The sequence below is a fragment of the Tepidiforma sp. genome (assembly GCF_034432735.1).
In the GTDB taxonomy this organism is placed as follows: Bacteria; Chloroflexota; Dehalococcoidia; order Tepidiformales; family Tepidiformaceae; genus Tepidiforma.
On the sequence record NZ_DAOUBJ010000108.1, the window covers coordinates 1 to 51,746 of the forward strand.

Annotated in this window: 51 protein-coding genes and 2 tRNA genes; 29 read left to right on the forward strand and 24 right to left on the reverse strand. The window is 64.6% G+C overall.

Translation table 11 applies throughout. The features are described from left to right. From VAE53_RS10085 to VAE53_RS10095, 3 genes are all read right to left on the reverse strand, one after another. On the reverse strand, nt 1-2,874 hold a 2,874-nt coding region (locus VAE53_RS10085), incomplete at its 3' end, for an FtsX-like permease family protein (protein WP_322819249.1). Nucleotides 2,875-2,880: 6 nt separating this feature from the next. After that, nucleotides 2,881-3,621 (reverse strand): ABC transporter ATP-binding protein, encoded by a 741-nt coding sequence (locus VAE53_RS10090; protein ID WP_322819250.1) that lies wholly within the window; start codon nt 3,619-3,621, stop codon nt 2,881-2,883. Between the two features lie 114 nt (nt 3,622-3,735). Beyond that, nucleotides 3,736-4,230: a DUF309 domain-containing protein gene (locus VAE53_RS10095; RefSeq protein WP_322819251.1), complete on the reverse strand. Its 495-nt coding sequence runs from the start codon at nt 4,228-4,230 to the stop codon at nt 3,736-3,738. A gap of 345 nt (nt 4,231-4,575) precedes the next feature. Between VAE53_RS10095 and VAE53_RS10100 the strand changes: the two genes are divergently transcribed. Both VAE53_RS10100 and argS read left to right on the forward strand, forming a co-directional pair. Then, nucleotides 4,576-5,118: a DUF402 domain-containing protein gene (locus VAE53_RS10100; protein WP_322819252.1), complete on the forward strand. Its 543-nt coding sequence runs from the start codon at nt 4,576-4,578 to the stop codon at nt 5,116-5,118. After that, nucleotides 5,070-6,824, forward strand: coding sequence for an arginine--tRNA ligase (argS, locus tag VAE53_RS10105; RefSeq protein ID WP_322819253.1), 1,755 nt, complete (start codon nt 5,070-5,072; stop codon nt 6,822-6,824). The genes VAE53_RS10100 and argS overlap by 49 nt, the downstream gene beginning before the upstream one ends. Here argS and VAE53_RS10110 read toward each other — a convergent pair. Beyond that, entirely contained in the window at nt 6,793-7,563 is a 771-nt protein-coding gene (locus tag VAE53_RS10110) for a DUF429 domain-containing protein (protein ID WP_322819254.1), read from the reverse strand. The two genes, argS and VAE53_RS10110, sit on opposite strands and share 32 nt — an antisense overlap. A gap of 29 nt (nt 7,564-7,592) precedes the next feature. Between VAE53_RS10110 and VAE53_RS10115 the strand changes: the two genes are divergently transcribed. The 3 genes from VAE53_RS10115 to VAE53_RS10125 are packed head-to-tail and all read left to right on the forward strand — an operon-like array spanning nt 7,593 to nt 11,419. Further along, entirely contained in the window at nt 7,593-8,417 is an 825-nt protein-coding gene (locus tag VAE53_RS10115; protein ID WP_322819255.1) for an inositol monophosphatase family protein, read from the forward strand. A gap of 41 nt (nt 8,418-8,458) precedes the next feature. Next, complete coding sequence (locus VAE53_RS10120; protein ID WP_322819256.1) at nt 8,459-10,147, forward strand: DUF885 domain-containing protein; 1,689 nt, start codon at nt 8,459-8,461, stop codon at nt 10,145-10,147. Nucleotides 10,148-10,168: 21 nt separating this feature from the next. Beyond that, nucleotides 10,169-11,419 carry a competence/damage-inducible protein A gene (locus VAE53_RS10125; RefSeq protein ID WP_322819257.1) on the forward strand — a complete coding sequence of 417 codons (1,251 nt, stop codon included), beginning with the start codon at nt 10,169-10,171 and terminating at the stop codon, nt 11,417-11,419. Here VAE53_RS10125 and VAE53_RS10130 read toward each other — a convergent pair. Continuing rightward, nucleotides 11,395-11,940 (reverse strand): hypothetical protein, encoded by a 546-nt coding sequence (locus tag VAE53_RS10130; RefSeq protein WP_322819258.1) that lies wholly within the window; start codon nt 11,938-11,940, stop codon nt 11,395-11,397. The genes VAE53_RS10125 and VAE53_RS10130 overlap by 25 nt on opposite strands. A gap of 58 nt (nt 11,941-11,998) precedes the next feature. Here VAE53_RS10130 and VAE53_RS10135 point away from each other — a divergent pair, with 58 nt between their 5' ends. From VAE53_RS10135 to VAE53_RS10160, 6 genes are all read left to right on the forward strand, one after another. Then, entirely contained in the window at nt 11,999-12,760 is a 762-nt protein-coding gene (locus VAE53_RS10135; protein WP_322819259.1) for a sulfite exporter TauE/SafE family protein, read from the forward strand. A gap of 68 nt (nt 12,761-12,828) precedes the next feature. Beyond that, a complete protein-coding gene (locus VAE53_RS10140; RefSeq protein WP_322819260.1) occupies nt 12,829-13,113 on the forward strand; it encodes a muconolactone Delta-isomerase family protein in 285 nt (94 codons plus the stop codon). A gap of 4 nt (nt 13,114-13,117) precedes the next feature. Then, a complete protein-coding gene (locus tag VAE53_RS10145; protein ID WP_322819261.1) occupies nt 13,118-13,618 on the forward strand; it encodes a flavin reductase family protein in 501 nt (166 codons plus the stop codon). Nucleotides 13,619-13,621: 3 nt separating this feature from the next. After that, complete coding sequence (locus VAE53_RS10150) at nt 13,622-13,933, forward strand: antibiotic biosynthesis monooxygenase family protein (RefSeq protein ID WP_322819262.1); 312 nt, start codon at nt 13,622-13,624, stop codon at nt 13,931-13,933. A gap of 74 nt (nt 13,934-14,007) precedes the next feature. Next, a complete protein-coding gene (locus tag VAE53_RS10155) occupies nt 14,008-14,736 on the forward strand; it encodes a Rieske 2Fe-2S domain-containing protein (protein WP_322819263.1) in 729 nt (242 codons plus the stop codon). Between the two features lie 42 nt (nt 14,737-14,778). Next, complete coding sequence (locus VAE53_RS10160) at nt 14,779-15,933, forward strand: aminotransferase class V-fold PLP-dependent enzyme (protein WP_322819264.1); 1,155 nt, start codon at nt 14,779-14,781, stop codon at nt 15,931-15,933. Here VAE53_RS10160 and VAE53_RS10165 read toward each other — a convergent pair. Then, the gene (locus VAE53_RS10165) at nt 15,924-16,784 is read right to left on the reverse strand and encodes a 3-hydroxyacyl-CoA dehydrogenase NAD-binding domain-containing protein (RefSeq protein ID WP_322819265.1); all 861 of its coding nucleotides are present in this window, start codon (nt 16,782-16,784) and stop codon (nt 15,924-15,926) included. The two genes, VAE53_RS10160 and VAE53_RS10165, sit on opposite strands and share 10 nt — an antisense overlap. Nucleotides 16,785-16,937: 153 nt before the next feature. Here VAE53_RS10165 and VAE53_RS10170 point away from each other — a divergent pair, with 153 nt between their 5' ends. From VAE53_RS10170 to VAE53_RS10190, 5 genes are all read left to right on the forward strand, one after another. Next, nucleotides 16,938-18,689 carry a PEP-utilizing enzyme gene (locus tag VAE53_RS10170; RefSeq protein ID WP_322819266.1) on the forward strand — a complete coding sequence of 584 codons (1,752 nt, stop codon included), beginning with the start codon at nt 16,938-16,940 and terminating at the stop codon, nt 18,687-18,689. 110 nt (nt 18,690-18,799) lie between these two features. Continuing rightward, a complete protein-coding gene (locus VAE53_RS10175; protein ID WP_322819267.1) occupies nt 18,800-19,261 on the forward strand; it encodes a MaoC family dehydratase N-terminal domain-containing protein in 462 nt (153 codons plus the stop codon). Further along, on the forward strand, nt 19,258-19,683 hold the full coding sequence (locus VAE53_RS10180; protein WP_322819268.1) for a hypothetical protein: 426 nt from the start codon (nt 19,258-19,260) through the stop codon (nt 19,681-19,683). The genes VAE53_RS10175 and VAE53_RS10180 overlap by 4 nt, the downstream gene beginning before the upstream one ends. Nucleotides 19,684-19,745: 62 nt before the next feature. After that, nucleotides 19,746-20,759 (forward strand): pirin family protein, encoded by a 1,014-nt coding sequence (locus VAE53_RS10185; RefSeq protein ID WP_322819269.1) that lies wholly within the window; start codon nt 19,746-19,748, stop codon nt 20,757-20,759. A gap of 59 nt (nt 20,760-20,818) precedes the next feature. Continuing rightward, the gene (locus tag VAE53_RS10190; protein ID WP_322819270.1) at nt 20,819-21,232 is read left to right on the forward strand and encodes a hypothetical protein; all 414 of its coding nucleotides are present in this window, start codon (nt 20,819-20,821) and stop codon (nt 21,230-21,232) included. Between the two features lie 161 nt (nt 21,233-21,393). Here VAE53_RS10190 and VAE53_RS10195 read toward each other — a convergent pair whose 3' ends face one another. From VAE53_RS10195 to VAE53_RS10215, 5 genes are read right to left on the reverse strand one after another with little or no spacing between them, the layout of a single operon-like run. Then, nucleotides 21,394-22,536 (reverse strand): hypothetical protein, encoded by a 1,143-nt coding sequence (locus VAE53_RS10195; protein WP_322819271.1) that lies wholly within the window; start codon nt 22,534-22,536, stop codon nt 21,394-21,396. Beyond that, entirely contained in the window at nt 22,533-23,810 is a 1,278-nt protein-coding gene (locus VAE53_RS10200) for a GTP-binding protein (protein WP_322819272.1), read from the reverse strand. Before VAE53_RS10200 ends, VAE53_RS10195 begins: the two co-directional genes overlap by 4 nt. Beyond that, the gene (cysD, locus tag VAE53_RS10205; protein WP_322819273.1) at nt 23,810-24,736 is read right to left on the reverse strand and encodes a sulfate adenylyltransferase subunit CysD; all 927 of its coding nucleotides are present in this window, start codon (nt 24,734-24,736) and stop codon (nt 23,810-23,812) included. Before cysD ends, VAE53_RS10200 begins: the two co-directional genes overlap by 1 nt. After that, entirely contained in the window at nt 24,733-25,299 is a 567-nt protein-coding gene (gene cysC, locus VAE53_RS10210; protein ID WP_322819274.1) for an adenylyl-sulfate kinase, read from the reverse strand. Before cysC ends, cysD begins: the two co-directional genes overlap by 4 nt. Nucleotides 25,300-25,357: 58 nt before the next feature. Further along, nucleotides 25,358-26,056, reverse strand: coding sequence for a phosphoadenylyl-sulfate reductase (locus VAE53_RS10215; protein WP_322819275.1), 699 nt, complete (start codon nt 26,054-26,056; stop codon nt 25,358-25,360). A gap of 133 nt (nt 26,057-26,189) precedes the next feature. On the opposite strand from VAE53_RS10215, the gene VAE53_RS10220 reads away from it, so the two are divergent. Beyond that, nucleotides 26,190-27,965, forward strand: coding sequence for a nitrite/sulfite reductase (locus tag VAE53_RS10220; RefSeq protein WP_322819276.1), 1,776 nt, complete (start codon nt 26,190-26,192; stop codon nt 27,963-27,965). 14 nt (nt 27,966-27,979) lie between these two features. On the opposite strand, the gene VAE53_RS10225 is transcribed toward VAE53_RS10220, so the two are convergent. Then, nucleotides 27,980-28,666: a hypothetical protein gene (locus VAE53_RS10225; protein ID WP_322819277.1), complete on the reverse strand. Its 687-nt coding sequence runs from the start codon at nt 28,664-28,666 to the stop codon at nt 27,980-27,982. Between the two features lie 72 nt (nt 28,667-28,738). Here VAE53_RS10225 and hemB point away from each other — a divergent pair, with 72 nt between their 5' ends. Continuing rightward, a complete protein-coding gene (hemB, locus tag VAE53_RS10230; protein ID WP_322819278.1) occupies nt 28,739-29,713 on the forward strand; it encodes a porphobilinogen synthase in 975 nt (324 codons plus the stop codon). On the opposite strand, the gene fdhF is transcribed toward hemB, so the two are convergent. From fdhF to VAE53_RS10260, 6 genes are all read right to left on the reverse strand, one after another. Further along, nucleotides 29,676-31,805: a formate dehydrogenase subunit alpha gene (fdhF, locus tag VAE53_RS10235; RefSeq protein WP_322819279.1), complete on the reverse strand. Its 2,130-nt coding sequence runs from the start codon at nt 31,803-31,805 to the stop codon at nt 29,676-29,678. The genes hemB and fdhF overlap by 38 nt on opposite strands. Next, nucleotides 31,795-32,439, reverse strand: a complete 645-nt coding sequence (locus VAE53_RS13210; RefSeq protein ID WP_369294048.1) for a 2Fe-2S iron-sulfur cluster-binding protein — start codon at nt 32,437-32,439, stop codon at nt 31,795-31,797. Before VAE53_RS13210 ends, fdhF begins: the two co-directional genes overlap by 11 nt. Beyond that, nucleotides 32,436-33,557: an NADH-ubiquinone oxidoreductase-F iron-sulfur binding region domain-containing protein gene (locus VAE53_RS10245; RefSeq protein ID WP_322819281.1), complete on the reverse strand. Its 1,122-nt coding sequence runs from the start codon at nt 33,555-33,557 to the stop codon at nt 32,436-32,438. The genes VAE53_RS13210 and VAE53_RS10245 overlap by 4 nt, the downstream gene beginning before the upstream one ends. A gap of 360 nt (nt 33,558-33,917) precedes the next feature. Continuing rightward, nucleotides 33,918-34,337 (reverse strand): hypothetical protein, encoded by a 420-nt coding sequence (locus VAE53_RS10250; protein WP_322819282.1) that lies wholly within the window; start codon nt 34,335-34,337, stop codon nt 33,918-33,920. A gap of 116 nt (nt 34,338-34,453) precedes the next feature. After that, complete coding sequence (locus VAE53_RS10255; protein ID WP_322819283.1) at nt 34,454-35,359, reverse strand: complex I NDUFA9 subunit family protein; 906 nt, start codon at nt 35,357-35,359, stop codon at nt 34,454-34,456. Further along, nucleotides 35,356-36,264: a MerR family transcriptional regulator gene (locus VAE53_RS10260; RefSeq protein WP_322819284.1), complete on the reverse strand. Its 909-nt coding sequence runs from the start codon at nt 36,262-36,264 to the stop codon at nt 35,356-35,358. Before VAE53_RS10260 ends, VAE53_RS10255 begins: the two co-directional genes overlap by 4 nt. A gap of 67 nt (nt 36,265-36,331) precedes the next feature. On the opposite strand from VAE53_RS10260, the gene VAE53_RS10265 reads away from it, so the two are divergent. Together VAE53_RS10265 and VAE53_RS10270 are read left to right on the forward strand one after the other, a co-directional pair. Next, nucleotides 36,332-37,807 (forward strand): NAD(P)/FAD-dependent oxidoreductase, encoded by a 1,476-nt coding sequence (locus VAE53_RS10265; RefSeq protein ID WP_322819285.1) that lies wholly within the window; start codon nt 36,332-36,334, stop codon nt 37,805-37,807. Continuing rightward, on the forward strand, nt 37,804-38,262 hold the full coding sequence (locus VAE53_RS10270; protein ID WP_322819286.1) for an SRPBCC family protein: 459 nt from the start codon (nt 37,804-37,806) through the stop codon (nt 38,260-38,262). The genes VAE53_RS10265 and VAE53_RS10270 overlap by 4 nt, the downstream gene beginning before the upstream one ends. A gap of 313 nt (nt 38,263-38,575) precedes the next feature. On the opposite strand, the gene VAE53_RS10275 is transcribed toward VAE53_RS10270, so the two are convergent. Then, nucleotides 38,576-39,469: a formyltetrahydrofolate deformylase gene (locus VAE53_RS10275; protein ID WP_322819287.1), complete on the reverse strand. Its 894-nt coding sequence runs from the start codon at nt 39,467-39,469 to the stop codon at nt 38,576-38,578. Nucleotides 39,470-39,734: 265 nt separating this feature from the next. On the opposite strand from VAE53_RS10275, the gene VAE53_RS10280 reads away from it, so the two are divergent. From VAE53_RS10280 to VAE53_RS10295, 4 genes are all read left to right on the forward strand, one after another. After that, nucleotides 39,735-41,435: a peptide ABC transporter substrate-binding protein gene (locus VAE53_RS10280; RefSeq protein WP_322819288.1), complete on the forward strand. Its 1,701-nt coding sequence runs from the start codon at nt 39,735-39,737 to the stop codon at nt 41,433-41,435. Between the two features lie 83 nt (nt 41,436-41,518). Next, nucleotides 41,519-42,466: an ABC transporter permease gene (locus tag VAE53_RS10285; protein WP_322819289.1), complete on the forward strand. Its 948-nt coding sequence runs from the start codon at nt 41,519-41,521 to the stop codon at nt 42,464-42,466. A gap of 27 nt (nt 42,467-42,493) precedes the next feature. After that, nucleotides 42,494-43,465: an ABC transporter permease gene (locus VAE53_RS10290; protein WP_322819290.1), complete on the forward strand. Its 972-nt coding sequence runs from the start codon at nt 42,494-42,496 to the stop codon at nt 43,463-43,465. A gap of 88 nt (nt 43,466-43,553) precedes the next feature. Further along, nucleotides 43,554-43,629, forward strand: a tRNA-Ala gene (locus VAE53_RS10295). Between the two features lie 136 nt (nt 43,630-43,765). Here the strand turns inward: VAE53_RS10295 and miaB are convergent. Together miaB and VAE53_RS10305 are read right to left on the reverse strand one after the other, a co-directional pair. Further along, complete coding sequence (miaB, locus tag VAE53_RS10300; RefSeq protein ID WP_322819291.1) at nt 43,766-45,058, reverse strand: tRNA (N6-isopentenyl adenosine(37)-C2)-methylthiotransferase MiaB; 1,293 nt, start codon at nt 45,056-45,058, stop codon at nt 43,766-43,768. Nucleotides 45,059-45,078: 20 nt separating this feature from the next. Next, nucleotides 45,079-45,168: transfer RNA gene (locus VAE53_RS10305), tRNA-Ser, on the reverse strand. Between the two features lie 99 nt (nt 45,169-45,267). Here VAE53_RS10305 and VAE53_RS10310 point away from each other — a divergent pair. The 5 genes from VAE53_RS10310 to VAE53_RS10330 are packed head-to-tail and all read left to right on the forward strand — an operon-like array spanning nt 45,268 to nt 49,078. After that, nucleotides 45,268-45,894, forward strand: coding sequence for an NUDIX domain-containing protein (locus tag VAE53_RS10310; RefSeq protein ID WP_322819292.1), 627 nt, complete (start codon nt 45,268-45,270; stop codon nt 45,892-45,894). Nucleotides 45,895-45,925: 31 nt separating this feature from the next. Next, complete coding sequence (locus VAE53_RS10315; protein ID WP_322819293.1) at nt 45,926-46,471, forward strand: PadR family transcriptional regulator; 546 nt, start codon at nt 45,926-45,928, stop codon at nt 46,469-46,471. Between the two features lie 35 nt (nt 46,472-46,506). Further along, complete coding sequence (modA, locus tag VAE53_RS10320) at nt 46,507-47,301, forward strand: molybdate ABC transporter substrate-binding protein (protein WP_322819294.1); 795 nt, start codon at nt 46,507-46,509, stop codon at nt 47,299-47,301. Beyond that, nucleotides 47,298-47,972, forward strand: coding sequence for a molybdate ABC transporter permease subunit (gene modB, locus VAE53_RS10325; RefSeq protein WP_322819295.1), 675 nt, complete (start codon nt 47,298-47,300; stop codon nt 47,970-47,972). The genes modA and modB overlap by 4 nt, the downstream gene beginning before the upstream one ends. 5 nt (nt 47,973-47,977) lie before the next feature. Further along, nucleotides 47,978-49,078 carry an ABC transporter ATP-binding protein gene (locus tag VAE53_RS10330; protein ID WP_322819299.1) on the forward strand — a complete coding sequence of 367 codons (1,101 nt, stop codon included), beginning with the start codon at nt 47,978-47,980 and terminating at the stop codon, nt 49,076-49,078. Here VAE53_RS10330 and VAE53_RS10335 read toward each other — a convergent pair. The 3 genes from VAE53_RS10335 to VAE53_RS10345 all read right to left on the reverse strand — a co-directional run bounded on the left by VAE53_RS10335 (nt 49,033) and on the right by VAE53_RS10345 (nt 51,505). Then, nucleotides 49,033-49,692, reverse strand: a complete 660-nt coding sequence (locus VAE53_RS10335) for a methyltransferase domain-containing protein (RefSeq protein ID WP_322819296.1) — start codon at nt 49,690-49,692, stop codon at nt 49,033-49,035. The two genes, VAE53_RS10330 and VAE53_RS10335, sit on opposite strands and share 46 nt — an antisense overlap. Further along, nucleotides 49,685-50,008: an antibiotic biosynthesis monooxygenase gene (locus tag VAE53_RS10340; RefSeq protein ID WP_322819297.1), complete on the reverse strand. Its 324-nt coding sequence runs from the start codon at nt 50,006-50,008 to the stop codon at nt 49,685-49,687. The genes VAE53_RS10335 and VAE53_RS10340 overlap by 8 nt, the downstream gene beginning before the upstream one ends. 570 nt (nt 50,009-50,578) lie before the next feature. Further along, the gene (locus VAE53_RS10345) at nt 50,579-51,505 is read right to left on the reverse strand and encodes a serine hydrolase (protein ID WP_322819298.1); all 927 of its coding nucleotides are present in this window, start codon (nt 51,503-51,505) and stop codon (nt 50,579-50,581) included. Nucleotides 51,506-51,746: the final 241 nt, after the last annotated feature.

Here is a 51,746-nt window from a genome sequence, read left to right on the forward strand (position 1 = left end):
CTGGAGGGTGTCCTCGCGCACGATGAGGCCGGTGCCGAAGTCGGGGCTGCCCAGCGCAAAGAAGGTGTCGGCGGACTCCTTGAGTTGGCCGATCACCGTGACCTCCGTGATCTTGCCAGTCCCGGGATCGCGAAGCTTCAGCCTAAAGGGTTCGAAGCCATCGGTCAGTGGCTTCAAACGAAGTCGCTGGTTGCCGGCACCGAAGAAGCCCTGCTGGGCGGCGGTGATGTCCGCAGGCAGTAGCGCCAAGTTCGGCTGTTCCGCGAGCGCGCGCCAGACGGCAGCATCGTCAGCGTAGCCAGCAGCACGGAACTTCAGCTTCAGCGATTGCGCGGCGATGAAGCCTTCGTCCACACCGAAAATCTTGATTCGGCTGAATGGGGCAACGTCCCCGTTCTCGGTATTGACGAACCCGTCCCGGTTCTCTACTTCGACCTCATCCTGACTCGCGATGCGGGCTCGACCGATGGCTTCGATGGGCGCTGTGTCGACCCCTGCGGCGGTCAAGGTGGCGTCCAAGTTGTCCACCGGGTTGTTCTCGTTCACCACGCCGACAACGTCGAAACCTCCTTTTGCCTCGTCGTTCAGGAACAACGCGGCAAAATTCGTGTTGATGGTCGACATCATGACGAGGGAAAACATGATGAGCCCGATCATCGCCATGGTCATCCCGGTACGGAACCGAGATGTGAGCGGATAGGCGACCGCAGTCTTGATGGCGGGAACGATGCGGCCGAACCGGCTCCCGAGGCTGGCGAGTGCGGGCAGGATAATGTCGGCGTTGTAGACGACGATGAACACGCCACAGGTAACCATCACGACGCCGCTGAGGAAGAACATCTCGATGTCACCTTCGAGCGGGCCGGTCACTGCCTCCAGCCATTGGCTCGGCGTGTACCAAAGCATGAGCAGCAAGGCGCTCGTCACCGTGAACGCTGCGCGCTCGGAAATGCCGAAATAGCGCAGGGTAACGGCGGCCCAGAGGAAGAGCGTCGAGACGCCGAGCAGGAAAAAGAACGAGCTGTCACGGTCGAGACCACCGTACGTAAGGGCGACCCCCGCAATCCCGAATGCGATCGCAGTCGCTGCCGTCCACGGTACCCGGACGCGCCAGGTTTGGAGCATGGCGACGAGGAAGGCGAGGGGCCAGACGACGAGCGCGGCGGCGGCGAGCCAGAGCGGGAGTTTATCCGGCTTGCGGTCTCGCGTGATTCGTACGAGGAGCAGGGCAATCGCATACCAAGGGAGTACCAGCACCCATCCGAGCACGGGCACGAACACACCGACGAGCCACGGCCAGCGTGGCGCCGGCTCGCCGGTGCGGCGGCTTCTCGGCCCGGCGACGTCGCTGTTGCGCAGGACGTAGAACCACGGGCTGACCAGCCCGATGACGACCAACGGGAGACCGAGAACGAGCCCCGGCACTCCAAAGAGGAGGAAGGCGACACCAATCGGTAGGCTGTAGGCGGCAATTCCGTTGACTGCCGCACGGTAATAGCCCCGCCACGTGGAAGCTTCCGGGTCGATCGGGCTCGTCTCGGGCAAGTCGCGGATGGCCGCCGTGATGTTGATTCGGCTCGCGCGCCAGGATGCCATCAGGATCACGAGGAAGGTCGCGATGATGCCGAGGCTGAAGGCAGTCACCATACTGCGGAGCGTGAAGCTGACGGTCAGGTCGAGCCCGAGGCTCTCGCCACCGAAGTACTCGATGATGCGCACCATGGCGACCGTGACGGCCATGCCGGCGAAGAGGCCGACGACAGCCGAACCGAGGTCATAGCCCATGCCTTCCGCGAGGAACGACTCGACGATCTGTCGCCGCTTCGCTCCAACAGCCCGTGCCATGCCTATCTCCGGCTTCCGCTCGGCGGCGAGCATCACGAAGATCAAAAAGATGAGCAGGATGCCCGCTGCGATCGAGAAGAGACCGAACACGACAAAAACGGCGGTGAATGCGGAGCCAACGAGCTCGGCGGTGTCGACGAGCTGCTTCTTGAGGGGGATGACCTGGTAGGGCGTTCCCTCGAGCAGTCGCTCCAGGCGGTCGGTGGCGGCATCGGAGCGAGCCAGCCCCGCGTGCGGCCCCCCAACGTTCGAGACCAGGACGCCATCGGCGACATCGCCACGGCCGGTGAGTTCGGTGAAGGTGGCGAAGTCGACCGCTCCCCCTCGCATCGCGAACGGGTCGGCCGCGCCGGAAAGGACGTTCGACGGCGTGATGGCAGCGACCGTGAATTCCACCGGGGTACCTTGGTAGAACAAGACGACGACGTCTCCCACGCGGGCGTCGATCTGTTCGGCAAGATCCCTGTTCACGGCGATGGCGTTCCCAGATAGCTCGACTGGGGCGCCCGCGAGATCGCGAAGACCTCCGAGCGCAGCCGCGTCTTCCTTCCGGAAGGCGACGATCCTGGCCGATGGTTCGTTCAGACGGGTCCTGGTGTTGACGATCGGAAGGGTTTCGCGCTGAAACGGAACGACCGCCTCGATGTTGGGGTCGCCAGCGAGCTGCTCCTTCCAGGCATCGACGGTCGCGAGTGGGATAACCTGCGCCTCGCGCGGCGCCGGATTCTTCTCCACGTCCCAGTTGATGTATTCGTCGGTCTCGCCCAGGATTCCGTAGACCTGGGAGCTTACCGAGGAGGTAAGGGTATCCCCGGTGCCGAACGCCGCGCTCATGATGAGGGTCGAGAGCATCAGCCCGATGATGATGAGGGCCGTCTGTGCCCGGCGCCGGGGGATGTTTCGCAGGCCAAGTTTGAACATCACCGGGTTTCGCCAGGCGATGTAGCCGATCGCGACGAGTATCAGCGCGGTCAGAGCCACGCACACCGAGGCGATGAGCGTCATCGAAACGCCGAAAAGTTCGTTCATCGTCGTTTACTCCGCGCCGCCAGCTGCGACGAAGGCCTCCATCGCTTCACGGCTGTCTTCTCGGACAATTTGTCCATCAGCCATGTGAATGGTGCGGTGGCAGCGCGCAGCGACCTTCGGGTCGTGCGTCACGATGACGCAGGTCTGATGCTCCGCTGCGTTGAGCTCGACGATCAGGTCCATGATGTCGTTGGCTGTCTTCGAATCGAGCGCGCCGGTCGGTTCGTCCGCCCAGACGATGGACGGGTGATTGACGAGTGCGCGGGCGATGGTGACACGCTGGCGCTGGCCGCCCGAAAGCTGCGCTGGCCGCTGGTTGGCCCACGCGCGCAGTCCGACCCGGTCGAGAGCCTCGAGCGCCTTTTCTCGTGCGACCTTCGGCTTCGTGCCCGAAACGATGAGCGGAAGCTCGACGTTTTCTACGGCGCTGAGAACGGGCAGGAGGTTGTAGGTCTGAAAGACGAACCCCATGTCCCGCGCCCGAAATTCGGTTCTCCGGTCGTCGGGCATGTGGGCGATGTCGTGTCCAGCGATGAACACCTCTCCGGAGTCGAACTCGTCGAGCCCCGAAAAACAGTTCAACAACGTGGTTTTCCCGCAGCCTGACGGCCCCATGATCGCGACCATTTCGCCGCGCCGGACTTGGAGACTCACCCCTCGCAGCGCCTGGACCTGCACGGTGCCGGTGTCGTAGGTCTTTACCACGTCCCGGGCATCGATGACGATGTCGCTCCCAAAGTCAGTCATCAGATTCAGCCTCCAGATTGGTCGTTACGTAAGACGCCTGCCACGAATCGTGATTTCGAGCGCCAGCGTCGCGCCTGTGCTTCGCGGTGCCCCCCGGGCAGGCCCTGGACGTCGTCAAGCCGCCAGTGTGACCTCCATGGCGAGAGCCCGGCCGTCTTCATCGAACCCCCACGCCTTCCATCGTCGGGCTTCGCGGGCGAGAAGGTTCCGGTCATAGGTCATCCTGGGGCGGAGCCCGAGTGGAAACTGGGATACGTTCGCAGGTCCGAGTCGCAAGAGCTGGGTACGAGCGGCGTCGAGCTCTCGGGCGATGGCGTCGACATCGAATCCCATCGCGCCTTTCGGCTCGCGGTACGGCCCGAGGTAAGCCAGGGCGGTTGTGAGGAGTCGCACCGCGCCGGGATACCGACGCCGTTCGAGGTGAACGTAGGCGGCCGCCGCTTGGATCAGCCCCTTGTACAGGTCGCGGATGGTGCCCCGCTCGAACTGCCAGACTTCCTCGAGGTGCTCGTGCGACTCGTAGAACCGACCATCGTTGAAGTCCTCGCAGAACCGGTCGAGTGCCTCTGGTACGACCAAGACCCGGGTAACGAATTGCTTCTTCCCCATCTCTAAACCCCTACCTTACAGGTTGAATGTTGCTGACCCAAAGCCCGGAACCCCTCAGAATGGCGCCTGCTGACTATTTTTGACAGGAGTACGGCCGTGGCCGACGCCCACCATACGCCGAATAACCCCGACGCTGCCCCGATGCACACCGATGTGCGCGAGAGTTTCGACCCTGGGGCGGTCGCGTTTTGCTATGTCCTCACGTTCCTCGCGCTCGCCGCGGGGATCGTCTCGGGGCTCGTCTTGATCAACGAATAGGCATTCGCTGGCTTACCAGCCAGTATTTTCTCGCGGACTTCACGTAAGTTCCGGTTCTTGTCGCTCGTCGCTGTGTATCATCCGCCAATGGACGCCTCCTCCGCGCGCGCCCATCCTGGGGATAGAGTCCTGCTGCGGGCCACGAAGTTCGATGGTGCGGCCCACTGGATTCAGCCGTTCCGCGTTCTCTCCGACGATGGGAATCTGCTAGTCACCTCCTACCGCGCGCGCACCCCGATTTACACGTCCCGGGGGGAGTTTCGTTCCCCTTACGATTCCGTGGTCTACTTTTGGCGAGACCGCTGGTACAACGTCTTTCGGCTCGCGCGCCCGGGCTGCTCGACGGCCCTGTGGTACTGCAACGTCACCACGCCGCCCACGTTCGACGGCTGCCAGATTGGATATGTAGACCTGGATCTCGACGTGAAAGTCTATCCGGGCGGGTGCATCGAGCTGCTGGACGAAGATGAGTTCGAGCAGCATCGCCGGGAGTACGGGTACCCGGCGGATATCGTCGACCGAGCCTGTGCGGCAGCTGCCGAGCTGATGGAGCTGGCGCGCGCCGGCCGCTTTCCCTTCACGTGGGGCTACCAACCGATGCGCGAACGCACCGGTCCCCGTACGCTTTAGTCCGGATGACCGATACACGCACCATCAGGTCTTACCTCGAATCGCTGGTCGAGGAAGCGACCCGCGCTGCCGTGGCGGCAGGCGACCTGCCCGATATCGCCCTGCCCGGGCCAGCTCTGGAACGCCCCAAAGACCCAGCCAACGGCGATTTCGCCTCGACCCTTCCCTTGCGGCTCGCACGAGCCGCGATGCGTCCACCGATCGAGATTGCGAACGCCATCGCGAAGCACGTTCCGGCTGACCCCGTCATCGAGCGGCCTCACGTCGCGGCCCCTGGCTTCATCAATTTCACCCTCTCGGCCGGCTTCCTCCAGCAGCAGGTCGAGCACATCATCGCGGCTGGCCCGGAATACGCGGATCCAGACATCGGTCAGGGCCGGAGCGCCCAGGTCGAGTTCGTCTCAGCCAATCCGACGGGGCCGCTCCATGTTGGCAATGGGCGCGGAGCGGCGATCGGTGATGCGCTCGCGAACGCGCTGGAAGCAGCCGGCTACCGTGTCGAGCGGGAGTATTACATCAACGACGCCGGGACTCAGACGGACTACTTCGCGGAAACGCTGTATGCGCGCTATCAGCAGGCCTTCGGCCGGGATGTAGCGCTCCCGCCGGATGGCTACCCGGGCACGTACATGGTCGAGCTTGCCGAAGAGGTGAAGGCTCGCCACGGCGACGGCTTCCTGCGGCCGCCCGGCGAGCCCGTTCCCCCCGAGCTCGCCGAGCTCGGGATCGAACTGATGGTCGACCGCATTCGACGTACCCTCGAAAACTTCGGTGTCCGCTACGACCGCTGGTACTCCGAGAAGTCGCTCTACGAGCCGGGCGGTGCCTACGAACGAGCGATGGCCATCCTGCGCGAGAACGGCATGCTCGTCGAGCGCGATGGAGCGCTCTGGTTCGCCTCGAGCGAACTGGGCGAAGACAAGGACAACGTGGTCGTGCGTTCCGATGGGCGCCCTACCTACTATGCCTCGGACATTGCGTACCACTGGGACAAGTTCGTCCGCCGCGGCTTCCACCTGGTCATCGACGTCTGGGGAGCGGACCACCACGGCCACGTTTCGCGCCTGAAGACCGCCACCAAGGCTGTCGGCGCCGATCCCGACGCCCTGCACATCCTGCTCTACCAGCTGGTTACCTTGAAACGCGGCGGCGAGGTTGTCCGGTTGTCGAAGCGCAGTGGCGAAATCATCACGCTCGATGAGCTTATCGACGAAGTTGGAAGCGATGCCGCGCGTTTCTTCTTTCTCCTTCGCTCACCGGGTGCCCAGATGGACTTCGACCTGGACCTCGCCGTTCGCCAGTCGTCGGAGAATCCCGTCTTCTACGTGCAGTACGCGCATGCTCGCCTTTGCTCGATCCTCGAGCGGGCCCGGGAGCAGGGCCTCGGCCCAGAAGGGGGGGACGTCTCGCTGCTCACGGCCCCTCATGAACTGGCCCTCGTCCGCGAGATGATGCGTCTCACGGACGTGATCGAGCTCGTCGCAACGCGTTTCGAACCCCAACACCTCCCACATTACGCTCAGGAACTCGCCACGGCCTTCCACGCGTTCAATGACGCGTTCAAACAGCAAAACGACCCCTCATTGAAGGTCATCACCGAAGACCAACGTCTTAGCCGGGCCCGGTTGCGGCTCGTGCTCGCTGCCCGTATCGCTCTCGCGCGCGTCCTTGCGCTCATGGGCATGTCGGCTCCGGAGCGGATGTGAGGGCCCGCGCTCGCGGCACGATGATTTCCCCCGCTTCTGGCGTGCCGAATCGGTCGCTCGGTTGCGTGCCGTGCTGCGCGACCGCCCAAGCCGCTAACGCGCAGAGGGCGGCGTCGAGCCGGTCTTCCAAGGCCTTGGCGGCTCGCCCTTCGAGGCAAGCGGTTTCCCGGCGGGCCAGCGTCGAAACGTCGAGCTCGAATCCGAGTTGGCCAGCTGCGCGCTCGAGGAGGGCGTGGTAAGCGGCCAGGCCCTCCCGACGACCCGCGAGCGTTCCGCGCTTGTAGACCGGCGGGCGGTCGGCCCCGAGTAGTGTCACGGTGAGTGCTCGGGGAAAGGTCTCGAACGCGAAGCGCCCCTCGGCTAGCGGCCTGCTCGGCGGGGCGAGTGCCCAGCCCGCCCTGCGGAGCTCGCGTCCGAGCTTGGGGCCGGCGGTGAGTCCTTTGCGCTCGAGAAAGTCACCGCCGACGTGGTAGGCCAGAATGCCGTGATGGCCAAGTGCTGCTCGCAATTGGTTCTCGGCGCGGCGGCTTGGGCCCACAATCAACGGTGCGTCGATCGCCGCGACAACGCCTCCCGGCAGCGCTTGGAGCCACGCGGCGATCTCGTCCGGCGTCAGCGTCGCGGTCCATGTCCGAATCGTCGCCGAGGACTGGGCGTCGATAAGGGCGAACCCGGACGGTCTCCTACCGGTCCACGAGAGGTCGATGCCGACGCACCGCATATCGCCACGGTAGCCCACCGCCACTTCCCTATGCCACCATGGTGGCGATGGGACAACACGCCGGCGCTGGTGACCTCCCCGTCTCGGTCAGCGGACGTCCGGCGATCGACGTGGCCCGCGAATGCGCTCGCACGGCACGCGACATCATCCGAGCCCGGGTCGCCAATACGACGATCACTGGGGTGAAGGGTCGCGGGAACGTCGTTACCGCGACAGACTTCGAGGTCGAGCACACCATTCTCGGTCTGCTCCAGCGGGAGTATCCGGGGCACGCGGTCCTGAGCGAAGAGACAGCATCGGCAACGGTGTCGGATGGCTGGATGTGGGTGGTGGATCCGGTCGATGGAACGAAGAACTTCTCGCGTGGCCTCCCGATGTTCGCATTCACGATCGCGCTTTGCTGCAAGGGCCGTGCGGTCCTCGGCCTCACGACACACGCCTTGACCGGTACCGAAGTCGTCGCTTTGGAGGGAGCTGGCTGCCGAGTCGACGGCGTCACTGCTCGACTGAGCGGTTGCTCCCGAGTGGCGGATGCCGTGGTTGCCATCGACCTCGGGTACGATGCTGGTCGCGCCCGAGACCAACTCGACCTCGCCCGGCGCCTCTGGCCGGGCATGCAGTCGCTTCGTATCCCGGGCTCGGCAGCGCTCGGCTTCGCGGGGCTCGCAGCCGGGTGGTGGGACCTTTACATCCACGGCGACCTGCAACCATGGGATCTCGCCGCCGGCCTCGTCATCGTCCGAGAAGCCGGCGGTACGGTCGTCGAGTGGGATGGGCGTCCCGCCAGCCTCCGATCACCTGCCGTCCTCGCGGGGGCCGAACTGGTCGTGGAGGATCTGCTCCGGTTGGCCGTGTCCAGCGATGCGGAGTAAAACTTCCGAACACCAGAAAACTCCGAGCCGGGGCTCCTGACGTGACCGCTATCTCCGAGATCGCCCACCAGTTCATCGATGACCTCGCCGATGCCGACCCGGTTGGGGCGACCCTGATGGGCGTCCCCGGCCGCGACCATTTGCTCACTGACTATGACCCGGAGGGATTCGAACGCCTCGCCGACCTACGGAGGAGGTACCGGCACCTTCTCACCTCAGTGCAAACGGAGCACGACCGTGACCGAATCGCGCGGGACGGGATGCTCGAGTACCTCGAGCTTCGGGATGCGCTCCACGATGCGCAGGAGCACTACTACCTCAGCGGATTCCGCAATCCGGCGACCACGATGCGGATGGTTTTCGACCTGATGCCTCGGGAGTCCATGGACGACTGGGCGACCGTCAAACAGCGAATGGCGGCCTACCCGAGCGCCATCGGGAAGTACCGGGTGTTACTCGAGCACGCATTGGAGCGGGGCATCCGAAGCCCGCGCCGTCAAGTCTCGGAAGCCATTCGTCAGCTGCGCGCTTATGGCGGCGCCACCGGGACGGCCTATTTCCTCACCCTCGCTTCAGCGGCTCCCGAAACGCTCCCCGTGAGCTTGAGAGACGAACTGGCACGCGCTGCGGAGGGTGCCTCGCAGGCCATGCTGGACCTGGCAGATTACCTTGCCGGTTCCGCGATGGAAGCGGCGACCGAGCGCGATGGCGTCGGCGAAGACCGCTACCAGCTCTCGTCGCAGGCTTTCAACGGCATCGAACTGGACCTCAGGGAGACCTACGAGTGGGGTTGGGAAGAGCTCGACCGCATCGAGCGGGAGACGATCCGTACCTGCGACCGGATTCTCCCAGGTGCGTCCATCGCGGAGATGCGCGAGTTCCTCGAGTCCGACCCGGCGCGGGCCATCGAGGGAGTGGACAACTTCCGCCGATGGATGCAAGAACTCCAAGACCGAACGATCGCCGAACTCGACGGCCGGCATTTCGACATTCCCGCTCCCGTTCGCCGCATCGAAGCCATGATCGCACCGCCGGGCGGTGCCCTGGCCATGTACTACACGAGCCCCTCGGAGGACTTTACTCGCCCAGGGCGAACCTGGTACCCGACTGGGGGAAAGACAAGGTTCCCGCTTTGGGGAGAGGTCTCCATCGCTTACCACGAAGGCGTACCCGGGCACCATCTCGAGCGGGCCAACGCCAAATACCTTTCTGGGACGCTCAGCCGGTTTCAGCGCCTGCTGGGGGGAACTTCAGGCTACATCGAAGGCTGGGCGCTTTATGCCGAACGCCTCATGGCCGAACTCGGCTATCTCGAAGTCCCCGAGTATTACTTTGGAATGCTCCGCGCTCAGGCCCTCCGAGCGGTCCGAGTGATCGTCGACATCGGTATGCACCTGGAACTGGAAATTCCGGCAGGGCAGCCGTTTCATCCCGGCGAGCGCTGGACGGCCGAACTCGGCCAGGAGTTCTGCAACGAACGCTCGCAGTTCCCGGTTGAGTTCATGGAGAGCGAAGTTGTCCGCTACCTCGGAATGCCGGGGCAGGCAATCAGCTACAAAGTCGGCGAGCGCTGCTGGCTCTCGGCCCGCGAGCACGCGCAGCGTCGCCTCGGCCCCGCGTTCGACCTCAAGGCCTGGCACAAGGCGGCTCTCGACCTCGGACCAATGGGGCTTGCCCAAATGCTGCGCGAGCTCGCTCGGTTGACGGGCGGACCTTCCCCGGCCGCCTGAGCCGCCGTAGACTTCCGGCCCGTGAAATCGGAAATCGTCGCCATTGGCACCGAGATCTTGCTCGGCGAGATCGTGGATACCAACAGCGCCTGGATCGCCCAGCGCCTGCCCGAACTCGGCATCGATCTCCTCTACACCTCGGTAGTCGGGGACAACCTCGGGCGCATCGTCGAGACGCTCGACCGGGCGTGGCATCGCTCCGACCTCGTCATTACCACGGGCGGTCTCGGACCGACGGACGACGACCTGACGCGGGAGGCAATCGCGCGTGTGCTCGGAGAGGATGTCTATGTCGATCCCGGGCTCGAGCGGCGAGTCCGCGCGTGGTTCGAGGGGCGCGGTTATCCCATGCCCGAGTCGAATATCAAGCAAGCATGGCTTATCCCTAGCGCGCGCCCCATCGAGAATCCCCGCGGCACCGCTCCCGGCTGGTGGGTCGAACGCGATGGACGCATCATCGTGTCCATGCCGGGCGTTCCCGCCGAGATGGAGCGGATGTGGCTTCGAGAAGTACAGCCCCAGCTCGAGCAGCGTTTTGCCGGCGAGGTTCTGGTGACTCGTACCCTCAAGACGGTCGGCCTCGGTGAGGGCACGGTCGACGAGATGGCGCGGCCGCTCTATGCCACCCCAGGCATCGGAATCGGCACCTACGCCCGCGCGGATGGCGTCCACCTTCGAATCGGGGCCAAGGCCCCAACGCGCGAAGAGGCCTGGGCGCGGATCCGTCCGGTCGAGGAAGCGCTCGAACGCATTTTCGGTAACGCGATTTGGGGCAAGGACGACGACACCTTCGAAGGTCACATCGCAGACTTGATGCACGAGCGGCGAGCGACGCTCGCTGTCATGGAGTCGTGTACCGGCGGCCTGCTCTCGAGCACACTGACCGACGTTCCGGGTGCGAGTGGCTACTTCGTCGCCGGGCTTGTCACGTACCAGACCGAGCAGAAGGTCGCGTTCGGTGTCCCTGCCGAAGTCATCGCCGAGTACGGAGTCGTATCGCCGGAGACTGCCCGAGCGATGGCGTCGGCGGTGCGCGAGCGCATCGGGACGGACTACGGCGTCGGTGTGACTGGCGTCGCCGGACCGGACCCACAGGATGGCATCGCGCCTGGGACGGTGCACGTCGCCGTGGCGACGCCTGACGGGGAAACCTACGTGATTTCGACCGCAATGAACCAGGGCCGCCAGGCGGTCAAGCGGCGCGCAGTGACGACGGCGATGCTCCTGCTTCGGCGTGCGCTCCTTGGTCAACTTGCGGGGCGGCCAGCCTGACGTTCGAGTAGTTCGGGTAGCGCGTCCGCGATGGAGGCCACGCGCCGGATGTTCGATCCGGTGAGCCAGCGGTTCCTTCGCCAGTCGACGAGGAAAATGGTCGGCACGAGCTCCGCGAGCCAAGCCGCGGTGAATGGGTCGTCTTCGAAATGGGCCACCGGAGCGAGTTCGCCGACGACGCGCACTTTGAACTGGGCCGACGTTTCAGCCGGGGACGGACGCATGTGGAGTTCCGGCACGTGCCCGAGATGCGTCCGGAACCACCGTTCCGTGAAGCGGCGTGCCTGCTCGCCGCGGGCTGTGACGACCACGCAGCGATACACGGCCTCGAGTCTCGCGAACGCCTCGAGCGCGCGAGGCATCGGCTTCCGCCCAATGTAGCGCCATCGCTCCGTGAGCCAGAGCAGGCCCGCCTTCCCTTGGGCATCGCGCCGTTTGCGCCGACCCGAACCCGGGTTGATGCCCAAAGGAGGTCGGCAAAGCACACCGTCGAGGTCGAACGTCAGCAGGCGCTCGGACACGCCGAAGAGCGTACCCGGTCTGGCGCGTAGGGACCTGCTTTGGCAGCGTGGTCGCCGGATGGACGTATTGACTGGCCTCGGGCTGGCCTCTGCTGCATTCGCCGCGGGCGCCATCAATGCCGTCGCAGGCGGAGGCTCGTTGGTCAGCTTCCCGGCACTGCTGGCCGCCGGCTATCCATCGAAGGCGGCAAACGTCACCAACACCGTCGCGCTTTGGCCGGGATACGTCGGCGGGAGTATCGGGTACCGGGGCGAGCTCAGACGACAGCGCGGGCGGATCGTGGCTCTGGCTGTTCCGAGCGTCCTCGGGGCACTCGCAGGGTCGACGATCCTGCTCGTCACGCCGGATTCCGCCTTCGACGCCATCGTTCCGTTTCTCATCCTTTTCGCCTGCGGCGTGATGGCCTTTCAGGGTCCACTCGCCCGCCTTGCGCGGACGCCGCGTTCGCGGACCGAGAAGGAAGCGCCCGTGACCCCGGCGGTCTACCTGACGGTGTTCGTGCTGGCCATCTACGGTGCCTACTTTGGGGGAGGGCTCGGCATCATCATGCTGGCTGCGTTAGCGATTCTCCTCCCCGACGATCTTCAGCGCTCGAATGCCCTCAAGGGGCTTCTCTCGGCCGTGATCAACTTCGCTGCGGTCGCGTACTTCGCGGCCTTCGGGCCCGTCGCGTGGCGGGCAGTGGTGGTAATGGCAGCCGGCGCGCTGGCCGGCGGCTATCTCGGTGCAGGGCTCGCTCGGCGACTTGGGCCGAACCGATTGCGACTGGCCGTGATCGCCTACGGGGTGGTCGCCGCGCTCGTCCTCCTCTGGCGATAGCCTCGCTTTCGCCCGGGGAATCGGCCGCAGCTATACTTGCATCCACGTCAAACCCCCAGGAGCTCGCCATGCTGTTTTCCGTTCGGCTGGTTTCCCGGCAGCCGCACGATATGCCCTCCGACCAGTGGCAGGCGCTCGTTTCCGAGCAGCTCCGCGCCGTGCGTGCCCAGTACGACCAGGGCAAGATTCGTGCCATTTACCGTGAGGCCGGCGTTGGCGTCCTCGCCATTTACGACGCTACAGACGCCAGGGAGATGGACACGCTGATCGCTTCGCTGCCACTGGCACGGTATTTCGTCGAAACGACGGTCCACGCGCTCTGGGATATGGTCCCTTCACTCCCGCCGGCGTAGCAATATGTCAAGCAATACGCTTTCCATCGAAGACTTCAAGGGAGCGCTCGGATCGTGGGCATCTGGTGTTACGGTGGTAACGACCGAACTCGATGGCCTGGTGTACGGCATTACGGTGTCGAGCTTCTCGTCGCTATCGGTCGACCCGGTGCTGGTGCTGGTGAGCCTGGCCGATTCGAATCAGCTTCCTGGCATGATCCGGCGCTCGGAGCGGTTCGCGGTAAGCATTCTTGCTGCGGGCCAGGAGCCTGTGTCGAAATATTTTGCGACGTCGGGTCGAGAACCAGCGCCCGCGTTTGCCCCGGAAATCTCGACCGAAAGATGGCTAACCGGCTGTCCCCTCATCCCGGGTGCTATCGCACAGCTCGACTGCGAACTCCACGAGGCGCTTCCGGGCGGTGACCACACGATCGTTATCGGAAGGGTCGTCGGTGCACGATACGACCCGGAACGGGCGCCGCTCGTGTACTTTCGCCGCGCCTATCGCTCACTCGCGGGGGTTTAAGCTATGGCCGTCAAAGTCCTCATCGAGCGTCGCGTGCTGCCTGGCCATGAGCGCATCATCCTCGATCTGCTCCGCCAGCTACGCATCCGCTGCCTCGATGAGCCGGGGTACATCTCGGGCGAGACTCTTCGCGATAGCGACGACCCGCACAACATCATCGTTATCAGCACCTGGTTCGGTCTCGGCGATTGGAAGCGCTGGTCCCAATCTCCCGACCGACGAGACTTCGAGGCGCGGATTCGCCAGCACCTCGCCGCGCCGGAGCGGGTGCGGGTACTGCTCGAAGGTCTTTCCGAACAACTCTCGGGAGCCTGAACTGTTCACTCGGTCAGCGGAAACTTTGCGCAATTCTGCACAAGCGGGGTAGTATCCCGTCCGGAGGTTTCGCCGTGTCACCTGCCCTGGCTTTCCTTGGAGTTTCCATTCTCGGCACGTGGGGGATTGCGAGTATTGGCCTCATTGCCGGGGGGATCATTCTGTTGTTCTTCCCTGGCGACCCGGTCACTGCGTCGGACAACACGCTGGGTGGCATCGTCCTGCTGGTCGCTGGGCTGGTCTCCGGTGGGCTGATGCAAGTTGTCGTCGCGCCACTGCTCGGGCTCGACGCGCCGGTCCCTATCCGAGCTCGCGAGATTCGTCCGCATACCGAAATGACCCGCTGGGCCCGTGTGGGCCTGTTGCGCGAGCTGCCCGATGGGATGCCCAAGGAAGTTCGGGCTCGTGCTCAACGGGTCGTGCTCGTCCGCACCGGCGATAACGTCCACGCACTGAACGCGCTGTGCTCCCACGCTCGGCTGCCGCTGGCGGGCTTTCCGGGTTCTCCCATTCGCCCGGAGCCAGTGCGCGACAACTGCGTGATGTGCCCGTTCCATGGTGCACGGTTCGATATCTCGACAGGCAAGGTTGTACGCCAGCCGTTCTCGTCGCAGTTCAACAACGAGCATCCCTTCCTGGGTGGTATCCAGTCGAAGATTTTCAAGCTCCTGCGCTTCATCCCTATGCCGTACCAGGCGTTCCCTGTTCCTCGGTTCGCTCGGCCGACGCTCACCGCTGAGGACCTTCAGACGTACCCCGTGAAGGTGGAGAACGGCGAAGTCTACGTCGGTCTGCCGCGATAAGTACCCCTTCCGCCGATGAGTGGCGTCAGGCATGCTCGGTGCATGCCTGACGTTCTTTCCTGGCGGAAACGCTTCCCGATCCTCGCCAACAAGACGTACTTGATCAATAACTCGCTCGGGGCCATGCCGGACTCGGTACCGGCGGCTCTTGCCGAGTACACGAACCTTTGGGCGACCGAGGGCGTCGTGGCGTGGGACACGTGGCTCCCCGAGGTCGCGCGCGTGGCGTCAATCTTGGAAGACATTGCGCACGCTCCGCGCGGTTCCATGACGATGTGCCAGAACGTGACGAACGCGGTTGCGGAGCTCCTTTCGTGCCTCGAATACGAGCCGCCGCAGAACCGCATCGTCCTCTGTGCCGGCGAATTCCCCACCATCGAGTATCTTGTCCACGGGCAGCGCGCGCTCGGAGCCGAGGTCGTCCGCGTCGGAGGGGACCCGCTCACCTTTCCAGCTGAGGAGCTCGTCGAAGCCATCGACCAGCGAACGCTTCTGGTCGTCGTTTCGCACGTCCTGTTCCGGACGGCTGAGCTCGTCGATGTCCGCCCGATCATCGAGCGAGCCCACGCCTTCGGAGCACTCGTGTTGCTCGATGTGTATCAATCGATGGGTGCCGTTCCATTCGATGTCACCGAACTCGGGGTAGATTTCATGGTGGGCGGGTCCGTGAAATGGCTGTGTGGCGGTCCCGGAGCTGGCTACGTCTACGTTCGACCCGACCTCGTCGACCGGCTCGAGCCTCGGATGGTTGGCTGGTTCTCGCATGCCCGGCCCTTCGGATTCGAACCGCCGCCCGTCGATTTGGCCCCCGGCATCGCCCGGTTCACTGGCGGGACGCCCAACATTCCCGCCTACTATCAGGCGCGGGAGGGGTATCGCATCATCCGGGAAGTTGGCGTGGATGCCATCCGCGCGAAATCGCTGCACCAGACGACGCTCCTGATCGAAGGTGCCCTCGAGCGCGGCTTTATGGTTCGCACTCCGCTGGATCCTGCCCGGCGCGGAAATCACGTGACGGTGGACCTCCCCGCCGCCGACCGCGTGAAGGACGAATTGATTCGGCGCGGCTTCGTCGTCGACCACCGTCCTGGAGCGGGTATTCGTATCGCTCCGCATTTTTTCAACACCGATGACGAGTGCGTTGCAGTGCTCGAGGAGATGCGTGCGATCGTGCAGGGTGGGTTGCCTCAGGAGTAGCGGAAAAACCCGCGCCCGGTCTTTCTGCCGAGGTGGCCGAGGCTTACCAGACGACGCAGCAGGGTGGGCGCCTTGAACCGTGGCTCGCCGTACTCCTCGAACATGCTTTCGGCAATCGCTTTGAGCGTATCGAGGCCGATCAGGTCGGCTGTCGCGAGGGGACCCATCGCGTGGTTCAGCCCGACGCGGCAGGCGAGGTCGATGTCCTCAGCGGAGGCGACGCCCGTCTGGAGGAGCTCGATGGCGTCGAAGATGAACGGAACGAGGAGCCGGTTGGCGATGAACCCGGGGGTGTCCTTTACCTGAACGGTTACCCTATCGAGCTGCTGGCATAGCTGGAGTGCGTCCTGAAGCGTCTCTTCCGTGGTGGACGCCGTGGAGACGATCTCGACCAACTTCAGCGCCCATGGTGGGTTGAAGAAATGGAGGCCGATGACCCGCTCGGGGCGGCCGGATGCTGCGGCGAGGTCGCTCAGCGGTAGTGAACTCGTGTTGCTGGCCAGGAGCGCATCCGGGCGACAGACTTCACCGAGCCGGCGGAAGATGCGCGACTTTACGTCGAGGTCTTCGACCACTGCCTCGATTACCGCTTCAGCGCGGGCCACCGACGTCAGCGAATCGATATCGGCGGCGCCGTGGAGACGCTCGCTCGCCGCTTCGGCCGATGCCTGGGTGATTCGGCCCCGTTCCGCTTCGCGGGAGAGCCTGGAGCGAACCCCCGCGATGGCGCGGGCAACGCGCTCTTCATCGACGTCGACCAAGGTGACTTCGCACCCGTGATAGGCCGCGACCTGCGCGATTCCGCTCCCCATGAGTCCAGCCCCGATCACCCCGAGCTTCTCCACCCGCATGTTGTCCTCCGTGGACTATGGATAGATACATGCGATGTATCGCAGGGTATGCGGTTGCGGTCAAACTCGCCCGCCATCCAGGAAACCCCTTCGCACCGGCCGAACGAGTTGCTACGATGCGCCCCGCTCAATCGCACAGGCGAGGAACGGAGCATGGAGAAGGTACGCTGGATCGAAGACGCCCCCTACAACCCGAAGGCGTCGTTTTGGACACGCGCGAATGTCGGCGAAGTGCTCCCCGAACCTCCGAGCCCAGCTGGCTGGGATCTCGTCTTCGCGAATGGGGGCACGATTCGCGGCTGGCGGGACTGTGCCGTCAACCGCCTGGGCGTCGGCGATGACGAACTCGACCCCGACCCGAATCGGTGCGATTTCATCGGGCTCATCGGCGGTTATGGGTACCTCAATGCGACCTGGATCCGGGTTTGGGGCGAACGAACGCCTGGCATGTCTGCCGCCGCTATCGATGCTGCCTATTTCGGCGACCACCCGGACGTCCCACCTTATGTGAAAGAACCATGGCACGAAAACCCGCGAACCACAGCGACCATGGAGCGATGGCTGGCCTGGGTGTTGGGCGACATGGATCAGTCGGAGCTCGAGGCAGACCGCCTGCTCGCCCGACAAGTGCGGGCGGAACGACCGGACCTCACTGCGCTCTCCGATGCCGAGCTCCTCGACCGCGCGGTTTCCATGCGGCCCCTCTGCCGCCGCATGTTCGACCAGCACATCAACCAGAGTGGTGCGGCATCGATCGGGCCGGGCGCCATCGCGGCTATCTGCGCGGGTATCGGGCGGCCGATGGATGCCATGAAGCTCATCGCGGGCCTCGGCGGCGTGGATTCGGCGGCGCCGTCGTACGCGATGTGGGAGCTGAGTCGCCAGGTGCGCGCCTCCGCAGAGTTGAACCGTCAATTCGAAAACGGCCCGAACGGTCTCTACGAGCGCCTCCGTGCTTCGAACCATCCCGATGTGCAGCGGTTCCTCTCAGCATTCGCGGAGTTCCTCGCCGAGTATGGTTCGCGCGGTCCGAACGAGTGGGACATCATGGCGGACACGTGGGAGACGAATCCCGACCTCGCGTTAGCCGCCATCGACCGGATGCGCTTGAGCGGTGACGATGGCTCGCCGGCAGCGAGAAACGCTGAAAGGGTCAGAGAGAGGGAACGCGTCCGAAGCGAGGTTCGCGAAGCGCTCGCCAACGACCCTGCGACGCTGGCTCAATTCGACGCTGCCATGAAGAGCGCCCTGACGTTCGTTCCGGGACGGGAACGTTCGAAGACCAACATCATCCGCGTGATCGAGGAGTCGCGCGTCGCCATGCGCGAACTCGGGAGGCGGGCCGTGGAGCGGGGCCAGCTCGACCGATCGCAGGACATTTGCTTCCTCTTCGAAGACGAATTGCGCGCCTACGTCGAAGGACGCCTCCCCGAGCTTCGGAGCCTTGTCGAGCCGCGCAAGCGCTACTACGACTGGCTGCTCTCGTTGGAGCCACCCTTCATCATCAACGGGACGCCGCCGGAGAACACCACCTGGAAACGCCGAACCGACCATACCGCGACGGTGGCGAAACCCGGGGACGTTATCCAGGGCCTGCCTGGCTGCCCCGGGAAGGCGCGGGGCACGGCACGCGTCGTGCTCGATCCCCTCGACCCGACGGTCCTCGCACCGGGAGACATCCTCGTAGCTCCGATGACCGATCCGGCGTGGACCCCCCTCTTCGTCCCGGCTGCAGGGGTCGTGGTCGACGTGGGTGCAACATTGAGCCACGCCATCATCGTCAGCCGCGAACTGGGCATTCCGTGCGTCGTCTCGGCGACCGATGCGACGAAGCGGATTCCCGACGGGGCGACGGTCGAGGTGGATGGCGATACGGGCACAGTGACAGTGATTGGCGTCCCCTGAAGGCGCGAGTTCCCGATTTGACCGAAAAGCTGGCAGACTACCGCTACGCGAACTCGCCCGATGCCGCCGTGCCCGCTGAGGAGTGCGGAGGCTAGGCACCTGGAGGACCCATGGCCATACCCGAGCAGAGCCTGATTACCGACGAGCATCGCGCTGTGATCGGTCGCAAGAGTGATCCCGTCACGGTCACCATTCGCGAGGAGGACGCGCGGCGAATGCGTGACGTGCTCGGCGACACCGACCCGCGTTACGCTGACGGTACCGGAATAGCACCGCCCTACGTCATCGCCATTCTGGGGGGAGCGCCCCGCCGTGGGATGCCTCAGATTCTTCCGGGCGGGCTCCTGACTCAGCAGGAGTGGCGCTTCTCCCGACCGTTCCGTATCGGCGAGCAACTGCAAGCTATCTCGCAGGTGTACGACATCCGGGATCGCCTTGGCGGGCGCTACGGCTACAGCGTGCTCGTCACCCAAGGTACCGACTACTACGACGTCGACGGCAATCACGTAGCGGCAGCGATGATCACCATCACCCAGTTCGACCCCAAAATGGCCGGCGGGGGCGAGGAATGAGCCAGCGCTTTTTCGAAGACGTCAACGTCGACGACGAACTCGACCCCCTCGAACGGGTACCGACCACCGACATGGCGATCGACTTTTTCGGCCGCGACAACCCGACGAACCCGGCCTTCGCCGACGCCGAAGCCGGCAAACGACTCGGAGTCGGCGGTGCGCTCGTCCCGGGACTCCTGAAGCTCGCCTGGATAACCCAGTACGTGAGCGACTGGGCCGGAACCGAGGGGATGGTCCGGAGTGTTCGGGCAGCTTACAGGCGGCCGGATATCGCCGACCGTCCGCTCGTGCTCGCGGGTCGAGTCGTCGAGAAGCGCGTAGAGGATGGCGCCCACCTCGTCGAGTTGGAAGTGGTAACCCTTGCCGAGGGCCAGCCGAGCACACGCGCGAACGTGCAAGTGCAGCTCCCATCACGGGGCTGAACATCGCAACCCGTCCCATTCCTGCTAGGCTGGTAGTTGCAATTGCAACGAGGTGTGCATCGATGCCAGCCATCACTGCAGAAAACCAGCTCGCCCTTCCGCGCATCGAGAGACCAGGTCCGGAGTCTCGCCCGCGGCCGGCATGGCTGGTGACCACTGCCCGGACGCAGCTCGAAGGGGAAGGGTTCCAGGTTCGCCGTCCGTTTCCTGGGCTCGAAGTCGGCATCGCCGATCCGTTCCTGCTGCTCGACCACATCGGGGCCGTGGAATACGCCCCCGGTGAGGCGAAAGGGGCTCCGTGGCATCCCCACCGCGGATTCGAGACAGTCACCTACATGATCGATGGAGCCCTCGAACACCACGACTCCACCGGTGGCGGTGGTTACATCGCCGACGGTGCCACTCAGTGGATGACAGCCGGTGCCGGCATCCTTCACGACGAGGTCCCTCCGGCATGGCTTGTCCAAAAGGGCGGGCTGTTCCACGGTGTGCAGCTGTGGGTCAACCTTCCAGCGTCCATGAAGTGGTCGCCGCCGCGCTACCAGGATATTGGCGCGCGTGCAGTCACACTCTTGGCGAGCTTCGATGGCGGTGCGCTGGTTCGGCTGATCGCTGGCGAACTGGGCGGTCATCGTGGCCCGGGCGTCACATTCACCCCCATCACCTTGGCCCATGTGACGCTGGCGCCCGGCACGCGCCTGGAAACTCCCTGGCGACGGGACTTCAACGCGCTCGTCTATGCCCTGAACGGGCGGGGCCGCGCGGGCGAGGAGCGACGCCCATTCGGCGAGGGACAGCTCGTCGTTTTCGGAAACGGCGACCATCTGGTGGTCGAGGCCGATGAACTACAGGATGCCCGTTCGCCGAACCTCGACGTCCTCGTCCTCGGCGGACGGCCGATCCGGGAGCCCGTCGTGTTTCACGGTCCGTTCGTGATGAATTCTCGCGAAGAGATCGTCCAGGCAATCCGCGACTACCACGCCGGGCGGATGGGACACATTCCGCCGACCCGCATGGACTTTTCCCACCTAGTCGGTGAGCATATCGACCAGGACCGTGGGGGCACCCGCCGGTGAATCAGCGCGAACGTGTCGCTCGAGCAGCCGCCTTCTTCGAAGGTTGCGACGACCTGCCCTTGCTCTACCGGCTCATCGGCGAAGCCGCGCCCAGGGCGAGGAAGTACGTGGCAACACTGCTGGCCCGTGGTGGCGAGGAGACGGTTCCCCCGCCCGCCGACCTTCGTGCCGCCCGTGAAGCTGCTTCGCAGGAAGAGGCACTCGGGACTTTCGAAGAGACGGACGATTTCGCTCTCTTCCAGGTGCTCGCGCGAGCCATCGGGAGGCGAATCGAGGCCCTCGAGATCATCGCGAGTGCGGAATTCCCGGTCGGCACGCGCGTGGTCGTCCCGAAGGCATCGCGCTATCCAGCAGGCGCCCCGGAACTTCCCGGGACGGTCGAGCAGTCGGGCACCCAATTGACCGTTCTGCTCGATAACGGCGAGACCTGGGAAGGGCCGCCCAGCGTCGTGCGACGGGAGGTCACTCGCTGACCCATCGGTCGGTGACGCCCCGAACCGGAGACCGGCTCGTTTACCTGCTCCTCGACGGGGTCCTACTTGCGGTGAACGGCACGATGGGCACATCGCCGTCGGCCAGGTAGAAGCCGTACCCGACGGACCGCTTCCGGACTGGTGATGCAGCGAGGTGCGCTCTAGAAGGCGAGCAGCAGGAGTGGCACTGCGACGATGACTGCGAGGAACACCGCAAGGTGTCGCTGGTTGAGCGTGACCTGGTGCGCCAGCCGGAGAATGGCGCGCGAATAGGGGCCGTAGCAGAACGTCAGGATGAACATGGAGATCGTCGCAACGGAGACCATCTCCGTCATGACGACGGTAAAGGCTGACGCCCCGCCGAGGATGAGTGCGCCCGCGAGCGTATCGATGAAGGTCGTGATGTTCGCCCCCATGACGTACGGGAGCACCTGGTCGCGCTTCAGGTAGCCCTTGAGGCTCAACGGGACCAGGAGCGTCAGCGAGATCGAGACGCTCAAGGTCATCGACGTCACGGCGCCGCCGACGAGGAACATGAACCAGCGGGAACGCACCCGGTGCATGCTGCCATCGAACCGGCTCGAGCCGGCCTCTAGCTGGGGAAGTGCACGATCGAATACCGCGAAGCTTCCGAGCAGGACCAGCACACCCAGACCGAACAACGCTCCGGACGCCAATTGCGCATCCAGCCACCGGACCGGCTCTCCATAGAGGGCGTCGACCCAATCGAGCATTCCTGGCGGTGGGGTGAAGTGCAGCCAGTCGAGCCAGCCATAGTGAAGTGACAGAAGGCCGAGCGCGATCGCCGGCCCTTGAGTGGTAAATGTTGTGAGGAGCGCGATGACCCCGATGGTGAGGCCATCTGGGTTGCGCCGCTTGGCAAGGTAGAGCACATAGCCGACTGCGAGGACGATGAACGAGGCGCCGAGCCGCGACCCACCGATCACCCCGAAGGATTCCGTCTCCGTCAGGACGCCGCCGGCGAGGAGCGTTACCCCGATCGCCGCGACCGGCGAGCCACTCATGGCGCCGTAGGCCAGCAACCAACCGAAACCGACCGCGTTCACGGGGCCCGAGATTGCGAGGCCATCCAGCAGCGGTATCAGCGACTTCGCACCGGTTTTCAAGATCTGGAGGCCGAAGATGAACAAAAAGATGCCTACACCGGCGGTCGCAGCGCGTGCCGCGGGCACGAGCGTCCGGGTGTGCCACGGCCTGGGCGTGGCGTTCGTCAGGGGGAGGGCGCATTCCTCGGCCGCCGGACCTGGCCGCTCCAGTGCTTCGGGACCTGACCTGCCGCTCATTCCGCCGCCTCCACGACGGGGACCTTCAGCTTCCGGATCATCCCTGCCCCTGTCGTGTGGCGAGTCGCCGGGTCGATGATGATGAAAGCGCCGGTCTCGCGGCATTGTGCATACAGGTCAGCCGCGAGCGGTTCCATTGCGCGGAATCGAACCCGCCCGATGTCGTTCAATGCCAGCGCCGGAGGCCCCGGATCCCGCTCGAGGCGGTGGATATCGAGGCGGTCGAGAATCTCCGCTACGACGGCTCGTGTACGCCGCGTCGTGTGCTTGACAAGAATCTGCTGACCTGGGCGCAACGGCGCGGCTTCGTTCATCCAGCAGACGTCAGCTTCGAACAAGCTCGTCGGTTCGATCGGGTCGTTCGCGCGCACGAACATCGCCCCCCGCCCGACGTCGAGCTCGTCCTCGAGCCGGACCGTGACCGCGTCACCGGCTTGTGCTTCTTCGAGCGATTCGTGGAACCGGTCGATCGCGGCGACACGCGTGACGACGCCGAGGGGCAGGACACGAACCGCCTCGCCTCGGCGAATGCTTCCCGCAGCGACGGTGCCGGCATAGCCACGGTAATCGGGGAACTCTCGAGATTGCGGTCGAATGACGTACTGCACTGGAAAACGGAACGGAGCGTCGAGCGCGGGATTCGGCACTTCGACGGTTTCCAGAAACTCGAGGAGCGTCGGACCGCTGTACCAGCCGAGTTCCGGCGCTCGGTGGACGAGGTTCGCCCCGGTGAGCGCTGCGAGCGGCAGCACGGTGACAGCTTCGATACCCAAGGGCGCCGCTGCGGCTCGGCATTCCTCCGCGACTTCCAGGAATCGCCCCTCCGACCAACCGACGAGGTCCATTTTGTTGACGCAGTAGACCACGTGATGGATGCCCAGAAGAGCTGCCAAGGCCGAGTGACGGCGGGTCTGCTCGACGACGCCCTTCCGAGCATCGACGAGAATGAGCGCGAGGTGGGCGGTCGACGCCCCGGTCACCATGTTTCGTGTGTACTGCACGTGGCCGGGCGAGTCCGCGATGATGAACTTCCTCCGCGGCGTCGCGAAATACCGATAAGCGACGTCGATGGTGATGCCCTGCTCGCGCTCTGCGCGCAGGCCGTCGGTCAACAGGGCGAGATTGATCTCGTCGAGGCCCTGAGCCTGGCTAGCGCGTTGGATGCTGGCCAGTGTGTCTTCGAAGACCTGCCGAGTGTCGTAGAGGAGCCTGCCGATCAGCGTGCTCTTGCCGTCGTCGACGGAACCGGCCGTCACAAACCGCAGGAGGTCCACTAGAAGTAGCCCTCCCGCTTCCGGTCTTCCATTGCCGCTTCGGAGAACTGGTCGTCGGCGCGGCTCGCTCCCCGCTCGGTAACGCGGGCCGTCGCGACCTCGGCGATGATTTCCTCGACTGTCCGTGCGCATGACCGAACCGCAGCGGTGCACGTCATGTCGCCGACCGTCCGGTAGCGCACGGTCTCCACGAAACTCCGTTCGTGCGGCAGCTGCGGGAGGAATGGACTTACGGCCATCAGCATTCCGTCGCGAAGAAAGACTTCGCGCTTGTGGGCAAAATAGATGGACGGTATTTCCAGCCCCTCACGGGCGATGTACCGCCACACGTCGAGCTCTGTCCAGTTCGAGAGCGGGAACACGCGCATGTGTTCACCGCGGAGGTGGAGCCCGTTGTACAGATTCCAAAGCTCGGGCCGTTGATTACGAGGGTCCCACTGGCCGAATTCGTCGCGGAACGAGAAGACCCGCTCTTTGGCGCGTGCCTTCTCCTCGTCGCGGCGGGCACCACCGATGGCAGCGTCGAATTGGTGCTGGGCAACGGCTGCGAGGAGGACTGGCGTTTGCAAGCGGTTGCGTGACGCTCGCGGCCCCTTCTCCTCCTGCACCCAGCCTTCGTCGATCGCCTGCTGGACGGACGCGACCACGAGGCGCGCCCGCAGTTCGGCGATGCGTCGATCACGGAATTCGATGACCTCTGGGAAGTTATGTCCGGTGTCGACGTGCATGACCGTAAACGGAAATCGCGCCGGCCAGAACGCCTTTTCGGCGAGTCGGAGTAGGACGATGGAGTCTTTGCCGCCAGAGAAGAGCAAGGCTGGCCGTTCGAATTCGGCGGCAACTTCGCGCATGATGAAAATCGCTTCAGCCTCGAGGTAGTCGAGCCCCGGGTCGTGCTCGACGGGCATCACCGCGTTTGCCGTCATCGCACAACCTCTGCGTTACCGGGAACTAGGCCTCGTAGTTCGAGCAGACGCATCACTTCCGTTGCGCTTTCTTCGACGGAGAGGGCGCCGGTGTCGAGGCGCAGTTCCGGGCTGAGCGGTGGCTCGTAGGGGTCGTCGATGCCGGTGAAACCAGGGCGACGGCCTGCCCGTGCCTCGGCGTAAAGCCCTTTGACATCGCGTGCTTCGCAGGCCTCGAGCGAGGCCGCCAGGTGCACCTCCAAAAAGTGCAGCCCTTCGGCTTCGATCATCGCGCGTGCGGCCTCGCGGGTCGCGCGGTAGGGCGAGATAGCTGCGGTCACGACCGCCACTCCGTTGCGGGCGAGGAGCTTCGCGACGTAGGCGATACGGAGGATGTTGGTGTCGCGATCTTCACGACTGAATCCAAGTCCTTTCGAGAGATGCGTCCGAACCTCGTCGCCATCGAGCACCTCGACGGCGAGGCCCAGTTGGCGCAGGCGGGGCGCCAGGAGTTCGGACAAGGTCGATTTGCCTGCGCCAGAGAGCCCGGTGAACCAGAGCACGAAGCCGCGTCGGTCCGTCATGAACATTCCCCTTTTGCGTTCTGCTCGCCGTGGGCGCTGGTCTGCCCGCCCGGAGCGGCTAGGTGTGAAGTCCGCACTCGTCCTTTTGGAACCCCTGCCATCGCCCGGCCCGCCCTCGAACACCGGGAACCGTGCAGTTGTAACAGCCAATGCTCGCGTAGCCGCGGTCGAGCAATGGGTTGTAGGGAATACCGTGTTCGAGGATGTAGGCCCACGTCTGCTTCTCGGTCCAGTTGGCCAGTGGGTTGACCTTCACGACACCGAATTTCGACGACCAGGAGAGAATCGGCGTCTCGGCCCGCCCTTCGGACTGGTCGCGACGGAGTCCGGTCATCCACGCCGACTTGCCCTCGAGGGCGCGGCGATTTGGCTCGACCTTCCGGAGCTCACAGCAGAGGTCGGGGTCTCGCATCCAGAGGGCCGCCCCGTACTCACGGGCCTGCTCCTCGTGGGTAAGACGCGACTTGTAGACCTGAACGTTGGTGAGCCCGAGGGCTGGTACCGCCCTCCGCATCGTCTCGTAGGTCTCCTCGAATAAGTAGTCCGTATCGAGAACGAAGACGTGCACGTCTGGTTTGAGCAGCGCGACCATGTGGAGGATTGCCATTCCACTGGCGCCGCCGAAGCTGGCACCGACGGAGAGCCCATCCCCGAATGTCTCGACTGCCCATTGCACGATTTCCTGCGGCTCGGCGGATTCGAACCGCTCGTCAAGGGCACGGAGCTCGGCTTCGCTGAAGGCGGGGGCAGCTGCCATGGCACGTCCTTAGCTGACTAACTGGGTCAACTTTATCGATCTCTAGGGTTGTCGACAAGTGGGCAAGTTGATAAAGTTAGTCAGCTTTCTGGCCCGATTCGCTGCGGGCCACTCCCCCGGAAAGGTGGCTGCGATGCCCGACGTTGAAACCATCGTTTACACGAACGAGCCTGGCCGGGTTCTACCCGTTCTCGAAAAGGAGCTGGAGGACTTCCAGACCGAGGCGCGGCGCTTCCTCGACGGCCAATGGGACGAGGCGCAATTCATCGGCTTCCGGTTGAAGCAGGGCGTCTACGGCCAGCGACAGCCGAACGTTCAGATGATCCGCGTCAAACTGCCGTTCGGAGGCGTCACGCCGGAGCAAATGGAGGCCTTCGCGGAAGTCGCCGAGAAGTACGCACCGCTCCGGAAAGGTCACATCACCACCCGCCAGAACATTCAGTTCCATCACGTGCCGCTTCTCAAGGCCGCCGAGGCGCTGTTCGTCTTGGGGCGTGCGGGGCTTTCGACTCGCGAAGCCTGTGGGAACACGGTCCGAAATGTTACGGGGGACCCATGGGCGGGCATTCAAGAAGGCGAGCCGTTCGACCCGACGCCTTACGCTGCGGCCTTTGCCCGCAGGTGGCTGCGCAATCCACTCACCCAGCTCTTGCCCCGGAAATTCAAAGTCGCCTTCACCGCCAACGACAATGACAACGCCATTACGGGGATTCATGATCTTGGCTTCATCCCGCGGATCCGCGACGGTGTGAAGGGATTCACGGTCGTCGTCGGCGGTGGGCTGAGCATCATGCCCCGCAAGGCTCCGGTGCTCTACGAGTTCGTACCGGTCGATGAGTATCTCAAAGTCTCCGAGGCAGTCCTCCGAATCTTCAATCGCGCGGATGAACTTCGGAAGAACCGCGCCAAGGCGCGGATCAAGTTCCTCGTCGACCGTTTGGGCATCGAAGCATTTCGGCAAATGGTCGACGAGGAGCTGGCAGGCGACTGGGCAAAGGGCCGCGACTTCCGCCCCGACCCCCTGCTCTTCGTGCACGACGAAGAAGCCAACGCGCCGGCACGCCGACCCCACTACCAGCAGCCGAACGGCGACCACCGCGAGTTCACCGCGTTCGTCGCTGCGAACGTGCGGGCACAGAAGCAGCAGGGCTTCAGCGCTGTCGAGGTGAAGGTCGCTCGCGGCGACCTCCGGCCAGAGCAGTTCCGGGGGCTCGCCGCCATCATGCGCGAGTACACGGGCGGCTACGCGAGGACGACCATCGGCCAGAACATCGTGCTCCGTTGGGTGCGGGATGAAAGCTTGTACGAAGTCTACCTCCGATTGAAGGAGCTCGGCCTGGCGGATATTGGGGCGCAGAGTATCACCGATGTGGTGAGCTGCCCGGGTACGGACAGCTGCAAGCTTGGCATCACCTCCTCGATGGGGCTCAATCAGGCGATTCAGGAGCGGGTCGAACGGCTCGGCATCACCGACCCTCTCACCCGCAAGATCCACATCAAGATGAGTGGCTGTCCGAACAGTTGCGGGCAGCACCACATCGCGACAATTGGTTTCCACGGCGCAGCGATGAAAGTGGGAGATCATCAGCTCCCCGCGTACCACGTGTTCCTCGGCGGCAACTACGACAACGGCGAGCTGCGACTCGCCCAACAGCTCAAAGTTCGCCTGCCGGCGAAACGTGGTCCCGATGCGGTCGAGCGGTTCATCCGACTTTACGAGGCAGAGCGCCAACCCGGGGAGACCTTCAACGCGTTTTTCGACCGGGTCGGCCCCGAACCGTTCGAAAGGGCGATCGAGGACCTCTGCATCCCGGGCGAATTCAGCGAAGACAACCGGGGCCTTTTCATCGACTGGAATCGGCTCGAGCTGTACCGCCTGCAACGCGGCGAAGGTGAATGCGCCGTCTGACGGAGGCGCTGGCCCTAGTAGCCGGTGAGGTTGGCCCAGGCTAGGTCGAACGGGAGGCCGCCGGCCTGGGATGCCTCGAGCAGCGCGCGGCGCTGTCGGTCCGCTGGAAGCCGGCCGAGGTAGACCGAGGGGTTGATGCTGACCTGCCGGGCGAACCATTCGTGGCGCACGATGATTCCGCAAAAGGCCTCGAAAATCGCGTCGCGGTCCAGATAGTTTTCAAAAATGAAGAGCGAAACGTCGTCGAGTGCGTCGTCGTCCCCTTCGGCGGCTAACCGGTCGACCAGCTCGCCAAGCCAGTCGGCGGTGGCTTCCCAGGCAGCCGCCGCGCCATCACAGCCGCGAGACTCCATCGCTTCCAATGCTGCCGTCATGACGACGAGAAAGGTGGGGAGCCGCCGGACTTCGAATCCCTCCCGCGCCAAGGCACTCCAACGGGCATCATCCTCGCACGAGCCATCGGGAGAAAGTACGGGAATGGCGCCGGCGAGCTCGTTGGCCTCGGCGTCGGGAAGCGTTCGCACCCAGTCCCGAACGATCGAAGGCTCCACCGAGGCGAGGTTGATGACGGAAAGCGCGGCCAGCCTGCGGTCGGGCGGGCCATCCTGCACTTCAGCGACCAGCTCCGGGGTCGTCATTCGACGCATCTCCGCCTCGTGCTGCTGCCACCCGTCGTACTCTTCTGGCAATCGACGCTCCATCTTGCCTTCCAGGATAGTCCCAAGCCGGTCTCGGTCACCTCAGGGGGTTCACCGATGCTAGACTGTGCGTCTATGGAGTTGGGCCAATTCGCTCGCCATCGCCGGCTTCGAAGCACCGAGGCCATGCGCCGGCTCGTGCGCGAGACCGAGCTCACCCCGGCCCACCTCGTGTATCCCTTGTTCGTCGAGGCGGGCCTTCACGGCCGATCGCCCATCGCATCCATGCCGCGTCAGGACCGTCTGGGCCTCGATGCCGTCGCCGAAGAGGCGAAGCACCTGGCGAAGCTCGGTATCGGGGGCGTGATGCTCTTCGGCCTCCCAGAGAGCAAGGACGAAATCGGCAGTGGCGCTTGGGCCGAAAACGGTGTTGTGCAGGAAGCGGCTCGACGGATCAAGGACGCGGCGCCGGAGCTAGTCGTGATCGGCGACGTCTGCCTCTGCGAGTACACCACCCACGGCCATTGCGGCCCTCTCGGCCGCGGCGGTACCGTCGACAACGATGCGGCATTGCCACTATTGGCCCGAACTGCCGTCTCGCTCGCCGCGGCCGGATGCGATGTCGTCGCGCCGAGCGACATGATGGATGGCCGGGTCCTGGCTATCCGGAGGGCACTCGACGAGGCGGGCTTCACGGCGACTCCAATCTTGTCGTACGCCGCGAAGTTCGCGAGCGGCTTTTACGGCCCCTTCCGCGAGGCGGCCGACAGCGCCCCTGCCTTCGGAGACCGGCGCGGCTATCAGATGGACCCTGCCAATGCCCGCATGGCGCTCAGCGAAGTGGTCGCGGACCTCGAACAAGGCGCCGATATGGTGATGGTGAAGCCTGCTCTCCCTTACCTGGATGTCATCCGGGCAGTTCGGGAAATGACGAAGGTGCCGGTGGCGGCCTATAACGTGAGCGGTGAATACAGCATGCTGATGGCAGCGATCGAGCGAGGCTGGCTGGACGCCGACCGTGTCATCGACGAAGCGCTCATCGGGATTCGCCGTGCCGGCGCGGACATTATCATCACGTACCACGCTCGGGAGTGGGCGGCCCGTCGATGACCGACGGACGAGGCCTTTTCCGCTCGATGCGAACGGCGCAGACCTTGTACTCCGGGATCCTCGAGGGCTCGTCGTAGACGTTGTTGGTGAGGAAGTTCGCGGCACTCTTCTGGAGCTTGACGAAGGGCACGAAGATCGAACCCTCTCGAACCGCATCGGTGACCACCGCCTGGCCGGTCAGCTTCCCACGCCGGGATCGCACCACCACGGAGTCTCCGTCGGAAATACCGACGAGGCCGGCATCTCTGGGGTGGACGAGGACGGGCACCTCGCTCATCTGCTCCACGAGGGCCGCTACGCGGCGGGTGATGGTTCCGCCATGCCAGTGGTAGAGCACGCGGCCAGTGTTGAGAACGAGCGGAAATTCTGCGTCGGGAAGCTCAGCCGCGGGCTCGGCTTGTCGGACGGGAAGGAACTTCGCCTTACCACGCGGGAAGCTTTCGGCGTAGAGATATCGGGTGCCTGGGTGATCGAGCGAGGGGCAGGGCCACTGGATACCGCCCTCGCGTTCGAGTCGAGCATAGGTGATTCCACGGAGCTGCGGGGTGAGCCGCGCCATTTCGGCGAAGATCTCCTCGGCCGAAGTGTAGGCGAATTGGTGCTGGTCGACGCCCACCATCGGGGCCATTCGCCGGGCAAGACGACAAACGATTTCCCAGTCGGGACGCGACTCACCTACCGGAGGGATCGCTGGCCGTACCCGCTGGACCCTGCGCTCGCTGTTGGTGAACGTCCCATCTTTTTCGGCGAACGAACAGGCTGGCAGGACCACGTCAGCTAACTGAGCCGTTTCGTGGAGGAACAGGTCCTGCACGACGAGGAACTCGAGGCGGCGAAAGAGTTCCTCGGCATGCGAGAGATTTGGTTCGGAGAGGAGCGGATTCTCTCCGACAATGTACATCGCGCGAATCGCGCCATCCGCGATCCGCTCCACCATATCGGTCGCCTTGATACCTGGCTGCCTGGGGATTCCGGCACCCCAGGCCTCTTCGAACGCTGCAGCTACGTCGTCGGAGTAGGGCTGGTAGCCCGGCAGCGAATCAGGGATGCAGCCCGCGTCGCCGCACCCCTGGACGTTGTTTTGACCGCGTAGCGGCGATATGCCACACCCGGGGCGACCAAGCTGGCCTGCCAACAGGGCGAGGTTGATAAGGCTCCGGGCGTTGTCGGTGCCGTGGGCGTGTTGGGTGATGCCCATACCCCAGGCCAGGCAGCTCCCCGGCCGTTCGGCCGGTGGCAATCCCCGGCGGGCCGGGGGGCGTGCGTAGAGCCGGGCGGCCGTTCGAAGCGCGGCAGGGTCGACTCCCGAAATCTCCGCGTACTCCTCTACGGTGCGCTCTTCGATAACGGCACGCCACTCGGCGAAGCCTTCCGTGCGCGCGGCGATGAACGTTCGGTCCTCGAGTCCCTCATCGAGGATGGCCCGTGCCATGCCGTTGAACACTGCGACGTCGGTGCCCGGTCGCGGCTGAAGAAACACATCGGCGCGCTCGGCCAAATCGATTCGCCTCGGGTTGACAACGACGAGACGAGTGCCCCGCTCGTCGATGGCCCGGCGCATTCGCGAGGCGATAACGGGATGATTGGCTCCTGGATCGCAGCCTACGAGGACAAGGCAGGAGGCATCCTCATAGTCGGCGTAGGAGTTGCTCGTGGCCCCGCTACCGAGCTGTTCGAGCATCGCCTCCACGCTCGGTGAATGGCAGAGGCGGGTGCAGTGATCGATGTTGTTCGTGCCCATGATGAGGCGGACGAACTTTTGCTGGACGAATGCGTCCTCGTTCGTCGCTTTGGCGCTCGCGAAGCTCCCGAACGCTCCGCGGAAGGCGACCAGGTGCTCCGCCACGTAATCGATCGCTTCATCCCAGGATGCTGCGTGAAATTCGCCATTTTTGCGGATGAGCGGCGTCGTCAGTCGGTCCGGGTGCTGGACGAAGGGGATGCCGAAGCGCCCCTTGACGCAGAGCATCCCCTGGCTCGACGGATTCGCAGGATCGTCGTCGACCCACGTAATGCGGCCCTCTCTTGTGTGGAGGACGATTCCGCAGCCTACGCCGCAGAATGGGCAGGTGGAATACACCCTACGTTCCATCAGGTCGTCGACCCCCAGCTGGCGTCCCGGTGGACAGCTTTGGCCTTAGGGCATAGGTGGGGCAGGCAGCGACGCAGGACCCGCAAGCGGTGCAAGCGGAAGCGGCGAATGGGACACCGGTTCCCGCCGTGACCTGGGCTGCGGTCGCGGTCCACGCGATCCCGATCGCGCCGATGTGTTGCAGCTGCTGGCAGGCTGCCACGCACCTGCCACAGAGGATGCAAGGTTGTTCATCGAACACGAAAAAGGGGCTGCTCGTGTCCAAGCCCGTGCGCACGCGCCACGGATGGGAGGGCCAGTCGATCCCATGACTCTCGTAGGCAGCCCAGATTTCCGAGCTTCGGGGGCCACCAGCACGGTCCTGTACCGGGCCATGCATGCCTGCGGTGAGCCGGAGAATCGCCCGGCGGATTTCGAGTACTCGCTCGCTGGTCGTGCGAACTTCCTGGATTCCGTCGGCGGGGGTGTGGCAGGCGGCAACGATGCGGCCGTCCGCTTCGACAAGGCACGTCCGGCAGGCCCCGATGGGCGGCAGGTTATCGTCTTTGCACAGGTGAGGGAGGTCGATGCCCAGAGCCAGCACGGTCTCGAGCAGGGTTCCGCGAGCGTCGACCTCGCGCCCGTCGATGATCATCGAAACACCTCGGGCCAGAACTCGAGCGCCGACCTCACCGGCCCCGTAGCCATTTGACCGAGCCCACAGAGGGAGCCGAACTGGATGGCATCGGCCAGTGAATCGAACTCCTCCGTGCCCTGCCCGGCGAGGCGCTGCAAGAGGAGGGGCGTCCCCTCTCGACAGGGCGTGCATTTGCCGCAGGATTCTTTCGCGTTGAATGCGGCCATGGCGAGAGCGGCCCGCCGAATATCGCGGTCTGCGTCGAGGACGACGACGCCACCGGCGCCGAGCATGGCACCAGTGGGGTGATAGCGTCCGGGACCAATCGGAACGTCGCAAAGCTTCCCAGGGAGGAATCCACCGGAAGGTCCGCCACAAAGAAGAGCGAGCGACTCCACTGCCGGCCCGCCGGCCTGCGCGATCACGTGAGCGAGCGACGTACCGAATGGCACCTCGTACACGCCCGGCCGTTCTACCCGGCCACTCACGGAGAGGACCCGAGTGCCCGGTGTCTCGTTGGTTCCGAGTTCGCGAAAGGACGCCGCTCCATCGCGGAGCACGGCACTGATGGCGGCGAAGGTTTCGACGTTGTTGACGACGGTGGGGAGCCCAAAGAGCCCTTCGTCGACGGGGAGGGGCGGCTTGGGCCGAGGCACCGCGCGGCGGCCTTCGATGGCATTGAGCAGGGCGGTCTCCTCGCCGAGGACGTAACCGCCGGCACCGCGATAGACGATGACCCTGCCTTCGACGGGCGACCTAGCGAGGGCCCTTGCGAACCCGGCGGCAGCAGGATCGGCTCTGCCGTTGATGAACATGACCGTGATGGAGGGTCGGAGTGCTTCCATGGCAATCGCGATGCCTTCGACCACGCGTTCTGGCCTCAGGCAAAGGAGCGCACGGTCCTTGAACACCCCCGGTTCGCCCTCCTCAGCGTTGACCACGAGAGCTATAGGCGCGCCGTGGCGTAGAGCGGTCCGCCATTTCCTCGCCGTCGGGAAATATGCTCCTCCCCGTCCGCGCAGCCCGGCGCGCTCGAGCTCCTCGAGGATTCCCTCTGGTCCCAGCGAGACCGCACGATCGAGTCCAGCCCAACTGTTCGCCGTCGGAGCGAGCAGCGGGCCAGCTTGCCGCACCATCGCTTCCGGAAACCCCGCTTCACCGCCGGAGGCTGGCGGTTCGTAGCATCAAAAGAGGCACCCGACTGGCGATTCCGGCTCGCTCCAGCCTGGGTGCAACGCGCAAGCCACGCCTGCGCAGCCGGGAACCGACGATGAAGGTTCGAAAAACCGCAACTCGTGCTGCGAGGTCGCGGCTTCCCACGCTTCAGCGACAGGGATGCGCAACTCACGAGCGATCTGCTCGACATCGGCTCGCTCGATGAAGCCGCGCGAGCGCGAGATTTCGACCAGCCTCGGTAGAAGGTACGCTCTGCGTGGGAGTTCGAATGCTTGCGCCGGCAGCACGGGGAAATGGTACGGCTGCCGCGGCGCCCGTCGCTAGACGCGACGGGTAGCCAAGGCGGGATTGGCCTGAACGGCGGCCGCTAGCACGGTCCTGCGTGTGGGCCGGTCGGGTTCTTTGCAAGCGGCGACGAGGGTGCGGTCGACGATGTCGCTGATCCCCCGCGAACGGGCTTCGTTGCGAATGAATGCGACGGTCGCCGAGATGGTCGCTTCGGCACCTGGCCACGGCTCGCAGCGAATGACGCGCAAGTGGCGTGACGATTCGTTCCACTCGACGACGAGGCGGGGATGGGAGCCAGGCCCTGCACAGTACCGTGTGTATCCGCCCAGGTATTCCTGGGTGATATGCAGCCCTTTGGCGGACGGGTCGATTCCTGCATCGGTGAGGCCTTCCCAAAGGTCTCCCAGGGCCATCAGAAGCCGAAACGCAACATCGGAGGTGTCAGCGCGCAATCGTCGCCCCCTGGCGGTGAGGTGTCGGGTGCGGCCCCCAATCTGCCGCGGCTGTAGTTTACCCGATTTTTCGCGCGACGATGCAAGGCGTTCATCGGAGCTATAGACGAAACCCCCTATTGTTGTCGTTTCAGGTAGGCGGCGAGCCCCTCCTCGAGTGGCGTCAAGCGGAGACCGAAGGTCGCCTGGAGCTTCGTCGTGTCGGCCACGCCATCCATGGTGATGAAGTCGATGGCATCTGGCGTCAGCGGGCGACCGGGAGCGAACTGGACGATCGACGCGACCAGCTTCATGAGTGGCTTCGGGTTATGGATCAGAAGCCGTCGCTTGCCGGTGACTCGGAGGGCGGTGCGGATGACCTCGTCCATCGTCATTACGGTCGGTCCTCCGATTTCGAACACCTTCCCGCGCGCGTCGTCTTTCTCCAGGGCAGCGACCACATGGGAGGCAAGGTCGCGGACGAACAGCGGGTTGATTCGAGTTTTGCCGTTACCGATGACCGGAACGAATGGCAAGAACCGGGCGAAACCGAGGAAGCGGTTGAGCGAAACGTCGGCCGGGCCGTAGACCCAACTTGGCCGGAACACGACGTAGGGCAGCCCCGACCCAGCGATGTATTGCTCTTCCTGCCACTTGTACCTGAGCCAGTGGTAGGGTGCTTTCTCGGCTGCGCCGACGCCACTGAGCCCGATGAAGAGGGGGTTGCCGGCGCTCTTGGCCGCGTCGACGAGGTTACGGGTGCCCCCGAGGTCGATGCGCTCGAACGTGTAACCCCGACGGGGGTTCTCGATGGGCGAGTTGGGGAACTGGACGGCGTCGACGAGGGCATCGACCCCGCTGACGAGCGCGGGGAGCGTGGCCGGCGCGGTCACATCGACCGATACCCACTCCGCTCGGCTATCGATCGGGTTGCGGACGGGCCTGGACCGCGACCCTACGACGACCTGGTGGCCGGCGTCGAGCAGTGCCTTGGTGATTTCGCGGCCGAGGAACCCGGTTCCTCCTGCGACTGCGACCTTCATTTCGTACCTCCTGTGCGTAGCCTCGCAAGTTGATTGATGAGCGCCGCCGCATCGAGGAGGCCGCGCCCGCCGTAACGGGTGTTTGGCGCAACGCTCCGAAGAGCGGGGTCGCTATCGAAGGCAAATCCGCCGTAGACGATGGGCGTGAGCGGCGCGGTATCGGCGAGCGTCGCCGCAACCCGAGGGAGGTGGCGTGCGCCCTCTGGAGTGCCGGCATGGAGGGCGAGCACTTCGGGTTGCACATCCTCGACGGTCTGGATCAGCGCATCGGTCGGGACGTCTTGGCCGAGATAGAGGGTCCGGAGTCCTTGGAAGCGCAGCGTCACGGCCAGCATGAGGAGCCCAATTTCGTGGTGCTCACCCTCCAGGCAGGCGAGCACGACCGTGGGCGAGCCTGGGAGCGGCTGAACTTGCCGGCTGAGTTGGTCGAGTCGGGCCCGCACGAAGTTCGACGCGAAGTGTTCTTGCGCGACGGTGATCCGCTGGGAGTGCCAAGCTTCGCCGATAGCGCGCATGAGCGGCACGACGACACGTTCGAATCCCGTGACGACATCGAGCGCGTCGAAAAGCTCGACCCAAGCTGCCGCGGCGCGCGCTTCGTCGAATGCCATGAGGGCCTCCGAAAGCTGTTCGGTGAGCACAGCAATCCGCGGTTCGGTAGCCTGGCCTGGCGTCTCGGCCTCGCGGATGACGAGTTCCGCCGCCCGGCTGAGCGGAACACCCTGACGGGCGAGCTCGTGCATTCGACGAATCATCGCGATATCGGCTTCGGAGTAGGCTCGTTGCCTGCCACCGCCGCGGCTCGGGCGAGGGACGCCATAGCGCCGCTCCCATGCACGGAGGGTGTGCGCACTGACTCCGGTTATTGCTTGGACTTGCGCGATGCGGTAAATGCCGCCGTTCATCGTCAAGAATCATGCGGCGGGCGGTCTCGTTTGTCAAATTTGTGTCTAGGTCTTACGATCGAAGCGAATGGCGAGCTCAGAGCAGCCTCTCGACGTCGCGGTCATTGGTACTGGCTTCGGAGGTCTCGTCGCCGCAGCGGTCGCCGCTCGCGCGGGCGCGACCGTCGCCGCCTTCGAACGTCACTCGCGCCCTGGCGGCTGCGCGGGTGATTTCGCCCTCGAGGGATTCTGGTTCCCCGCGGGTGCGACCGTGGTCACCGGCCTGGAGCCCGGCGGCATTCTTCGACAGGTTTTCGACATCCTCGACGTCGACGTTCCGGCTCAGCCGCTCGACCCCTCGATTGTCTTCCACCTACCGGGGCTGACCTTGCCTTATGTTGCGAATCATCGCGATTGGGAGCTCCAGTTCGAGCGTGCATTTCCGAGCGCCCCTCCGGGCTACCGACGCTTCTGGCGCTGGGTCGAGCGAGTTGGCGGTGAGGTGTATCGCGTCGGCACGAGCCTCCCGTCGTTCCCAATCGAGCGCCCGACCGACGTCCGTCGCTCGGTGAAGGCCGTCCGACCTTCGCTGGTCATCGCGGCTCCTTGGCTGTTCGCCACGTTGGGGCGGGTAAAACGACTACTCGGAGCTGAAGGGCACGAGCCGGCAGATGCGTTGATCGATGCGCTGCTTCTGGATGCGACCGGTGCCACCAGTGACGAATGCAGTGCCGTGCAGGGCGCCATCGCCCTCGATCTCTACCGGCGGGGCTGCCAGTGGGTCGACGGCGGCACGGGCGCGCTCGCGATGCGGCTCGTCCGGGCAATCCGCGGCCTTGGGGGAACCGTCAGATTCGGCCAGGGGGTTCGACGGCTTCTCCGTAGTGAGGCTGGTTGGGTCCTAGTCCTTGACGATGGGGCTCGGGTCGAAGCGAGAACCGTCGTAGCGAATACCCCGCCAGGAGGGCTCGATCTGCTTCTCGGGAGGCCGCCCCGCACCCCTCAGCCAGGGGCAGCCTGGGGGGCTTTCGTGCTTCACCTCGGCATCGACGCTTCTGGCCTCGAGCGCATCCACCCCTTCCACCAGGTGGTCGCCGACACCCGAGGGCTCGACCGTGCGGGTGCCAATGTCTTGGTGTCGGTCTTTCCCGGACGCGGCCTTCGTGCCCACCGATGGAGCATCTCCGCATCGACCCATGTCACGCCGCACGAGTTCGCCGTGCCCCCGGGCGAAGCATGTCGTCGTCGAGCATGCCTGGAGGAGCGCCTTCTCGGTGCCGTCCGCTCGGTAATTCCCGACGTCGATGGACGCACGCGCCTGCTTCGCTCGGCGACGCCATCGACGTACCAGAGGTATACGAGTCGGCCCGGAGGGTTCGTCGGCGGGCTCAAGCAAGTGCCCTCGGTGGTGGCACTCCGGGCACCGGGCCATCGCGAAGGGCCGGGTCTCGTGATCGCTGGCGACCATACCTTTCCCGGCCAGGGGACGGTCGGCACGGCGCTCTCTGGCATCAATGCCGCCCGCGATGTGCTGGAATTCCTGGGCAAGGAGTCGCCGCTGTGACGAATCTTGTCTTTCGGTCCTTCATCCCGGTGGCGCCGGAGGAACTCTTCGAGTTTCACGCCGACGTGCGCAACCTGGCCGCCATCTCCCCGCCGGTGCCACCGTTTCGCTTGGAGTCGGAGCCGTCGCCGACCCGCGAAGGCGATGTCCAGGTGTTTCGGCTTGGCTGGCGTCGGGTTGGCGTACGATGGGTCGCGCGGATCGCGCGTGTGGTGCCCGGCCGCCTGATCGAGGACGTCCAAGTCGAGGGGCCGTTCCGCCGGTGGCGTCACCAGCATCGATTTCTGCCCGCGCCAGGGGGAAGCTGGCTCGAGGACCGGGTCGCATTTCGGCTCCTGCCAACCGCGGCCGGCGCGTTCTTGGAGTGGCTGTTCGTGCGACCAGCCCTCGCCCCGATGTTCTGGTGGCGCCATCGACGCACACGAACCTTGCTAACCAACCACGCAAAATCTTGATAGTTCGCGGAACCGTTATTTCGGTGGTGGTGCTAGGCTGTGCGTCCGCAGCCCCCAGGGAGGAGCGACCCAATGACTGCCTGCGCGATCTGCATGGCTGAAGGCCGGCCACCGCGGCATGTTGAGAACCCAGTCGGCCTGCTGACCGCCCGGCCTGAGATCCTCGCATCGGCCACGCATTCCTACGGTTCTGTCGAGCAGGACACGCACGTTCTCGTGCCGGTGTGTCCGGAGCACGTGGTGGACATCTACCGCGGCCGGATCCCGGGGATCCGGATGGCATGGCGCCTCGGCCCGAATCATGCCGCGTCTGCTACGGTCTCTGGCCCAGGTCGCGAAGGAGCGTCCGCATCCCCGGCTTGAACACGACCTTGCCGTCGATGACGACGATCTCACCGTTGAGATAGAGCTGAACCGCGCGGCTCAAGACCACCCCCTCGAGAGCACGGCCTTTCTTGCGCACATCCTCGACGGTGTCGACCCCGACATCGATGTGGAAGACGTCTTGCAGGATGATTGGGCCGGCGTCGAGCTCTTCGGTCACGAAATGCGCCGTGCAGCCGGTGACTCTGACACCATCTTCCCAGGCCCGCCGGTAAGGATTCGCCCCCGGGAAGTAGGGGAGCAGCGAGGGGTGGATGTTGATGATGCGGCCCGCGTACGGCTGAACGACCGTCGAAGTCAGAATTTGCATGTAGCGCGCCAAGACGACGAGGTCGGCCCGGTAATGAGCGAGCCGGTCGAGGAGGAACGCCTCGTGGGCGGCTTTGTCGTCGCTCGGATGCCATTCGAATGGGATGCCGGAGGCTTCTGCGACTGGCCGAAGTGTCTCGTGGTTCGAAAGCACGCAAACGAGGTCGCCGCGCAGCTCACCGGACTGCCAATCGGCGATCAGTTGTTGGAGACAATGCGGCTCTTTCGAGACGAGCACTGCTACGCGCTGTCGTTGGCGTTCACCGTGAAGGGTGACGCGTATCTCCATGTCGATCTCGCGACCGATGGCGAGGAGGCCCGTCACCAGCTCATCCAGGCTGACGCTCGCGTCGGTGATGTCCACCAGCATGTCCATGAGGAACTGGCCTCGGACGACTCGCTGTTCGATGTCCTCGATGTTGATGTCCCGCTCGGCCAGATACGTGCTGATACGAGCGACGACGCCTTTTTGGTCGCGGCCTTGGACATGGACGATGGCCAGGACCCGGCTCACACACGAACTCCTGATGCGGGATAGCTTCAGCATAGGGGCGCCCACCGATGCCGGCGAGCCCTCATGCGAACGGTCGAAGGAGAAAGCATCTCCGAAGTAGCCCGGCACCGTACCGTCGCAGGGCGGAGTACTTACCGGGAGGTGACCGTGCATACGTGAAGGACGCGAGAAGATCGCGGCCGGTGCGTAAAGATTCATTGACAGTACGGAAACCCAGGAGCACCTTACCGGTCGGTCAATCGCCAAGAGGAGGGAACTACGACCGATGACCAAACAGTACTGGCGCATGCTACTCGGCATGCTCGCCCTCGTCGCGATCGCTGTCGCGGCCGTGGCGTGCGGCGACGACGACGACGACAGTGGCTCCGGCGGTACGACCGCGACCGCGACGAGCCCGAGCGGCTCTGCGGCCCCATCGGGGACCATCACCATCGGCGCGACCCAGTTCGAGACCTGGGACCCGCACTTCTCCGACTTCGCCCAGGACATCACGCACTTCGTGTACGTCTGGCGCGGCCTGTACCACCTGGACCTGAAGGACCAACCGCAGCCTGCGATGGCTGACGGCGCACCGCAGGTCTCGAGCGACGGGAAGACCTACACCATCAAGCTCAAGAAGGACCTCAAATGGTCCGACGGGCAACCGCTCACCGCGGAAGACTTCGTGCTTGGCATTCAGCGTACCTGCAACCCGGACGTCGCTGGCCACTACCAATACATCCTCACGAACATCGTCGGTTGCGACGACTACTACAACGCAGCTGACAAGTCCGCTCAGGAAAAGGACGCCTTGCGGCAAAAGGTCGGAGTCCGCGCAGTCGATCCGCTGACGCTCGAAATCAAGATCCAAGAGGCGCAGCCGACGTTCCCGATCCTACTGGCACTCTGGCCGACCTTCCCGGCCCCCAAGCACAAGCTCGCCAGCGTCGACGCCCCGTGGCCTGGGCCACTGGAGAACGTCTACAACGGCCCATTCATGCCCTCGGCCTACACCGAGAAGGCCAGCATGGAGCTGAAGCCGAACCCGAATTGGTCGGGCACGCCGGTAGGGGTCGAGAAGGTCGTCCTCAAGTACGTCGACGATGCGGCGGTCCTGAACAATGCCTACCGCACGGGCGAGGTCGATGCGACGGCCGCCAACAAGCCTGAGCTCGATAAGCTCAAGACGGAATTCCCGAAGGAACTCCAGCTGTACCCGGCGACTCGCACCATCGGCCTCGAATTCAACGTCACCAAGCCGCCCGTCGACAAACCAGAGGTTCGGCTCGCGCTGTCCCAGGCAACCGACCGGGCAACCTTGGTGAAAGTGGTCTTCAAGGACGCGAACACTCCGACGACGAGCTGGGTACCGCCCGCTCGCAACGGTCTCAAGGGGGGCGAATACGACAGCATTCTCGGGTTCAACCCGACGAAAGCGAAGGAGAACCTCGCCAAGGCCGGCTACCCCAACGGCCAGGGCTTCCCTCAGCTGACGCTGCTGCTCGTCGATTCGCAGACGAACAAACTCCTCGGCGAATTCCTGCAGGCCGAGTGGAAGAAGCACCTCGGCATCGACATCAAGTTGGAATTCGTGGACTCGAAGACGCGCTCGTCGCGGTTCAACGCTTCGGACTTCCAGCTCGTGACCGGTGGCTGGCAGGAGGACTACCCGGATCCGGAGAACTGGTTCCTCGGCCTCTGGGAGACGGGTGGCTCGATCAACAAGACGAAGACGAGTGTGAAGGCGCTCGACGACATCATCGCGAAGGCGAAGTTCAACACGAACGACGAGGAGCGCCGCAATCTCTATCGTGACGCCGAAAAGGTCCTCCTTCAGGAAGCCAACGGGGTCGCTCCGCTGTGGCACACGCTCGCGGCCTTCCTCGTGAAACCGCACATCAGCGGCATGGTCGAGAACAAGCGGCCGGGCGACACCTTCGTCCCGGGTGACTGGTACATCGAGCTCTGGAAGACCTCGAAGAAGTAGGGGCCAGCTCGCCAGTAACCTGACACACGCGGAGTGCCGGGGCCGTTCCACCGGCCCTGGCACTCCCGCTCGAAGGACTCCCAATGGTTGCCTACACCGTTCGGCGCATCCTGGCCATGGTCCCGCTCATCCTGGCCATCGCCACCATTACCTTCGTCCTCATGCACGCGGTCGAGGGCGGGCCGTTCGATTCCGACAAGCCTCTTCCGCCCGCGACGCTCGAGAACCTCGAACGTCGCTATGGCCTGGACGACCCGCTACCCATCCAGTACGTGAACTACCTCAAGAACCTCGCCAGGTTCGACTTCGGCATTTCGACGGCCAACAATCGTGACATCACCGACATCATCCGCGAGCGCATGTCCGTGTCGGTGCAGTTAGGAATCGCGACGTTTCTCTTCGCAGCCGTTGTCGGCCTAACGCTCGGTATCTTCTCGTCGCTGAACCAAAACGGCATTGGCGATTACGCGGGCGTCTTCATCGCCACCATTGGTGCGGCCATGCCGTCGATTGTTCTAGCCCCAATCCTCACTATTGTCTTCGCGGTGAAGCTGGGTTGGTTCAATGTCCTCAGCTCGGATTACGGCTTCACCGACTGGTTTGCCGGGGATTTCAGCAACTGGCGACAGGTCGTCCTACCGACCTTGGCGCTCGGCTTCCTGCCTATGGCCTTCGTCGCGCGCATCACTCGCGCATCGATGCTCGAGGTGCTGCGTCAGGACTATATCCGCACTGCCCGGGCCAAGGGGCTCGCTGAGTTTGCCGTCGTGATGCGCCATGCCGCGCGAAACGCGATGATTCCGGTGCTCACCGTTCTCGGGCCGATTTTTGCCGGACTCATCACGGGCTCGCTGGTCATCGAAACGCTCTTTGCGATTCCTGGCCTCGGTCGCGAGTTCGTGCGTTCGGTCCTCATCCGCGATTACGGGCTCATCATGGGCGTCACGGTGTTCTATGCAGTGGTCATCGCCTTCATGAACCTCGTGGTCGATCTCCTCTACGGATTCGCCGACCCCCGCATACGGTACTAACCAAACATCTCCGCCAGGAACGACGCCGTGGCCGCCACCGAACAACCTATCGCGCAGCCATTCGATTTTATGGAGGAGCACCTCCACGCCCGCCAGCGAGGTCTCTGGGCGCAGGCGTGGCAGCGACTTCTCCGCAATCGGCTGGCCGTCATCGCCGGTGTCATCCTGCTGGTTATCAGCGCGCTCTCGTTGGCCGCCGATTTCAGCAGCACGGTCCAGCGGTACGACCCGGCGGTGCCGGACTTTCAGGCCACCGAGCAAAACCCGAGTAGGGATCATTGGCTAGGGACCGACACACTTGGTCGTGACCTCTGGGCCCGGCTCCTCCAGGGCACGCTCTTTTCGTTGAAAATCGGCCTCGGGACGCAGGTGATCGTGCTCCTCATTGGCATCACCATCGGGATGGCCGCAGCCCTGGCCGGGCGGACCAGCGATACCGCGCTCATGTGGCTCACCGACCTTGCCTATGCGTTTCCGGACCTGCTCGCGATCATTCTCCTCCGCCAAGTTTTGCTGGGCCGCGATTGGCCGATCATCGGCGAGGGCGACCCTCAAATACCCGGCTTCGGCGGCGTTCTCCTCGTTACGGTGATCGCGATCTCGTTCGTCAGCTGGACGACGGTTGCCCGGCTCGTGCGTGGTCAGATGCTCTCGATCAAGGAACAGGATTACGTCACTGCAGCCCGTGCGATGGGGGCGAGCCCGTGGCGGATCGTGCGGGTTCACATGCTGCCGAACACGCTCAGTGCAGTGATCGTCTCGGCGACATTCGGCATCCCGCTGGCGATTTTCGCCGAGGCGACGCTGGGCTTTATCGGCCTCGGCGTACCGCCACCGAACGCATCGCTTGGCTCGTTGATCGGGAGTGGGCTGGACGCCATCCAAGTCCATCCGGCGCAGCTCGTGTGGCCGACCTCGATGGTCGCAGTCCTCATGCTCTGCTTCACCTTCCTCGGCGATGGCCTCCGCGACGCGCTGGATCCGCGTACGCGCCATTGATCGTCAGCGTCCGTCGATGGGCATCCAGTCGAAACCGGCAGAATTGGCTGAAACGGCAGCGACTGCTAGTATCGGAATGGAAACGGGCGGGGCTGTAGCTCAATTGGGAGAGCGCAACACTGGCAGTGTTGAGGTAAGGGGTTCGAATCCCCTCAGCTCCACCAACCTTCGTGCCGCGTGACGTTCGGAGAACGAGACGCCCCGCTTATCGGGGCGTTTTTTTGGATTTCGCGATGGCCTCGTAAGGTTCTGCTCCGGTTCGCTGAGTCGATTGGGTCGAGCGCGATGGTCTTTGCTAGGCTAGACGAGCGCGAGGGCATCGACCGGCATCCCGCGCAACGAGAATGGCCCGGCGTGATCGATTCGGACGTTCACGAGCTCGCCCGTCCGCGCTGGAGCATCGAGGTGCACGAGCTTACCGGTGCGTGTCCGACCGAATGGCTGACCGTTGCGGATTCCTTCGACGAGGACCTCTTGAATGGTGCCGACGTAGGCTCGGTTCAACTCCTCGGAGATACGCGCTTCGAGCTGTTCGACGCGGTGAAGTCGTTCGCTCTTGACCTCTGCTGGGACGTCGTCGGGGAGCTTCCGCCAGGCAATCGTGCCAGGGCGCGGGGAATAGGCTGCGACGTGCACCTTGTCGAAGCGAACCTCGGATAGCAGCGAGAGTGTCTGCTCGAAGTCGGCCTCTGTCTCGCCTGGGTATCCGACGATCACGTCGGTCGTGATACCCGCGTTCGGTATCAATGCTCGAACTTCGTGAATTTTCTCGAGATATTCCTCCCGCGTGTAGCCGCGCCGCATCGAATCTAGAACGGCGTCGCTCCCCGCCTGGACGGGCAGGGAGAAGCACTCCATCACCTTGGGCAGCTCCGCGACGGCCTCGAGAATCCGACGGGTCATATCCTTCGGGTACGAGGTGAGGAATCGGATACGATCGAGACGTTCGAACTTCGAGAGCTCACGCATCAAGTCGCCGAGGTCGGGCTGCTCGGGGAGGTCATGCCCGTACGCCTCGACGGTCTGCCCGAGCAACGTGACCTCGCGGACACCGTGGTCGACGAGGAACGCGACCTCCCGGACGATGTCCTCGATGGGGCGACTCCGTTCACGGCCGCGGCGATAGGGAACGATGCAATACGTGCAAAACTTGTTGCAGCCGTGAACCACGGGGACGTAGGCGGTCGGGCCTTCCGGCACGGCGTACGTCCGCGGCCAGAATTCGCCGCCGAGCTCCTCGCTGGGCTCTTCGACAAGCTCCATGATGGGGTCGAATTGTTGCGGGCGTGCAAAGACGTCGACTTGCGGGAACCGCTTCTCGAGTTCGTCAGTCTTGAGGCCGACCATGCACCCCATGAGGGCGACTTTGATCCCCGGCCGCTCCGCTTTGAGGTGCCTGATGCGGCCGAGTTTGGAGTACGCGCGGTCTTCGGCGTGTTGTCGGACGCTACAGGTGTTCAGGACGATGATGTCGGCCCGCTCCATCCTATCGACCTGCTTCAATCCGAGGCGCAAGAAACCAGCGGCGAGCTTCTCGCTATCCGCTTTGTTCATCTGACAGCCGACCGTCCAGAGGTAGAAGCGCTGCGTCATGGTCGTAACGGGTCGAAGCGTGGCGGAGGGGGAGGGATTCGAACCCTCGACCGAGTTACCCCGGAACCCGCTTAGCAGGCGGGCGCACTAGACCACTATGCGACCCCTCCAATGCCGGCAGGATGTGATTGTACGGCGCGGTGCCGGGTACGGTCACCATGACCGAGAAATCGGGGACCGTTGCGCATAGAGCGCTACACTTGCCGCCTGTGGCAGTCGCCGTCGTCGTCGTCATTTTCACGGTTCGACAGGAACGCCTGAATGTCCTGTTGATCGAACGGGCCGCCGAACCATGCAAGGGCCAGTGGGCCTTGCCCGGCGGGCTCCTGCTCGAGGGTGAGACGCTCGACGACGCTGCCCGTCGCAAGCTGGCCGACGAAACCGGTGTTTCGGACGTCTTCCTCGAGCAGCTCTACACGTTCGACCGGTTGGGTGAAGGCCGCGCCGAAGTGGTCGTCTCGTATTTCGCCCTCGTCGATATCGGGCGGACGCGTCTTCGGTCGGATAGCGATTGGCGGCCTGCCTGGCATCCGGTCCACCCCACACCGCCCCTGGCATTCGCGAACGAACGCGTCATTGCGTACGCGGAGGAGCGGCTACGAAACAAGCTGGAGTACACGAACGTTGTCTATAGCCTCCTCCCGGAACGGTTCACCCTGACGCGGATGCAACAGACCTACGAGGCCATCCTCGGTGAGCGACTCGACAAGCGGAACTTCCGGCGGCGGGTCGTCGGCCTCGGCATCGTTCGCCCGACGGGCCGATACGAGAAGCAGGGTGCGCACAGGCCAGCCATGCTCTACGAATTCAGCAGCCGAGAGCCCATGGTCCTGTAACGATTATTCATTCTTCGAGTATGCTCGGCGCATGCCGCAACAGGCCCGAAGCCGTCTGTCGATGCCGGAGTTCGCGCTCCTAGGCATGCTGCTGCACGGCCCCGCGCATGGCTACGAGTTGGTCGCCACGATGCATCGCATTGGGCTCGACGAGCTCTTTCCGGTCGAGCCGCCGACGATGTACGGCTACCTCAAGGCGCTCGAGCGGCGCGGACTGGTGGCGTGGCAGGAGGAGCGAACTGGGAATCGCCCACCCCGCAAGGTCTACCGTCTCACCGAGGCCGGGGTGCAGACCGTCGAAGAATGGGTGAATTCGCCGGTCGACCGGCTTCGCCTGGTTCGTCAGGACTTTCTTTTCAAGCTCACGTTGCTCGACCTTCTCGGTCGTCACGGGGAGCGGCAGACCCTTGTGCGGCGGCAATTGGAACGTTGCCAGGCTTATCTCGTCGATGTCGAGGCTCGGGCAACCCCGACGCCTATCGCGGCGCTTCTCCGAGGGGCGCGTAGTTCGGCCGCGCGCGCCACCATGACGTGGCTCGCATCGCTGCTAGAACCAAGGGAGGTTCCCTCACGATGAAGCGAGCTACATCGGCTATCGCGATCATCCTTGCCGTGCTCGCTGCAGCGTGCACCGGTTCGGCTGCCGACGACCGTGACGCAACGCCCGCATCGAGCGTTGTAGCCGGTGGGGAGCTTGGGGAGGGCTCGCGCTCGGAAATTACGGTGGCCGCGGCATCCGACCTTCGGCTAGCACTGAGCGAACTTCGCCCGGCGCTGGAAGCTGCCTGTAGCGCGCGCCTCACGGTTGTCTACGGTTCGTCGGGCCAGTTCGCGCGCCAATTGAAGGCCGGCGCCCCATTCGACCTTTTTCTCTCTGCCGATTCCGCCTATGCCGACGAGGTCGAACGCGCCGGCCGGGCGGCCACGGGCGGACTGGCGCGGTACGCACGCGGCCGTCTCGCACTCCTGGTACGAATTGGCCTTAACCTCCCCGAAGGACTTGCCGCGCTCCGGGACCCGCAGTTCCGGAGAATCTCGATCGCGAACCCGGACCACGCGCCCTACGGGCGAGCCGCCCGCGAGGCCCTCGAACAGGCCGGGGTTCTCGCCGACGTCGAGGAACGGCTGGTGCTCGCCGACAACGCTCAGGCGGCCGTGGACTACGTTTCGAGCGGGAATGTGGACGCCGGTATCGTGCCGCTCGCGCTCGTCGTGGACCAGGACTCGTCGCGCTACCTTCCCATCGATCTCGGCCTCCACGAACCGCTCGACCAGACGGGGGTGGTCATCGCCAAGACCGGAGCGGAGCGCACCTCCCGATGCGTTCTCCAGGAGTTGCTGAGCGACCCCATTCAAGCCCGGTTACGCGATTTCGGCTTTGGCCCGCCTGGAGCACCGGCCGAATGAGCATCCTCGAGCCTCTCCGCGTCTCGCTGCTCGTTGCCGGCCTTGGCGTGGTTCTGTGCATCGGGTTCGGCACCCCGCTCGCGTGGGTCATCGCTCGCTCGCGTGGGCCAATGTCTGCGACTATCTCCGCACTGGCGCTCTTGCCCCTCGTCCTTCCCCCGACGGCGGTCGGGTATTACCTGCTCTGGCTTCTCGGACGCGAGAGCGCGTTCGGCAGATTTCTCCTCGACGAGCTCGGCATCCAGCTGGTATTCACCTGGCCAGGTGCAGCCATTGCAGCCGCCGTCGTCTCTCTACCGCTCTTTGTTCGTACGGCAGCAGCGGGCTTCGAACAGGTCGACGAGGAGCTGCTGCTGGCAGCGCGAACGCTCGCTCCTCCATGGCGGGTCTTTACTTTCGTCGTTGTTCCGCTTGCGTGGCCATCGCTCGTCGCGGCGTCCCTCATCGCCTTCGCCCGTTGTCTTGGGGAGTTCGGTGCAACCGTGGTCGTCGCTGCGAGCATTCCCGGGAAGACGCGCACATTGCCCGCGGCCATCTACGATGCGAATCTCGCTGGCGACGACGCCCTCGCCAACCGTTTGGCGCTCGTCTCGCTCGCCATCGGATTCGCTACGGTCGCTTTGCTGACCGCCGCGCTCTACCGCGCGGTCCCCCCTTCGCGATCGGCGTGACCGACATGCTGGAAGCTCGATTCACCCTGACCGCCGGCAAATTCCGTCTCGATGTTGCGCTGCAGGCCGGACCCGGCGTGACGGTGTTGTTCGGTCCTTCGGGCTCCGGAAAGTCGCTTACGCTGCGGTGCATTGCCGGCCTCGTCCGTCCGCAGTCGGGCCGCATCGTGGTCGATGGGGTGACGGCCTTCGACAGTGCTGCTGGCTTGGACCTGGCCCCTCACCGGAGACGCACCGGGTTCGCTGGGCAATCCCCCTCGCTCTTCCCGCACTTGACGGTCGAGCGGAACGTCGCTTTCGGCTTGCGGGAAGGGGACCGATCGCACCGACTGGCCGTTGCGGCCCGGTGGCTACAAAGGCTCGGCCTCGAGGGCTTCGAACGGCGCAACCCGCGTTCCCTCAGCGGCGGCCAGGCGCAGCGGGTGGCACTTGCGAGAGCGCTCGCGCCAGGCTACCGCACCCTGCTTCTCGACGAGCCGTTTTCGGCGCTCGATGAGGCGCTCCGGCAAGAACTTCGCGTCGTGCTCGCTGGGCTCGCGCGCGAGCAAGAGCTCACGATTCTATTCGTCACCCACGACCTACGGGAGGCGCACCTGCTGGCCAACTACCTCGCCGTCATCGACCACGGCCGAATTCTCCAGACGGGCGCCCGCGACGATGTATTCCGCAGGCCAGCGAGCCGGCGCGTGGCCGAATTGCTGGGCGCTACCAACCTGCTCAGGGGGAAGGTCGTTGGGCGGACAGCGGCTGAGCTGGTGGTGGAAATCGACGGATGGACCGCCTGGGTGGCGAGCTGGTACGGCGAGCCAGCAGTCGGCGAGGAGGTCGATGTCGTGATTCGGCCGGAGCGCGTAGTCATCCGTCGCGGGGAACCCGAGTCGCGGAATGTCCTCCCGGCGACGATCGTGCGGGAGTTCGATTACGGGCCGAATCGGGTCCTCGAGTTCGTGCCGGATGGGCCCGGTCCGTGCCTGGTGGCGGATCTTGCCTCGCGTCCGTATGACGTGCTCGGGATCGCCGCCAGGAAACGGTGGCTGCTGGAATTACCGGCGGCCGACCTTCACGCGATGCCGGTGGCCGACCCCTTCTGCGCCACGACGCAGTAGAGCGGGTCGCATCCAGGGCCCGGGCTCAGGTCGAACGCCCGGAGGTCGGCGAATCCCCCGGCATGGGCAAGGTACAGCGCGATGAGCGCCGCATGGTCGCGGTCGTCGAGCGCGCGCCAAGCGGCGACGGCCTTCGTCGGGAAACAGCGATTCGAATAGGCAACGGCGACCAACCCGCCCGGGGCAAGGACGCGGTTCACTTCGCGAAAGACTTCGACGGGGCGGACTAGGTATTGGACCGACACGGTGCAGATGACCGCATCGAAGCTCGCGTCGCCCCAGGGAAGGGACGGGTCGAGGTTGAGGTCTCGGACGACGCGCTCGGTAAGGGCGGGGTTGTTCTCCAGCTCGACCTGGTTCATGCCAAGGCCTGCGACGCTTCGGACGTCGAGCGATGGCGGTAGATGCGAAACCCAGCTCGACATCAGGTCGAGCACGCGACTCCCGGCCGGGATGAGCTGACCGTAGAAATCCTCCAGGGCTGCGATTGCTGCGTCATCGAGATGGGTGACGAGCCGAGGTTCGCGGTAGAAAAGCGAATCGTCCGATTCGTCCTCGCGAGCGAAATACTCAGGCCGAAGGGGAGGTAGGTGGCCCGAATCCTGCTCAGCCACGGGTAGGAACCAGCGACGCGCCCTGCTCGAGCACCGCTTCGTAGAACCGTGCTCGGGGGTGGGTGGCGAGGATACCCTCGGGCATGCCACCGGCGTGGGCTTTCCGAAAAACGTCCGACTGGGTCCAGTTCACGAAGGCCTGCCGCGATTCCCAAATGGTGTGCGAGATGTAGTCGCCCGGCTCGTCGCCTTTGAGGAGAGCGAAGTGTACGAACCCGGGAACTTCGGAGAGGTAGCTCTCCCGCGTTTTCCACCCGGCCTCGAAATCCGCCTCACGGCCAGGATTCACCTTGAACTGGTTCATAGCCACGAACATATGCAGCCTCCTCTCGCCATCAGTGTATCCCAAGGAGAGCCGCGCAGTTGGCCCAGCCTCCTTGGCCTCCGAAGCGCCCGTAGACGGTCCGTACCCAGAGCGCTGTTCGAAGATTGACCACCGGGTCCGACCAGAGACGGAAATCCTCGCCGGCGCGCTCGAAGTGGTAGCTTCCGTTCAACTGCGCCAGTCCGAAGCTGCCTCCATTCGGATCGCTTCGGTTGAATGCGCTTGCATCGAGTGAGGCGTTTTCGCAAAGGATGATTTGCCGCATTTGGGGCCACCAGCCCTGCTCCATTGGCCACCCAGCAAGCCGGGCATACGCATCGAGCTGCTCGAGGGTAAGGTGGCGCGGAGGACCGGCCACGGCGGTTTTGGCGGGCGTTGCCGGAATGGCGGGCGAATCCGGGGCAGCTGTGGGAGTTGACGCGATAGCGGCCGCGACGGTCGCCGTGGCGAGCAGGCCCGCTACACCGAGAAGCGAAACCGCGATGCGCGGCGGGGATCCAGCCGTTCGCGTCATCGGGCCGCAATCTGACAGGGTTTGCCCGTTCGAACATCAGGCCCAAGTTACTGGCGGGTCAATTCTCCGTGAATGGCTCTTGCCAACCGTCCAACGAGTTCCCAGTTCCAATCGCCCTCCGTCATTGCCGCGACCACGTACGTTCCGGCTTCGGCCTCGACAACCGCCACGTCGCGCGTCGCGTTGTCCCACGTGCCGGTCTTGTTGCCCACCCGAATCACGTCGGGGTAAGGCTCGAGCGCCGCCGGGATGCCGGCTCGGGCCTCCTGCGCGAAAAGGAGGTCGAGGGCGTGCGTATGCGCAGTCGTGTTCAGGCCCTCCCCTCGGACGATGGCGGCCATGAGCAATGCGAGGTCCCGCGCCGTAGTGGGGAGCGCCCTATCGTTCACGCTCATAGTTACGATGCCCAACTGGCGGAGGCGAGCATCCACCTGCGACGGGCCGAGCAATCGCAACACGGCAATGGCGCTCGCGTTATCGGAAACCACTACCATCGCCTCCAGCGCCTGGCCGAGGGAAATGGTGCCATCCTCGGCGATGGGCAACCTGGCAAGCGTGCCGAGGTCCTCTCGGCGTGCCTCCTCATCGAGCGCGAGGCGATCGTCGTAGCCGAGGCGGCCCTCCGACACGCGCCGCTCCGCCTCGTAGAGGAGAGCGAGCTTGAACGTGCTCGCCGCGTAGCCTGGGAGTTCAGGGTTGAGTCCGCCGATCCAAGAACCATCGGGAAGGACAACGGCAACGCCGGTCGTCGCCGCCTCGTCCGCCGCCACGGCAGAACGGATGACCGACTCGAGCGCGAGCCCGGGCGGTGCGTCCGACCTTGGTTCACTGGCACCCGGGGCGCCGCTTCCTCGCGGGGTGGCGCCCTGCATGGCCTCGGACGGTGGCACTCGTTGCATGGGTGCCAGCCGAGCGAGGTTCACGATCACGCTCACCAGGTAGGCGATCGCTACGGTCGCCGCAATGGCTGACATGAAGAACAGCGATTGCGAGCCGGTCCGTGCCGTCGAACCCGGGCCGGCAGGCCGAGTCTGCCGCGAACTGTGCGCCACTGGCGCAACCTCGATGACCCCGCTTCGTCATCCTAGCGGCAGCGGGATGCCTCGGCTAGTGGCCGGGCAAGTGCTGGTGCGGTAGCGTGCACGGGATGGATGACCTGCCCCTCTCCTTCGCGGACCACCGTCGCGATTCCCGAAAGGAGGCCTCCGCCGCCGA

Coding starts and splice junctions, on each gene's coding strand:
- VAE53_RS10180 (WP_322819268.1), top strand. CDS start 19,258: ATGAGCCAGCGCTTTTTCGAAGACGTCAACGTCGACGACGAACTCGAC.
- VAE53_RS10175 (WP_322819267.1), top strand. CDS start 18,800: ATGGCCATACCCGAGCAGAGCCTGATTACCGACGAGCATCGCGCTGTG.
- VAE53_RS10115 (WP_322819255.1), top strand. CDS start 7,593: ATGGGACAACACGCCGGCGCTGGTGACCTCCCCGTCTCGGTCAGCGGA.
- VAE53_RS10150 (WP_322819262.1), top strand. CDS start 13,622: ATGGCCGTCAAAGTCCTCATCGAGCGTCGCGTGCTGCCTGGCCATGAG.
- cysD (WP_322819273.1), bottom strand. CDS start 24,736: ATGACGGCAAACGCGGTGATGCCCGTCGAGCACGACCCGGGGCTCGAC.
- VAE53_RS10135 (WP_322819259.1), top strand. CDS start 11,999: ATGGACGTATTGACTGGCCTCGGGCTGGCCTCTGCTGCATTCGCCGCG.
- VAE53_RS10185 (WP_322819269.1), top strand. CDS start 19,746: ATGCCAGCCATCACTGCAGAAAACCAGCTCGCCCTTCCGCGCATCGAG.
- VAE53_RS10280 (WP_322819288.1), top strand. CDS start 39,735: ATGACCAAACAGTACTGGCGCATGCTACTCGGCATGCTCGCCCTCGTC.
- VAE53_RS10345 (WP_322819298.1), bottom strand. CDS start 51,505: ATGTCAGCCATTGCGGCGACCGTAGCGATCGCCTACCTGGTGAGCGTG.
- fdhF (WP_322819279.1), bottom strand. CDS start 31,805: ATGGAACGTAGGGTGTATTCCACCTGCCCATTCTGCGGCGTAGGCTGC.
- VAE53_RS10265 (WP_322819285.1), top strand. CDS start 36,332: ATGGCGAGCTCAGAGCAGCCTCTCGACGTCGCGGTCATTGGTACTGGC.
- VAE53_RS10090 (WP_322819250.1), bottom strand. CDS start 3,621: ATGACTGACTTTGGGAGCGACATCGTCATCGATGCCCGGGACGTGGTA.
- hemB (WP_322819278.1), top strand. CDS start 28,739: ATGGAGTTGGGCCAATTCGCTCGCCATCGCCGGCTTCGAAGCACCGAG.
- VAE53_RS10285 (WP_322819289.1), top strand. CDS start 41,519: ATGGTTGCCTACACCGTTCGGCGCATCCTGGCCATGGTCCCGCTCATC.
- VAE53_RS10095 (WP_322819251.1), bottom strand. CDS start 4,230: ATGGGGAAGAAGCAATTCGTTACCCGGGTCTTGGTCGTACCAGAGGCA.
- VAE53_RS10165 (WP_322819265.1), bottom strand. CDS start 16,784: ATGCGGGTGGAGAAGCTCGGGGTGATCGGGGCTGGACTCATGGGGAGC.
- VAE53_RS10225 (WP_322819277.1), bottom strand. CDS start 28,666: ATGGAGCGTCGATTGCCAGAAGAGTACGACGGGTGGCAGCAGCACGAG.
- VAE53_RS10340 (WP_322819297.1), bottom strand. CDS start 50,008: ATGTTCGTGGCTATGAACCAGTTCAAGGTGAATCCTGGCCGTGAGGCG.
- VAE53_RS10245 (WP_322819281.1), bottom strand. CDS start 33,557: ATGGTGCGGCAAGCTGGCCCGCTGCTCGCTCCGACGGCGAACAGTTGG.
- modB (WP_322819295.1), top strand. CDS start 47,298: ATGAGCATCCTCGAGCCTCTCCGCGTCTCGCTGCTCGTTGCCGGCCTT.
- VAE53_RS10160 (WP_322819264.1), top strand. CDS start 14,779: ATGCCTGACGTTCTTTCCTGGCGGAAACGCTTCCCGATCCTCGCCAAC.
- VAE53_RS10255 (WP_322819283.1), bottom strand. CDS start 35,359: ATGAAGGTCGCAGTCGCAGGAGGAACCGGGTTCCTCGGCCGCGAAATC.
- VAE53_RS10140 (WP_322819260.1), top strand. CDS start 12,829: ATGCTGTTTTCCGTTCGGCTGGTTTCCCGGCAGCCGCACGATATGCCC.
- VAE53_RS10260 (WP_322819284.1), bottom strand. CDS start 36,264: ATGAACGGCGGCATTTACCGCATCGCGCAAGTCCAAGCAATAACCGGA.
- VAE53_RS10195 (WP_322819271.1), bottom strand. CDS start 22,536: ATGAGCGGCAGGTCAGGTCCCGAAGCACTGGAGCGGCCAGGTCCGGCG.
- VAE53_RS13210 (WP_369294048.1), bottom strand. CDS start 32,439: ATGATCATCGACGGGCGCGAGGTCGACGCTCGCGGAACCCTGCTCGAG.
- VAE53_RS10330 (WP_322819299.1), top strand. CDS start 47,978: ATGCTGGAAGCTCGATTCACCCTGACCGCCGGCAAATTCCGTCTCGAT.
- VAE53_RS10170 (WP_322819266.1), top strand. CDS start 16,938: ATGGAGAAGGTACGCTGGATCGAAGACGCCCCCTACAACCCGAAGGCG.
- VAE53_RS10220 (WP_322819276.1), top strand. CDS start 26,190: ATGCCCGACGTTGAAACCATCGTTTACACGAACGAGCCTGGCCGGGTT.
- VAE53_RS10315 (WP_322819293.1), top strand. CDS start 45,926: ATGCCGCAACAGGCCCGAAGCCGTCTGTCGATGCCGGAGTTCGCGCTC.
- miaB (WP_322819291.1), bottom strand. CDS start 45,058: ATGACGCAGCGCTTCTACCTCTGGACGGTCGGCTGTCAGATGAACAAA.
- VAE53_RS10100 (WP_322819252.1), top strand. CDS start 4,576: ATGGACGCCTCCTCCGCGCGCGCCCATCCTGGGGATAGAGTCCTGCTG.
- VAE53_RS10145 (WP_322819261.1), top strand. CDS start 13,118: ATGTCAAGCAATACGCTTTCCATCGAAGACTTCAAGGGAGCGCTCGGA.
- cysC (WP_322819274.1), bottom strand. CDS start 25,299: ATGACGGACCGACGCGGCTTCGTGCTCTGGTTCACCGGGCTCTCTGGC.
- VAE53_RS10215 (WP_322819275.1), bottom strand. CDS start 26,056: ATGGCAGCTGCCCCCGCCTTCAGCGAAGCCGAGCTCCGTGCCCTTGAC.